This is a genomic window from Streptomyces sp. 1-11, assembly GCF_007176755.1.
Taxonomy (GTDB): Bacteria; Actinomycetota; Actinomycetes; order Streptomycetales; family Streptomycetaceae; genus Streptomyces.
The window spans coordinates 1-55988 of record NZ_BJTV01000003.1; the positions used below are offsets into that span (position 1 = coordinate 1).

Sequence of the window (55988 nt, forward strand, 5' to 3'; positions counted from 1 at the left end):
CCCACGTGTTACTCACCCGTTCGCCACTAATCCCCACCGAAGTGGTTCATCGTTCGACTTGCATGTGTTAAGCACGCCGCCAGCGTTCGTCCTGAGCCAGGATCAAACTCTCCGTGAATGTTTACTCGGCCAGAAAATTAATTCAGCCGGTTGAACACCACGAGAGCGGTGCGAGAGGAGGAATAGTCCCCTCGCACACAGCGTCCTCGCTGTGTTTTTCAAAGGAACCTCGTCCCGATCGTGATGACCGGAGACGGGGTATCAACATATCTGGCGTTGATTTTTGGCACGCTGTTGAGTTCTCAAGGAACGGTCGCTTCCTTTGTACTCACCCTCTCGGGCTTTCCTCCGGGCGCTTCCCTTCGTTCTTGCGTTTCCGACTCTATCAGATCTTTTCTCGACCCGATTTCCTCGGTGCTTTCCAGGTTCCCGCTTCCGCGTTTCCCTTTCCGGCGGTTCCGACTCTATCAGATCCTTTCGGCGTCCGATTCCCGGTCGGCGGGTTTGTCTTCGCGGCTGTTGGGCCGTTCCGACGAGTGGGACTTTAGCGGATTCCCGGCTCCCGAGCTAATCGGGGGCTGCGTCCTTTCGGACGCGGATTCCTCATTTCGCGAATACACACGCCAAAGCAGTCGACGCGGAACGTCGATGAAGTGGGTGGTACTGCGGAATGGCTGTCCGGGGACCGACCGGAGTCGGCGCTCACGTCGGACAACTCGGAGAACACTACGCACCGGGTCCGGGCGTGTCAACCCGCTCCCGGGGCGTACTCTGACGGCATGACCTCGCGTACGTGTACCCAGTTCTGGTGGGCCGCCTGACGGCGGCCGACCCACGTATGCACTCAACGGCCGCCGCTTCGGCGGCCGTTCTCGTATCTCCTCCAGGACTCCGGGGGCCGGCCGACCGGGACGGCGGTCTCGATCAGGAGATGGAGCGGAGATGACACGGGTCTTCAGCGGCATCAAGCCGACCGGACATCTGACCCTGGGGAACTACCTGGGAGCCATGCGGCGCTGGGCCGAGGTGGACCAGCACCGGTCGGACGCGCTGTTCTGCGTCGTCGACCTGCACGCGCTCACGGTGGACCACGACCCGGCGCGGGTGCTCAGACTGAGTCGGCAGGCGGCGACGCTGCTGCTCGCCTCGGGGCTCGACCCCGAGCTGTGCACCGTGTTCCTGCAGAGCCACGTGGACGAGCACACGCGTCTGTCGTACCTGCTGGAGTGCGTGGCCACGGACGGCGAGATGCGCCGCATGATCCAGTACAAGGAGAAGGCGCCGCGGGAGCGGGAGCGCGGCGGGAGCGTGCGGCTGTCGCTGCTGACGTATCCGGCGCTGATGGCCGCGGACATCCTGGCCTACGGGGCCGACGAAGTGCCGGTCGGCGAGGACCAGACGCAGCACGTCGAGCTGACGCGTGACCTGGCGGTGCGGTTCAACCAGCGGTACGGGCACACCTTCGTGGTACCGAAGGCCACTCCTCCGGAGGTGGCCGCACGGGTGATGAACCTGCAGGACCCGACGTCGAAGATGGGGAAGTCCGACGACTCGGGGCCGGGGATCGTCTATCTGCTCGACGAGCCCGACGTGGTGCGCAGGAAGGTCATGCGGGCGGTGACGGACAGCGGCAGGGACGTGGAGTACGACCGGGAGGGACGGCCGGGGGTGGCGAACCTGCTGGAGATCCTCGGCGCCTGCACCGGCGGGGACCCGGAGGCGCTGGCCGCCGGGTACGACTCGTACGGCGCCTTGAAGAAGGACACAGCGGAGGCCGTGGTGGAGGTGCTGCGCCCGGTGCGGGCCAGGCACCAGGAGCTGTGCGCGGACCCCGCCTACGTGGAGGCGGTGCTGCGCCGGGGCGCGGAGAAGGCGCGGGCGATGGCCCGGCCGACCGTCGACGCCGCCTACCGGGCGATCGGGCTGATGCCTGCCGTGTCCTAGCCCGTTGCGGGCACGGGCTGCCGGGCGAGGACGGGCTCCGGGGTGTCGGGTCGAGTCGGTGACCCGCCGCCCCGGGGCTCGCGCCCGGTTCAGTCCTTCTTGCCGGTGGCCAGCTCGCGACTCCGGTCGCGGGCCGCCTCCAGGGCGGCGATGAGGGCGGCGCGCACGCCGTGGTTCTCCAGCTCGCGGATGGCGTTGATCGTCGTACCGGCCGGGGAGGTCACGTTCTCGCGCAGCTTGACCGGGTGTTCGCCGCTGTCGCGGAGCATCACCGCGGCGCCTATGGCGGACTGGACGATCAGTTCGTGGGCCTTGTCGCGGGGCAGGCCGAGCAGGATGCCGGCGTCGGTCATGGCCTCGACCAGGTAGAAGAAGTACGCGGGGCCGGAGCCGGACAGCGCGGTGCAGGCGTCCTGCTGGCTCTCGGGGACGCGCAGGGTCTTGCCGACGCCGCCGAAGATCTCCTCGGCGTGCGCGAGGTGGGCCTCCCCGGCGTGGCTGCCGGCGGAGATGACGGACATGGCCTCGTCGACGAGGGCGGGGGTGTTCGTCATGACGCGGACGACCGGCGTGCCGGCGGCGAGGCGCTCCTCGAAGAACGAGGTGGGGATGCCGGCGGCGCCGCTGATGACCAGGCGGTCGGCGGAGAGGTGCGGGGCGAGTTCGTCCAGGAGGGCGCCCATGTCCTGCGGCTTGACCGTGAGGATCAGCGTGTCGGCGGTCTTGGCGGCCTCGGTGTTGGTGACCGGGGTGACTCCGTGCCGGGCGCGGAGTTCTTCGGCGCGTTCGGGGCGGCGGGCGGTGACCAGGAGGTCGGCGGGGGACCAGCCGGCCCGGATCATTCCGCTGAGCAGGGCTTCGCCGATCTTGCCGGTGCCGAGGACTGCGACTTTCTGGCTCATGCGGCTCAGTTTGGCACCGGCGCGGTGGGAAGCGGGCCGCTGTCCGGCAGGCGGGACGTGCCGGCGCGCCTCCCGCCGGCCGGGCCGGGGCCTGTCGGACGGGACCTAGGCGGTGCGCCGGCGCAGGGTCGCCGCGCCGAGGCACAGGACCAGGACGGCGCAGCCCGCCACGATCAGTGCGTCGCGTGCGAAGGCGGCGGTCATGTCGGTGTGGTGGAGGACCTCGTTCATGCCGTCGACGGCGTACGACATGGGCAGGACGTCGGAGACGGCCTCGAGCACGGGGTGCATGTCGGAGCGAGGGGTGAAGAGTCCGCAGAGCAGGAGCTGGGGGAAGATCACCGCGGGCATGAACTGGACCGCCTGGAACTCGGAGGCCGCGAAGGCCGAGACGAAGAGGCCGAGGGCGGTGCCGAGGAGGGCGTCGAGCAGTGCGACCAGCAGGAGCAGCCAGGCCGAGCCGGTGACGTCGAGGCCGAGGAGCCAGACGGAGAGTCCGGTGGCGAGGGCGGACTGGACGACGGCGACGGCGCCGAAGGCGAGGCCGTAGCCGGTGATGAGGTCGGCCTTGCCGAGGGGCAGGGCGAGGAGGCGTTCGAGGGTGCCCGAGGTGCGTTCGCGCAGGGTGGCGATCGAGGTCACCAGGAACATCGTGATCAGCGGGAAGATGCCGAGCAGCGAGGCGCCGATGCCGTCGAAGGTGCGGGGGCTGGCGTCGAAGACGTAGCGCAGCAGGACCAGCATCAGGCAGGGGACGAGGAGCATCAGCGCGATGGTCCGCGGGTCGTGGCGGAGCTGGCGCAGGACGCGAGCCGCGGTGGCGGTGGTGCGGGCGGCGCTGAACGCGCCGGTCGGGGCGGTGGCGGCCTGGGGTGTCGGGGTCATCGGGTCGGCTCCTCGGTGCGGTCCGCGGTGGCCGCCCGGTCCACCAGGCGGAGGAAGGCGGCCTCGACGGTGTCGGTGCCGGTACGGGTGCGCAGGTCGTCCGGGGTGCCCTCGGCGAGGATCCGGCCCTCGCGCATCAGGAGCAGCCGGTGGCAGCGCTCGGCCTCGTCCATGACGTGGGAGGAGACGAGGAGGGTGACGCCCCGGTCGGCGGCGAGGCCGTGGAAGAGGTGCCACAGGTCGCGGCGCAGGACGGGGTCGAGGCCGACCGTCGGTTCGTCCAGGACGAGGAGTTCGGGGGTGCCGAGGAGGGCGACGGCGAGGGAGACGCGGCTGCGCTGGCCGCCGGAGAGGTTGCCGGCGAGGGCGTCGGCGTGGCTGGTGAGGTCGACGTCGGCGAGGACGCGGGTGACGTCGTCGCGGCGGTCGGACCTGGTGCGGCCGGGGTCGAGGATCGCGGCGAAGTAGTCGAGGTTCTGGCGGACGGTCAGGTCGTCGTAGACGGAGGGGGCCTGGGTGACGTAGCCGATGCGGCTGCGCAGGGTGGCGTGTCCGGCGGGCAGGCCGAGGACGCTGAGGGTGCCGGAGACCTTGGCCTGGGTGCCGACGATGGAGCGGATGAGGGTGGACTTGCCGCATCCGGAGGGACCGAGCAGGCCGGTGACCTGGCCGCGCGCGACGGTGAAGCCGAGGTGGTGCAGGACGGTGCGGGGGCCGCGGACGACGGTGAGGTCGTCGGCGTGGACGGCGTCCGGCGCCGTGGGGCCGGGCGGGCCGGGCTCGTAATTCATCATGTGATGAATAATTGTCCCGCCGGTCCGGCGCCGTCAAGGGGCCTGCTCCCGTGCGCCGGAGACGCGAGCGGCGGCCCGGTAGGACCGGGCCGCCGCTGCACTGGGTCGGGCGAGGGGGTCAGGGTCTGGTCGCGACGAGCAGGAGCACGTCGTACGTCTCCTCGACGACACCGTCCGGGAAGACCTTCAGCAGATGGCCGCGCTCCTCCTCGAGGAAGGCGTCCCTGCGCTCCGCCGGGGCGACCAGGAACGCCGAGTGGCTGCCGATGTTGGCGAGGTGGGTGTCCAGCGGGACGCGCCGGCTCCAGCGGACGTCGCGACGGGTGAAGTCGAGGCGCCCGGTGGGGTCGGCCTGCGCGCGGTCGCCGGCCCCGCGCTTCTCGGCGGGGACGTCGACGCCGAGGAAGCGGCCGGTCCGCTCCGCCGACTCGGCGATCCACTCGACGTCCACCGCGTCGGTGTTCCACCACAGCGCCAGCGCCCCGCCCGGCCGCAGCACCCGCAGCGCCTCCGGAACCGACCGGGCGGGGTCGGTCCAGTGCCAGGCCTGGGCGTAGGTGACGAGGTCGGCGCGGGCGTCGGCGACGGGGAGGGCGTTGCCGTCGCCCCGTACGAGCGGGACGTCCGGCAGGGCGCGGCGGAACTCGGCGGCCATGCCCTCCCCCGGCTCGACCGCGAGGACCTCGGCCCCGCGGTCCCGCAGCAGTGCGGAGGCGATGCCGGTACCGGCGCCGACGTCCACCACCCGGGCGCCGGACAGGGGCCGGCCGGCCAGTTCCTCCACGGCGTCGAGGAGGGCGGGCGGGTAGGAGGGCCGGTTGGCGGCGTACTGGGCGGCGGCCGCGTTGAAGGAGTGGGCGCGCAGGCCGTGCGGCGGCTCGGCGGCGGCTCGGGACGTGGTCATGGAGCCATGCTGTCCACGCGGGCGGGCGGGGACACCGGCGGGTTCGTCCGCGTGGCCCGCCGGGAGCGGGTCACGGCGACGGTCACTCGCCGGCCGGCGACCGTCCCCGGATCACGCAGCGCCGCAGCGGACGGCTCCGTCCTACGGGCGGCGCTTGCGCTTCGACGGGTTGCCGGTGCGCCGGGAGGACCGGCGCTCGTACTCCTCGCGGGCCTTCTCGTACTCCTCGCGGTGCAGCTTCTCGCCCGGGGCCTCGGTGAGGGCGCGGAAGAAGTGGGCCAGCAGGGAGCCGACGAAGCCGATGGCGAGCAGGCCGCGCAGCGAGGCCTGCCGCTGGGGGTCGTGGCGCCTGCCGAAGCCCTCCCAGGTGTTGCGGAAGGCCAGCGCGCTGCAGACCGCGAACATGACGATGATCAGCACGGTCACGAAGGACTCGGTGCCGGCGATCCGCAGGCCGTCGTAGGCGAAGCGCAGCACCAGGCAGGAGACGACGGCCGCGGCGAGGGAGCCGGCCGCCACGCCGGCCCGGCGGGCCGCGTACCCCTGGTCGTGGTGCACCCAGGAGGTGCCGAAGAAGCGGAGGGGCTCGGGACGGGGGCCGCCGGGCGCGGCCTCGCCGCGCGCGGAGCCCGCCTGGTCCTCCGGGGTGCCGGTTTCGTCGCTCACGGGACGATTATGGCTCCGGGCGGCGGCGGGCTCCGGGCCGGGTCAGGAGCAGCGGGAGGCGACGTAGCCGTCGCTGCCGGTGTGCACGTAGGCGTCCGAGACGAACTCGCCGTTGTTGATGTTGTCCCAGATCTTCGAGGTGCCGTACGGGCCGGTCACGGTCGTGCCGGGCGTCTGGCAGAAGATCGGGACGCTGGCGCCCTCGGACAGGACCCGGACGATGCCGTAGCCGGTGCCGGGGCCGCTGCGGACGTTCAGCCGGACGCCCGGGGCGACCGGGTACGTGCGTACGGTCGCCTCCGCCGTCAGTGACGCGTCCTCGCCGTCGCCGGTGGCCGTGACCGTGTGGTCGGCAGACATGACAGACCTCCCCCGTCGAGCCCCATGACCGCGATGGGGCCTCCCCTTGATTGCCGCGTGCGCCGCGGCCCGGGATCCGGGTGCGCGACTCGCCCCCGGAGGCTAGCAAGCCGCCTCTGTCCCGTACGAGTCATCGACTAGGCTCCGTGCGTCGCGCGCACGGACGAACAGCACGGGGGTGGTCCATGGCGCCGCAGCGCAGCACCGGAGCCGGTACGGAAGCGGAACTTCCCGAGTACGCCGGTCGGTATCGCCTGGAGTCGTGTCTGGGCTCCGGTGGCATGGGCGTGGTCCATCTGGCCCGCAGTGACTCCGGACTGAAGCTCGCGGTGAAGGTCGTGCACGCCGAGTTCGCCAGGGACCGCGAGTTCCGGGGGCGTTTCCGGCAGGAGGTGGCGGCGGCCCGCAGGGTGAGCGGGGCCTTCACCGCTCCGGTGGTGGACGCCGACCCGAACGCCGAACGGCCTTGGATGGCGACGCTGTTCATCCCCGGCCCGACCCTTTCGGAGCACGTGAAGCGGAGCGGTCCCATGCCGCCCGCCCAGGTGCGCCGTCTGATGGCCGGGCTGGCGGAGGCCCTGCGGGACATCCACCGGGTGGGCGTCGTGCACCGGGACCTCAAGCCGAGCAACGTCCTGCTCGCCGAGGACGGCCCGAAGGTCATCGACTTCGGCATCTCCCGGCCGAAGGACAGTGAACTGCGCACCGAGACGGGCAAGTTGATCGGGACGCCGCCGTTCATGGCGCCCGAGCAGTTCCGCCGGCCGCGGGAGGTCGGGCCGGCGGCGGACATCTTCGCCCTCGGCTCGGTGCTGGTGCACGCGGCCACCGGGCGGGGGCCGTTCGACTCCGACAGCCCCTATGTCGTCGCGTACCAGGTGGTGCACGACGAGCCGGATCTGACCGGGGTGCCGGAGAGTCTGGCTCCGCTGCTGCTGCGGTGTCTGGCGAAGGAGCCGGAGGACCGGCCCACCCCGGACGAGCTGATGCGCGAACTGCGCTCGATGGCCGCCTCCTACGACACCCAGGCGTTCATACCCGCGCAGCGGACCGGCGACGGTCCCCCGCCGCCCCGGCCGGCCGCGGCGGAGCCGGCGCCGGAGTCCGAGTCGGCGCCCGAGTCGGAGTCCGGGCCAAAGTCCGAGTCCGAGTCCGAGTCCGAGTCCGGGCCCGAGTCCGGGCCCGGGTCGGAGTCCGCGTCCCGTCCCCGGCCCTGAAGCCGCCGGTCCGGGAGCCGGTCCGGGAGGCGGGTGGCCCTGGCCGCCGGGGTGCTCGCCGTCGTGCTGGGCGGTGCGCTCACGGGGCTGCTGTGGCCCGGCGGCGGCCCGGCGGACCGGGCGGCGGACGCGCCGGCCGCTGCCGCCGCCGTCACCTCCTGGCGGGCGAAGCCCGTCGGCCAGGGTTCCGGGATGCCGCAATGCCTGTACGGGGACGGGAAGTTGCTGTGCGTCCGGTCCGGCGTGGCGTTCGCGCTCGACCCCGCGGACGGTGCGCTGCTGTGGCGGCGCCCGGTCACCGGGGAGCGCGCGGCCGGGGCGCCGGTCCTCGTGGACGGCCTGCTCCTGGTACCGGTGGACGGCGGCCGCCGGGTGGCGGCGCTCGACCCGGCCTCCGGTGAGCGGCGGTGGCTGCGGGACCTGCCCCCGCACGGGGCGGCTCGGTTCGCCGGCGGCACGCTCCTGGTCACCGGCGCCGACGGGACGGTCACGGGATCGTCCGCGGTCTCCGGGGCCCGGAAGTGGCAGCGCCGGGTCGCCGGGCGGGACACCCCCTCGCTGACGCTCCCCGGCGGCGATCCGCTGGTCTACGCGGCCGGCTCCTCGGCGGACGGCGCGTACACGCTGGTCACCGCCCTCGACCCGGGCTCCGGCGCCGTCCGGTGGGACGCCCGCCTCGAGGGCCGGCTGCAGGTCGTCGGCAGCGAGGACGGTGCGCTGTTCCTGCTGGCCGTCGATCCGGCCACGGGGGACGCGACCGCGGTCGTGCGCTACTCACCCGCCTCGCGTTCGGTGCGCCGGGTCGCGCTGCCCGTCCGGCGGGTGGCGGCCCAGGCGGACGTGCGCGACGGGGTGGTCCACGTGCTGGCGGCCGGTGGCTCGCTGGACGCCGTCGACGTGCGCACGGGCCGCCGGCTGTGGCACCTGGAGACGTCCGTGAGCCGTGGTTCGGCGCCGGTCTCCTCGGCCGGCCGGGTCTTCTTCACCGCGCCCGACGGACGGCTCATCGCCGTGGACGCGCGCGACGGGAGCCTGCTGGGGCAGACGCCGCCCCGGCTCGGCCGGAACGCGGGCACGGTCACGGCCGTGCTGCCGGCCCCCCTCCTCGCCGGCCCCCGCGTGTACGCCGCCGCTCCGGACGGCACCGTGTTCGCCGTGCCCGCGAAGGACCCTTCGGCCTGGTGAGACGGCGCGCGGGGCCGCCCCCGGTGGAGGGCGGCCCCGCGCGGTGCTCCGGCTCAGCCGAGCTTGCTGACGTCGCGCACCGCGCCCTTGTCGGCGCTGGTCGCCATGGCGGCGTAGGCGCGCAGGGCGGCGGAGACCTTGCGGTCCCGGTTGCCCGGGGCGTAGTTCCCGCCCAGTTCCTCGTCGCGCCGGGCCAGCTCCGCCTCGTCGACCAGCAGCTCGATGGTGCGGTTCGGGATGTCGATGCGGATGCGGTCGCCGTCCCGGACCAGGGCGATGGTGCCGCCGGAGGCCGCCTCGGGGGAGGCGTGGCCGATGGAGAGGCCGGAGGTGCCGCCGGAGAAGCGGCCGTCGGTGATCAGGGCGCAGGTCTTGCCCAGGCCGCGGCCCTTCAGGTACGAGGTCGGGTAGAGCATCTCCTGCATGCCGGGGCCGCCCTTGGGGCCCTCGTAGCGGATGACGACGACGTCGCCGTCCTTGACCTCCTGGGTGAGGATGCGCTGGACGGCCTCCTCCTGCGACTCGCAGACCACCGCCGGGCCCTCGAAGGTCCAGATCGACTCGTCGACGCCCGCGGTCTTCACCACGCAGCCGTCGACCGCCAGGTTGCCCCTGAGGACCGCGAGGCCGCCGTCCTTGGAGTAGGCGTGCTCGGCGGAGCGGATGCAGCCGTTCTCGGCGTCGTCGTCCAGCGCCTCCCAGCGCTCGGACTGGGAGAAGGCCTCGGCGGAGCGGACGCAGCCGGGGGCCGCGTGCCACAGCTCGACGGCCTCGGGCGACGGGGAGCCGCCGCGGACGTCCCAGGTCTTCAGCCAGTCGGACAGGGAGGGGCTGTGGACGGCGTGGACGTCCTCGTTGAGCAGGCCGGCGCGGTGCAGTTCGCCGAGCAGGGCGGGGATGCCGCCGGCGCGGTGCACGTCCTCCATGTAGTACGTGCGGTTCTTCGCGACGTTGGGCGCGACCTTGGCGAGGCAGGGGACGCGGCGGGAGACGGCGTCGATCTGCTCCAGGCCGAACGGGACGCCCGCCTCCTGGGCGGCGGCCAGCAGGTGCAGGATCGTGTTGGTGGAGCCGCCCATCGCGATGTCCAGGGCCATGGCGTTCTCGAAGGCCTGGAAGGTGGCGACGTTCAGCGGCAGGACCGAGTCGTCGTCCTGCTCGTAGTAGCGGCGGGTGAGGTCCATGACCGTGCGGGCCGCGTTCTCGTACAGGGCGCGGCGGGCGGTGTGGGTGGCGAGGACCGAGCCGTTGCCGGGCAGGGAGAGGCCGATCGCCTCGGTCAGGCAGTTCATCGAGTTGGCGGTGAACATGCCCGAACAGCTTCCGCAGGTCGGGCAGGCGTTCTCCTCGATGCGGAGGATGTCCTCGTCGGAGATCTTGTCGTTGACGGCGTCGGAGATCGCGTCGACGAGGTCCAGGGTGCGCACCGTGCCGTCGACCAGCGTGGCGCGGCCGGACTCCATGGGGCCGCCGGAGACGAAGACCGTCGGGATGTTCAGGCGCAGGGCCGCCATCAGCATGCCCGGGGTGATCTTGTCGCAGTTGGAGATGCAGACGAGGGCGTCGGCGCAGTGGGCCTCGACCATGTACTCCACCGAGTCCGCGATCAGGTCGCGGGAGGGCAGGGAGTAGAGCATGCCGCCGTGGCCCATGGCGATGCCGTCGTCCACCGCGATGGTGTTGAACTCGCGCGGGATGCCGCCCGCCTCCTTGATCGCCTCGCTGACGATCCGGCCGACCGGCTGCAGGTGGGTGTGGCCCGGCACGAACTCGGTGAAGGAGTTGGCGACGGCGATGACCGGCTTCCGGCCGATGTCCGCACCGGGTACACCGGAGGCGCGCATAAGGGCGCGGGCGCCCGCCATGTTGCGGCCGTGGGTGACTGTGCGGGACCTCAGCTCGGGCATCTTCGCTCGCTCCTTCGAAGACCTTCTGCCAGTGAGTACTGACTCCTCCGAGCGTACGCCGCCGCTCCAAGGGATGGACAAGCCTGTCCGGATTCCGGGACGCGTGTTTCACGGGGCCGTGGCCGGGACGGGCCGGCGCGGCTGTCAGGGCTCGGTCAGATGGCGCTGCACCACGGGGGCGACCCGCGCGACGATCTGTTCCAGGTCCGCCGAGGCCAGCGGCTCCAGCTTGATCACATACCGCATCATCGCCGCGCCGACGAGCTGCGCGGCGGCCAGTTCGGCGCGCAGTTCCGCGTCCGGCAGGTCCACCTGGGCGGCCACGCGGCGCAGCAGCTGGGAGGCGACCAGACGGCGGAAGACGGCCGCCGCGGTCTCGTTGTTCACGGCGGACCGGAGGATCGCGAGCAGGGGCGTCCGGGTCGTGGGGTTCTCCCAGACGCCGAGGAGGAAGCGGGTCAGCCGTTCGCCGACCTCGGCCGGCGGGACGTCGGCGATCGCGTCGGGCACCTCGAGCGCGGGCGCGAAGGCGACCGCGACGGACGCCTCGAAGATCTGTTCCTTGGTGCCGAAGTAGTGGTGGACGAGCGCCGAGTCGACCCCGGCGGCCTTGGCGATGCCGCGTACGGACGTCTTCTCGTAGCCGCGCTCGGAGAACTCCTCGCGGGCGGCGGCCAGGATGCGGTCGCGGGTGCCGGCGGACTCGGTGCGCGGGGGCCGGCCCCTGCGGCGCGAGGTGGCGCCGGTCATCGCCGGGGCACCCGCACGGCGGCGGCGAGGTGCTGCCGGGTGAAGGCCAGGGCCTCGGCGAGGTCGGCCTCACGCTCGGCGCCGGACATCGCGCGCCGGGTGTTGACCTCGATCACCACGTGGCCGTCGAAGCCGGTGTGCGTGAGCCGCTCCAGCAGTTCGGCGCAGGGCTGGTTGCCGCGGCCGGGCACCAGGTGCTCGTCCTTGGCGGAGCCGCGGCCGTCGGCGAGGTGGACGTGGCCGAGCCGGTCGCCCATGCGGTCGATCATGGCGAGCGCGTCGGTGCGGGCCGTCGAGGTGTGGCTGAGGTCGATCGTGAAGTGCCGGTAGTCGTCCTTGGTGACGTCCCAGTCGGGGGCGTAGGCCAGCATCTCGCGGTCGCGGTAGCGCCACGGGTACATGTTCTCCACGGCGAACCGCACGTCCGTCTCGTTCGCCATCCGCCACACGCCGGTGACGAAGTCGCGGGCGTACTGCCGCTGCCAGCGGAACGGCGGGTGGACGACGACCGTGTCGGCGCCCAGCTTCTCGGCGGCCGCGCGGGCCCGCTGGAGCTTGACCCACGGGTCGGTGGACCAGACGCGCTGGGTGATCAGCAGGCAGGGGGCGTGCACGGCGAGGATCGGGATGCCGTGGTAGTCGGACAGCCGGCGCAGGGCCTGGATGTCCTGGCTCACCGGGTCGGTCCACACCATGACCTCGACGCCGTCGTAGCCCACGCGCGCGGCGATCTCGAAGGCGGTCGCCGTCGACTCCGGGTACACCGAGGCCGTCGACAGGGCGACCTTTACGTCCCTTGGTTCAGCCACGTCCGTCACCTTACGGGGTCGGGCGACCCGGGTGCGGGGTGCCGGTTCGCCATTGTGAGCTTTGCCATCCGCGTGGTCGCGCGGCATGCCGGGCCGCTCGCGCGCGCGGCGGCGGCATGTGCGGATACGGTTCCGCACCCCCGGGCACTCAGTCGGAGCCCATGTGGTCGAGGCGGCGGAGGATGACGCCCTCACGCAGCGCCCAGGGACAGATCTCCAGGCTCTCCACGCGGAACAGGTCCATCGCGCCCTCGGCCACCAGGGCGCCGGCGAGGAGCTGGCCGGCCCTGCCCTCCGAGACGCCGGGGAGTTCCGCGCACTGCTCGGCGGTCATCCCGGCCAGCCGCGGCACCCAGGCCTCCAGGGACTCGCGCTTGAGCTCGCGCTGGACGTAGAGGCCCTCCGCGCTGCGGGCGGCACCGGCGATGCGGGCCAGCTGCTTGAAGGTCTTGGAGGTGGCGACCACGTGGTCGGGGGCGCCGAAGCGGCTGAACTCGCCGACGGTGCGGGCGATCTCCGTGCGGACGTGGCGGCGCAGGGCGCGCACGTCGTCGGGTGCCGGCGGGTCGCCGGGCAGCCAGCCCGCGGTGAGGCGGCCGGCGCCGAGCGGCAGGGAGACGGCGGCGTACGGCTCCTCGTCCATGCCGTAGGCGATCTCCAGGGAGCCGCCGCCGATGTCCAGGACCAGCAGCTTGCCGGCGGACCAGCCGAACCAGCGGCGGACGGCGAGGAAGGTGAGCCGGGCCTCCTCCGGGCCGGTGAGCACCTGGAGCCGCACGCCGGTCTCGTTCTCCACGCGCGCGAGGACGTCGTCGGCGTTGGTGGCCTCCCGGACGGCGGAGGTGGCGAACGGCAGCAGGTCCTCGACGCCCTTGTCCTCGGCGGCCTGGAGCGCGTCCCGGACCACGTCGACCAGCCGGTGGATGCCGTCGTCGCCGATGGCGCCGCTGCCGTCGAGCAGTTGGGCGAGCCGCAGGTCGGCCTTGTGGGAGTGCGCGGGCAGCGGCCGTGCGCCGGGGTGGGCGTCCACCACCAGCAGATGCACCGTGTTGGAACCCACGTCCAGGACACCGAGTCTCATGTACGGAACGCTACTGCCAGAACCTGCGTCCTCGGTCCCCGTTGCGGGCCCGGGCCACTTACCCTGGACGCGTGCCAAAGACGAAAAAGGCGAAGGACGACAAGTCGTCCAAGTCCGGCAAGACGCCCAGAAAAGCCCCGAAGGTGAGTGACGAGAAGGGGCTCGACTTCGCGCGCGCGTGGGTGGAGTTCCCTGATCCGGCGGACGACGAGCAGGTGTTCCGCTGCGATCTGACATGGCTGACCTCTCGCTGGAACTGCATCTTCGGCAGCGGCTGCCAGGGCATCCAGGCGGGCCGCGCCGACGACGGGTGCTGCTCGCTGGGCGCGCACTTTTCCGACGAGGACGACGAGAAGCGCGTCGCCGAGCACGTGGCGCGGCTCACGCCCGAGATCTGGCAGCACCACGACGAGGGCACCCGCAACGGCTGGATCTCCGAGGACGAGGAGGGGTCCCGGCAGACCCGGCCCTTCCAGGGATCCTGCGTCTTCCAGAACCGTCCGGGCTTCGCGGGCGGCGCGGGCTGCTCGCTGCACATCCTCGCCCTGAAGGAGGGCCGGGAGCCGCTGGAGACCAAGCCGGACGTCTGCTGGCAGCTCCCCATCCGGCGCACGTACGACTGGATCGACCGGCCGGACGACACCCGCGTACTGCAGGTGTCGATCGGCGAGTACGACCGCCGGGGCTGGGGCCCGGGCGGCCATGACCTGCACTGGTGGTGCACCTCGGCCACCTCGGCGCACGGCGCGGGCGAGCCGGTGTACGTCTCCTACCGGGCGGAGCTGACCGAGCTGATGGGCAAGGCCGGCTACGACCGCCTGGCCGAGCTGTGCGAGCAGCGCCTGGCCTCGCAGCTCCCGCTGGTCGCGCCGCACCCCGCGGACCCGGAGATTCCTCAGGCACTGCCGGACGGCCCTTAGGGCCTGTCTGACGGGCTCGGGCCGCCGTCGTCGTCGGTGGGCGGCAGGGACGAGCTCGGCGGGTCGGACGGTGCCGGATCGGACGGGGTGGCCGGCGGGTCCGAGGGCGAGGGGGGCGGACTGGACGGCGGGTCGGTGTGGGCCGGGGGCGTGGGGCTCGGGTCGGGGGCGTGCGTCGAGGGCGGGGCCGGGGGGCCGCCGGGGGCGGTGCCGTAGCCGTCGATCGTGACCGCGGCGCCGGCCGGTGAGACCGCCACCCGCGCGTGCCAGTGGCCGGACGGCTCGCGCAGCCGGTCGACGTGCACCTTGATCGTGAACGTCTCGCCGGGCCGCAGCGTTCCGGACGACCGGCTGAAGTAGAGCCAGGACGCCGAGGTCGACGCGGACCAGTGGACCGGTTCCGAGCCGGACACGGTGAGTGTGATCAGCGTGGTCTCGCCGTCGGTGCGCGCGCCGACCGCGAGCTGCCCGGCGCCCTTCCTGCCGCTCCCGCCGACGCTGACGACCTCCACGGAGACGTCCGTCGTGCCCTTCCCGCGCGGGGCGCCGGACGGCTTCACCCGGGCGTTGCCCGCGTTCTCGTAGCCGCCGCCGGTGTCGCCGCCGAACGCGTCGGGGCCCTGCGCCTCACGCGCGGGGCCCGGACGGCCGTCCTCGCCGCCCACCGGCGCGCCCCGGTACGCGGCCCACAGCGCTAGCACGGGGGCGGCGACCACGGTGGCCACGACGGTCGTGGTGACGGCACGCGCGCGGAGCCGGTCGCGACGGGCTGCGCGGTCCTTGGGGTCCATCGGGAAGCCGCGCCGGTCGAAGCGTGGCGCGGCCGCGCCACGCGCGCGCGGGTGGTGCGCGAGGGCGACGTGCAGGGCCGCGCGGGGCGCCTGCAGGACCGGCAGCTCGGCGGGGGTGACCGTGGCGCCGGGCCAGCGGCCGGGGACGGCCCGCTCGGCGGTGCGGCGGCAGCGCGGGCAGTCGTCGACGTGCCGGACCAGCTCTCGGCGCAGGGTGGCGCTGAGGACCAGCCGGCTGTCTCCGGTGAGGTGGGCCACGCTCGGGCAGCCGCCGGTCTCCACCACCGCGAGCGCCGCCCGGGTCCGCTCGACCTCGCAGGCCGCGGAGGCCAGCAGCTCGCGCGCGGCGGCGGGCGTCATGCCGAGGACGGCGGCGACCTCGGGCGCGGCGAGGTGGTGGCGGACGGCGAGCTCCAGCGCCTCGCGCTGCTCCGGGGAGGTGCCGGCCGCCTCCGGCCAGGCGAGCAGGGCGAGTTCACCGCGCCGTTGCTCCACGACCTCCGGGGCCGCGGGCGGATCGGCCGGCCGTTTCGCGGCGGCCGGCCGGCCCGACGCGTGGCCGGCCTGGCGTTTCCGCCGGGCCTCGGCGAGCCCGCGCAGACACGCCCAGCGGGCCAGGGCGTACAGCCAGGCCCGCTGGTCGGCGGCGTCCGGGACCCGCTGGCCGCGCCGCTCGGCGACCGCGAGGACGTCCCCGAGGGCCGCGGTGGCCGCGTCGTGGTCGCACAGCACCGACAGGCAGTAGGTGAACAGACCGTCCAGGTACGGCTCGTAGCGCGCCGGCGGTCGCTGCGCGAGGGTGCGCGCGGCGGCTCGGTCGCGCGCCTCCCGGTGTGTCCGATGTGCGCCGGTGGTGCGGGTCGTCGTCTCCGGACTGCTGCTCATCACCCGTGCGACCGTAGGCGGCGGCGCAGTGCTCCTTCCGGCACCTTGAGCTCTTTTAATTCGTACGGGTGAAACGATCCCTCATAAGGGGACAGGAACCTTTCGTTCCGCGGCCTCCGCCCGATGGGCCGTGACCGGTGCCGGGCGGCCCTCGGGGGCGTTGTCAGTGGGGCGGGCTACGGTTTCCGCATGGCTGCCCGTACCAAGTCCACCAAGGACCGCCCGTCCTACCGCTGCACCGAGTGCGGCTGGCAGACCGCCAAATGGCTCGGCCGCTGCCCGGAGTGCCAGGCCTGGGGCACGGTCGAGGAGTACGGCGCGCCCGCGGTCCGCACGACGGCGCCGGGCCGCGTCACCAGCTCGGCGGTGCCCATCGGCCAGGTCGACGGCCGTCAGGCCACCGCCCGCACCACCGGTGTGCCGGAGCTGGACCGGGTGCTCGGCGGCGGCCTGGTGCCCGGCGCGGTCGTCCTGCTCGCGGGCGAGCCCGGCGTCGGCAAGTCCACGCTGCTGCTGGACGTCGCGGCCAAGTCGGCCAGTGACGAACACCGCACCCTCTATGTGACGGGCGAGGAGTCGGCGAGCCAGGTGCGGCTGCGCGCCGACCGCATCGGCGCCCTCGACGACCACCTGTATCTGGCCGCCGAGACCGATCTGGCGGCCGTCCTCGGCCACTTGGACGCGGTGAAGCCGTCCCTGCTGATCCTGGACTCGGTGCAGACGGTCGCCTCGCCGGAGATCGACGGCGCGCCCGGCGGCATGGCCCAGGTGCGGGAGGTGGCCGGCGCGCTGATCCGCGCCTCCAAGGAGCGCGGCATGTCCACGCTGCTGGTGGGCCACGTCACCAAGGACGGCGCGATCGCGGGCCCCCGGCTGCTGGAGCACCTGGTGGACGTCGTCCTGCACTTCGAGGGCGACCGGCACGCCCGTCTGCGCCTGGTGCGGGGCGTGAAGAACCGCTACGGCGCCACCGACGAGGTCGGCTGCTTCGAACTGCACGACGAGGGCATCACCGGCCTCGCCGACCCGAGCGGGCTCTTCCTGACCCGCCGGGCCGAACCGGTCCCGGGCACCTGCCTGACGGTCACCCTGGAGGGCCGGCGCCCGCTGGTGGCGGAGGTGCAGGCGCTGACCGTGGACTCCCAGATCCCCTCCCCGCGCCGGACCACGTCGGGCCTGGAGACCTCCCGGGTGTCGATGATGCTGGCGGTGCTGGAGCAGCGCGGGCGGATCAGCGCGCTCGGCAAGCGGGACATCTACTCCGCGACGGTGGGCGGGGTGAAGCTGTCCGAGCCCGCCGCCGACCTGGCGATCGCCCTCGCCCTCGCCTCGGCCGCCAGCGACACCCCCCTGCCGAAGAACCTCGTCGCCATCGGCGAGGTCGGGCTCGCGGGCGAGGTGAGACGGGTCACCGGCGTGCAGCGCAGGCTCGCCGAGGCGCACCGGCTGGGCTTCACGCACGCCCTCGTACCGGGCGATCCGGGCAAGGTCCCGGCCGGGATGAAGGTCCTGGAGGTGGCCGACATGGGGGACGCGCTGCGGGTGCTGCCGCGCTCCCGTCGCCGAGAGGCCCCACGGGAGGCGGAGGACCGCCGGTAGACTTTGCCCAGGTCTCGCCCGTCCGTACGAACCGAGTGCGCACGACGGCGGCGCCAAAGAACCTGCGACCGGAGGAGTGCAGTGGCAGCCAACGACCGGGCAGCAGCTCCCGGAAAGTCCGGTGGGAGTGCCGGTTCCGATCGCCTGATGCGCGCCTCGCTGAGCGCCGTGGCTCCCGGCACGCCCCTGCGCGACGGCCTGGAGCGGGTCCTGCGCGGCAACACCGGCGGGCTGATCGTCCTCGGCTCCGACAAGACCGTCGAGGCGATGTGCACCGGCGGTTTCGTCCTGGACGTGGAGTTCGCCGCGACGCGGCTGCGGGAGCTCTGCAAGCTGGACGGCGGCATCGTGCTCTCCTCCGACCTGTCCAAGATCCTGCGGGCCGGCGTGCAGCTCGTGCCGGACCCGACCATCCCGACGGAGGAGACGGGCACCCGGCACCGCACGGCGGACCGGGTCTCCAAGCAGGTCGGCTTCCCGGTGGTCTCCGTCTCCCAGTCCATGCGGCTGATCGCGCTCTACGTGGACGGCCAGCGCCGCGTTCTGGAGGACTCCGCGGCGATCCTCTCCCGCGCCAACCAGGCCCTGGCCACCCTGGAGCGGTACAAGCTCCGCCTGGACGAGGTCGCGGGCACGCTTTCGGCGCTGGAGATCGAGGACCTGGTGACGGTCCGGGACGTCTCGGCGGTCGCCCAGCGCCTGGAGATGGTCCGGCGCATCGCCACCGAGATCGCCGAGTACGTGGTCGAACTGGGCACCGACGGGCGTCTTCTCGCGCTGCAGCTCGAAGAGTTGATCGCCGGCGTGGAGCCCGACCGCGAACTGGTCGTCCGGGACTACGTCCCCGAGCCCACCGCGAAGCGGTCCCGCACGGTGGACGAGGCGCTCGCCGAGCTGAACGCCCTGACCCACGCCGAGCTCCTCGAAATGGGCACGGTGGCGCGGGCGCTGGGCTACACGGGCTCTCCCGAGACCCTCGACTCCGCGGTGTCCCCGCGCGGCTTCCGGCTGCTGGCCAAGGTGCCGAGGCTGCCGGGCGCGATCATCGACCGCCTGGTGGAGCACTTCGGCGGACTGCAGAAGCTGCTCGCGGCGAGCGTGGACGACCTGCAGACGGTGGACGGCGTCGGTGAGGCCCGGGCCCGGAGCGTGCGCGAAGGCCTGTCCCGCCTGGCCGAGTCGTCGATCCTCGAGCGCTACGTCTGACCGGACCGGCCGTCGTCGCCGCAGCCGTCGCGGGCATGCGTCCCCGCGTGATCGCGGACGGCATGCGCGCCTCCCCAGGGCCTTGAGTGGCCTTGGGGTTTCCCGCACCCCGGGCCGGCCACGCCGCAGGGCGCCTCACCAGCGGCAGCGCCCCGCGCTAGTCGGCCGACAGCACGAACGAGGCCCGCGCCTTCGCGAATCCCGGCGCCTTCGCCTCCAGCAGGTACGTCCCCGTCTTGGCCGACCCCGCCGGCGGTGTGGCGCACTCCGGCGCGCTCGGCTTGCGGTCCCACTTCACCGTGTACGTGATGGTCTGGCCCGCGTCCACCCGGAAGAGCAGGCTCGCCGCGTCCTTCGGGCAGTCGGCCGACGACCAGTACGCGTCGTCGCCCTCCGCCGGCGTGATGGTCAGCACCGCCTTCTTCGGCCCGAGATCGACCTTGCAGTCACCGGACGAGGAGTTCTTCACCACGAGTTCGAACTCCGGTGTCTCGTCGGGCGAGTAGGAGTTGTGCACGCTGCGCAGGGTCAGCGTGACCGCGCCGGCCGTGCAGTCGGGCAGTGTGGTGGACGCGGGCAGCGCGTCGCCCGCGACGACCCCGCCGCCTCCGGCCGCCGACCCGCCGCCCGGGCCGCCCCCGGAACCCCCGTCGGACCCGCCCGCACCGGAGCCGCCCTTGCCGTCCGAGCCGGAGTCGGAACCGGAGCCGGAACCCGAGTCACTCCCGCCGGTGTCCCCGCCGCCGCCCGACTCGTCGCGCCCGCCCGGGTGTTCGCTGTAGGCCGGTCCCGACGAGGACGGGCCCGGCGCGATGGTGGACGCGGGATTCTTGCCGTTCGGCCCGTCGGCGCCGTTCCTGCCGCCCCCGCCGCCCCACGTCACCATCCAGGCGATCAGCAGCGCCAACAGGGCGAGAACGGACAGCAGTAGGACCCTCCGTCGCCAGTAGATGGAGGAGGGAAGCGGCCCGACCGGATTGCGCAGAGATCCCACGGCGCAAACTGTACGAGAGATCGCCGCTCGCGCTCGCTTCACCCGCCGCCCGGTCGGCAACTTTTCCGGATCATCATCCCGGTAACTGCCGCGGCGGAAAGGCTTCTTCACGCACCGCTACGCGACGCGACGCTCCGCTACCGCGCCGTGGTCGGCCACACCCCCGCCGAGCCGTGGCAGGATCGGAAGGCCATGACTGAGAAGCTGCACGCCCCCGTGATCGCCTGGTTCGACTCCCACGCCCGCGACCTCCCCTGGCGCCGCCCGGATGCGGGCCCCTGGGGCGTGATGGTCAGCGAGTTCATGCTGCAGCAGACTCCGGTGAGCCGGGTGCTCCCGGTGTACGAGCAGTGGCTCGAACGCTGGCCGCGCCCCGCCGACCTCGCCAAGGAGGCTCCCGGCGAGGCGGTGCGCGCCTGGGGCCGGCTTGGCTACCCGCGCCGCGCCCTGCGTCTGCACGGAGCGGCCGCGGCCATAACGGAACGGCACGGCGGCGACGTACCGACGGACCACGCGCAGTTGCTGGCACTCCCCGGGATCGGCGAGTACACGGCCGCCGCGGTGGCCTCCTTCGCGTACGGGCAGCGCCATCCGGTGCTGGACACGAACGTGCGCCGGGTCTTCGCGCGGGCGGTGACGGGCGTGCAGTACCCGCCGAACGCCACCACGGCCGCCGAGCGGCGGCTGGCCCGGGAGCTGCTGCCGGAGGACGAGGGGACGGCCGCGCGCTGGGCCGCCGCCTCCATGGAGCTGGGCGCGCTGGTGTGCACCGCGAAGAACGAGGGGTGCGCGCGCTGCCCGATCGCCGCGCAGTGCGCGTGGCGGCTCGCGGGCAAGCCGGAGCACGAGGGTCCGCCGCGCCGGGGCCAGACGTACGCGGGCACGGACCGCCAGGTGCGCGGCAAGCTGCTCGCGGTGCTGAGGGAGGCGCACGCGCCGGTGCCGCAGGCGGCGCTGGACCGGGTCTGGCACGAGCCGGTGCAGCGCGCCCGCGCGCTCGACGGACTGGTGACGGACGGCCTGGTGGAGCCGCTGCCGGGCGGCCTGTACCGGCTGCCGCTGACCTGACGCACGGCCAAGTCACGTCCGGCCGGGATCCGTTACGACTCCGACAACCCGACAAACAGCCGGATAATCGGACATAAGCGCCGCACTCCTTACCCCGTACCTACTTCCGTTACACAACCGACGGACAGCCGATTGCCGGCCGCAGGCTGCTGCGCACAGCCTCGTGACAACCGCTCCGTAGCTTTCTTCTCATGCCCGACGGACCAACGGGCGAGCAGGACGGCGGGACTTCAGGCACGGGCCTGAGTACACGGGGAACGGAGGCGGTCGATCATGGCGCAGGGTGAGGTGCTCGGGTTCGAGGAGTACGTCCGCACCCGGCAGGAGGCGCTGCTGCGCAGCGCCCGCCGGCTGGTCCCGGACCCGGTCGACGCCCAGGACCTGCTGCAGACCGCCCTGGTGCGGACGTACGGCCGCTGGGACGGGATCGCCGACAAGCGGCTCGCGGACGCCTATCTGCGCCGGGTGATGATCAACACCCGTACCGAGTGGTGGCGGGCGCGCAAGCTGGAGGAGGTCCCCACCGAGCAGCTCCCGGAGTCCGCGGTGGAGGACGCCACCGAGCAGCACGCCGACCGGGCCCTGCTGATGGACGTCATGAAGGTGCTCGCACCGAAGCAGCGCAGTGTCGTGGTGCTGCGACACTGGGAGCAGATGTCCACCGAGGAGACGGCCGCCGCACTCGGCATGTCGGCCGGAACGGTCAAGAGCACGCTGCACCGGGCGCTCGCCCGGCTCCGTGAGGAGCTGGAGGCGCGCGATCTGGACGCACGCGCGCTGGAGCGTGAGGAGCGGGAGCGTTGCGCGGCCTGATGGGGGCCGGGCCCGAGCGGGCCCGAGGCAGTTCATTGGCGGTGATCGCGGCAGCGGCCTCGGTCACCGCCCTCGCCCTTTTCGCCGCCGCCTGCGGTACCGGGGGGACGGGCGCGCGGGACGAGGGCCCGGCGCACGCCTCCGCGGTGGCGGGCGCCGTCGCCTCGCCGCCGCCCAGCCCGTCCGGCTCCTACCGGCAGGTGGACGCGGTGGCGCTGCTGCGGCACGACCCCGAGGTGTCGGCCTCGGTCAAGCGCGACCTCAAGCCGTGCAACGGCGACGACTACCCGGTCGACGTGTCCTACGGAGACCTGACCGGCGGCGCCGCGAGCGACGTCGTGGTCAACGTGCTGACCTGTGCGGACGCGGTGGGCGTCGGCTCGTACGTCTACCGGGACGAGAACGGCGCGTACAAGAATGTGTTCAGGTCCGAGGAGTCCCCGGTCTACGCGGAGATCGTGCAGGGCGTCCTGACCGTGACCAAGCAGGTGTACCGCAGGGGCGACCCGATCTCGCGCCCGTCCGGCGAGGACGTCATCCCCTACGAGTGGCGGGCGGGGCGCTTCGCCCAGGGCAAGCCCGTCCACAACGACTACAGCAAATCCGTCGGCGGGGGTGCCACACCCCAGCCGGACAACTGACCGGCCCGAGCACCACCGGCCACGAGCACCCGAGGACTGAGAGCACCCGGATGGCAGACCAGACCCACGTCCTGTTCGTCGAGGACGACGACGTCATCCGTGAGGCCACCCAGCTCGCCCTGGAGCGGGACGGCTTCGCGGTCACCGCCATGCCCGACGGGCTGTCCGGGCTGGAGTCGTTCCGGGCGAACCGGCCCGACATCGCGCTGCTCGACGTCATGGTCCCGGGCCTGGACGGCGTCAGCCTGTGCCGCCGCATCCGGGACGAGTCGACGGTGCCGGTGATCATGCTGTCGGCGCGCGCCGACTCCATTGACGTGGTCCTCGGTCTAGAGGCGGGCGCCGACGACTACGTGACCAAGCCGTTCGACGGCGCCGTGCTGGTCGCCCGGATCCGCGCGGTGCTGCGCCGCTTCGGGCACGCGGGCGGCTCAGCGGCCGGCTCCGGCTCCGCGGCGGACCCGAACGGCGGGACGCTGACCTTCGGCGAGCTGGAGATCGACACCGAGGGCATGGAGGTGCGCCGGGCCGGGCGGCCGGTGGCGCTCACCCCGACCGAGATGCGGCTGCTGCTGGAGTTCTCCGCCGCGCCCGGCACCGTGCTCTCCCGCGACAAGCTGCTGGAGCGGGTCTGGGACTACGGCTGGGGCGGGGACACCCGCGTCGTCGACGTCCATGTGCAGCGGCTGCGCCAGAAGATCGGCCAGGACCGGATCGAGACGGTCCGTGGGTTCGGCTACAAGTTGAGGGCCTGAGCGGAGCGCGACATGCGGGGGATCATTCGGCGCCCGATGCGGCGCGTGGAACGGGCGGGACTGCGGACCGGGCTGAGATGGAAGCTGAGCGCGGCGATCGCGCTGGTCGCCGGCCTGGTGGCGATCGCGCTGAGCCTGGTCGTGCACAACGCCGCCCGGGTCTCCATGCTGGACAACGCCCGTGACCTGGCCAACGCGCGGGTGCAGATCGCGCAGCGCAACTACGAGCTGGGCGGCCGGCCGAACTTCCCGAGCATCAAGATCGACGACCCGGGCCTGCCGGCCCCGCTGCGCGAGAAGGTGATGGAGGGCCGCCGGGCCAGCTACGTGGGCGACCACGGCGGCGGGCCGGACATCTGGGCGGCCGTGCCGGTCAAGGACGGCCACGTGCTGTCCCTGCACAGCAACTTCCCCGACCGCTCCACGGACGTGATGAAGGACCTCGACCAGGCGCTGGTCATCGGCTCCATCGCGGTCGTGCTCGGCGGCAGCGCGCTCGGCGTGCTGATCGGCGGGCAGCTCTCGCGGCGGCTGCGCAAGGCGGCGGCCGCGGCGGGCCAGGTCGCCAAGGGGGAGACGGACGTACGGGTGCGGGAGGCCATCGGCGGGGTCGTGCGGGACGAGACGGACGATCTCGCGCGCGCGGTGGACGCCATGGCGGACGCGCTGCGGCAGCGGCTGGAGGCCGAGCGGCGGGTGACCGCCGACATCGCGCACGAGCTGCGCACCCCGGTGACGGGCCTGCTGACGGCCGCCGAGCTGCTGCCGCCGGGGCGCCCCACGGAGCTGGTCCTGGACCGGGCGAAGGCGATGCGCACCCTGGTCGAGGACGTGCTGGAGGTGGCCCGGCTGGACAGCGCTTCCGAGCGGGCCGAGCTGCAGGACATCATGCTGGGCGAGTTCGTCTCCCGGCGGGTCGCGGCCAAGGACCCGGACATCACCGTGCGGGTGGTGCACGAGTCGGAGGTCACGACCGACCCGCGCCGACTGGAGCGGGTGCTGTTCAACCTGCTGGCCAACGCCGCGCGGCACGGCAGACCGCCGGTGGAGGTGACCGTGGAGGGCCGGGTCATCCGGGTCCGCGACCACGGCCCCGGCTTCCCCGAGGCCCTGGTCGCCGAGGGGCCGAGCCGCTTCCGCACCGGCAGCGCGGACCGTGCGGGCCAGGGGCACGGCCTGGGCCTGACCATCGCGGCCGGCCAGGCCCGGGTGCTGGGCGCCCGGCTGACCTTCCGCAACGTGCGCCCGGCCGGCGCCCCCGAGCACATCCCCGCGGAGGGCGCGGTCGCCGTCCTCTGGCTCCCGGAGCACGCCCCCACCAACACCGGCAGCCACCCCATGCTGCCGGCGTCCGGCGGCCGCTAGGTCCGCCGACACGGGCGGTCGGACTCTGGGCGGCGTGGACCCGCGTGCGGCACCGTGCGGGCTCGTGGGCAGGACTCAGGGGCCCGCTGCCCGACCGCCGCCCTGCACCCCGGACCCGTTGCCGGTGCCCGCCGCCCGGCACGGCGAAGGCCCCCGGGGCGGACACCCGCCGGGGGCCTTCGGACCGGAAGTGGCTCAGAGAGCCTCGGTCACCTCGGGCTTCTGGGGGCCGCCCTTGAGCGGCACCTCCTTCACGAACAGCGCCGCGATCAGCACGAGGACCGCGATCACCGCGCCGAGCAGGAACGCCGAGTGCGTACCGGCGGACACCGCGTGCTGGTACGCCTCCCGCGCCTGCACCGGCAGCTTCGCCAGGCTCGCCGCGTCGAGCTGCGCCGACCTCTCGGTCACCTTGGAGCCCAGCGCGCCGGCCTTCTCCGCCATGACGTCCTGGACCTTGTGGTTGAACAGCGCGCCCATGACGGCCACACCGAAGGAGGAGCCGAGGGTGCGGAACAGCGTGGTGGAGGAGGACGCCACGCCCATGTCCTTCATCTCCACGCTGTTCTGCGCCACCAGCATGGTGATCTGCATCAGGCAGCCCATGCCCGCGCCCAGCACGGCCATGTAGATGCCGGAGGTGAGCCGCGTGGTGCCGGTGTCCATCAGCGACAGCAGGTACAGCCCGACGACCATCAGCACGCCGCCGACGATCGGGAACACCTTGTAGCGGCCGCTGTTGGTGGTGATCCGGCCGGCCACCATCGAGGTCACCAGCATCGCGCCGAGCATCGGCAGGAGCAGCAGACCGGAGTTGGTGGCGGAGGCGCCCTGGACCGCCTGCTGGTACAGCGGCAGGAAGAGGGTGGCGCCGAACATCACGAAGCCGGTGACGAAGCCGATGACCGACATCAGGGTGAAGTTGCCGCTGCGGAAGATGTGCAGCGGCAGGACCGGCTCGGCGGCCCTGGTCTGCCAGAACACGAACCCGACCAGCGCGGCGACGCCGATGCCGATCAGCTCCATGATCCGCGCGGAGGTCCAGGCGTACTCGGTGCCGCCCCAGGTGGTGACGAGCACGATGGCGGTGATGCCGACGGTCAGCAGCACGACGCCGAGGTAGTCGATGCCCGCCTTGGACCGCTTCTTCGGCAGGTGCAGCACGGCGCTGACCAGCGCGAGCGCGACGGCGCCGAGCGGCAGGTTGATGTAGAAGGACCAGCGCCAGCCCCAGTTGTCGGTGATGGTGCCGCCGACCAGCGGGCCGCCGATCATCGCCAGCGCCATGACGCCGGCCATCATGCCCTGGTACTTGCCGCGCTCCCGCGGCGGGATCAGGTCGCCGATGATCGCCATGACGCCGACCATCAGACCGCCGGCGCCGAGGCCCTGCACGGCCCGGAACCCGATGAGCTGACCCATGTCCTGGGCCATGCCGCTCAGCGCGGAGCCGATCAGGAAGATCACGATCGAGCTGAGGAAGGTGGCCTTGCGGCCGAACATGTCGCCGAGCTTGCCCCAGACAGGGGTCGCCGCCGCGGTCGCCAGGGTGTAGCCGGTCACCACCCAGGACAGGTGCTCCAGGCCGCCGAGCTCACCGACGATCGTCGGCATCGCGGTGCCCACGATCATGTTGTCGAGCATCGCGAGCATCATCGCGATCATGAGCGCGAGCAGGACCACCCGCACGCTCTTCGGCTGCTTCTCCTGCGATGTGTCCGGCTGTCCGGGGGTTCCCCGGTCCGTCGCGGCCGCTTGTGTGTCCGCCATCTCTCCCACTCCCCCTGACGGCCCCTTACTTGCCGCCCGGCTAGTTCACTACAGTGGGGGAAGGTAGACCCGCCACTAGCCGGTCGTCAAGTAAGTTTTGCGGGAGCGCGAGGAGTACGAGGATGGGCGTCACCATGGACGGCACCAAGCAGCAGCGGCGCGGCAACACCCGCCAGCGCATCCAGGACGTGGCGCTCGAACTCTTCGCCGAGCAGGGCTACGAGAAGACCTCCCTGCGCGAGATCGCCGAGCGTCTCGACGTCACGAAGGCGGCCCTGTACTACCACTTCAAGACGAAGGAAGAGATCATCGTCAGCCTCTTCGAGGATCTGACGCAGCCGATCGAGGACCTGATCGAGTGGGGCCGCAGTCAGCCGCACACGCTGGAGACCAAGCAGGAGATCGTACGGCGCTACAGCCAGGCGCTGGCCGCCGCGGAACCCCTGTTCCGGTTCATGCAGGAGAACCAGGCGACGGTGCGCGAGCTGCGCATCGGTGAGTCCTTCAAGGACCGGATGCGCGGCCTCAGGGACATCATCATCGACCCCGAGGCCCAACTCGTCGACCAGGTCCGCTGCGTGAGCGCGCTGTTCACGCTGCACGCGGGGATGTTCGTGATGCAGGACCTGGAAGGCGACTTCGAGAAGAAGCGCGCGGCCGTCCTCGAAGTCGCCGTGGATCTCGTCACGCAGGCGCATCAAGGCGCCCACGGGGAACGGTAGATCAGACCTTCACGCCGTGGGACTTGAGGAAGACCACCGGGTTGACGGCGGAACCGTAGTTCGGCGTGGTCCGGATCTCGAAGTGCAGGTGCGGGCCGGTGGAGTTGCCGGTGCTGCCCGAGAGGGCTATGTGCTGGCCGGTCTTGACGGCCTGGCCGACCTTGACGTCGATCCGGGACAGGTGCGCGTACTGCGAGTACGTGCCGTTGTCGTGCTTGATGACGATGGCGTTGCCGTAGGCGGGGCCGTCACCGGCGCCGTTGGGGCCGGCCTTGACGACGGTGCCGTCGTGCGCGGCCAGGACCTCGGTACCGGTCGGGACCGCGAAGTCCTGACCGCTGTGCTTGTGCGCCCAGTGGCTGCCGTCCTGCATGAAGCTGGCGGACAGCGTGTACTGCTTCACCGGGTCGATCCAGGAAGCGGCCGACGGGGTGGCCGCGCTCGCGACCCCGGTCCCCACCACGGCCGTGGCGCCGAGTCCGGCAGCCAGCACGGCCACGCGGGTGCGGAGCGAGGACGTACGCGAAGAACGGGACGTGAAGCGCTGGAACATCGAAACCTCGTGGGCTAGGAGACGGATGAGCCGTGCGACGTACAGGCGTTCGCCGCGTCGGCCATTCATTGGTAACCCACCACCTCATCCACCCACAAAGCCCTCCTTGTACGGCGTCATGTAGTAGACAGGCGTAAAAGCACCCACTTCTTGACAGACACCGACTCTTCGGACACCACCGCCCCTGACCTGCACTTTCCTCGTCACTCTCTGGACGAAATGCCCCACTTTGCCCCTATACGGAACAGCACTAACCCGCCTAGTACCGGGTGTTTCCCCTGTGCCGCTTGTCACCGCCGGGGCGGCCTCCAGAGCGCCGGAATGTGACGTGGGCTACTCGCTTAAGGGGTGCGGCAGTTGACGCCGAGGGGTGCTCTCCGGTCCCTGACGCCCCGTCATCCCGTTCTACCGGGCCCGGGAAATGTGACGCAGACCCCTGTACGACTACCGTTCAGTAACCCTACGGTTCCTCTCGCGCCACCCTCAGCACTGATCATGCCCCTGACAGTCACCGTTCTGCCGTGCAGCACGGACGTGAGAGGACCCCCACCGATGACCAGACGCCCCTGGGCGCGCCGCGTATCCGCCACCGCCGTCTCCGCGGCCGCGCTCGCCGCCCTGGCCGCCCCCGCCGAGGCCGCCGGTACGGCAGCGAGCACGGGCTCCACCGCCACCGCCACCGCCACCGCCACCGCCACCGCCGCCAAGGTCGACCACGCCACCTGGCAGAAGGACTGCCAGGCGGTCATGGACCAGGCCCTGCCCTACCTGGAGGGCCGCATAGCCGCGGCCGGGCCCGGCGAGAAGCAGGCGATCGTCTTCGACGTCGACAACACGACTCTGGAGACCGACTTCGGCTTCAGCTTCCCGCAGCCCGCCAACAAGCCGGTGCTGGACGTCGCCCGGTACGCCCAGGAGCACGGCGTCTCGCTCTTCTTCGTCACCGCCCGCCCGGGCATCATCGAGGCGCCCACCGAGTGGAACCTCGAGCACGACGGCTACGAGGTCTCCGGCCTGCGGGTCCGCGGCTTCCTCGACCTCTTCAAGGACGTCGCCGCCTACAAGACCGCCCAGCGCGCCGACATCGAGAAGCGCGGCTACACGATCATCGCCAACATCGGCAACAGCGCCACCGACCTGTCGGGCGGCCACGCCGAGAGGACGTACAAGCTGCCGGACTACGACGGCCAGCTGTCCTGACGCACGGCGAAAGGGGCTGCCCCGGGACCGAAGTCCCGGGGCAGCCCCTTTGGCGTTCGCGGCCCCGGAGGGTTACGCGTCCTTGCTCAGGTTCGGACCGGCACCGCCGGCCGCCTGCTCGATCGGCGGGACGTCGGGCAGCGCCGACTTCTCCTCACCGCGGAAGGTGAAGGTCTGGGAGTCGCCCTCGCCCTCGGTGTCCACGACCACGATGTGACCGGGGCGCAGCTCGCCGAAGAGGATCTTCTCGGAGAGCGTGTCCTCGATCTCGCGCTGGATCGTGCGGCGCAGCGGCCGGGCGCCCAGCACCGGGTCGTAACCCTTCTTGGACAGCAGCTCCTTGGCGGTCTGGGACAGCTCGATGCCCATGTCCCGGTCCTTCAGGCGCTCGTCCACCTTGCTGATCATCAGGTCGACGATCCGCAGGATGTCGTCCTGCGTGAGCTGCGGGAAGACGACCACGTCGTCGACACGGTTGAGGAACTCGGGGCGGAAGTGCTGCTTGAGCTCGTCCGAGACCTTGTTCTTCATGCGCTCGTAGTTGGACTTCGTGTCGCCCTGGGCCGCGAAGCCCAGGTTGAAGCCCTTGGAGATGTCCCGGGTGCCGAGGTTGGTCGTCATGATGATGACCGTGTTCTTGAAGTCCACGACCCGGCCCTGGGAGTCGGTCAGGCGACCGTCCTCCAGGATCTGCAGCAGCGAGTTGAAGATGTCCGGGTGGGCCTTCTCGACCTCGTCGAAGAGGACGACGGAGAACGGCTTGCGGCGGACCTTCTCGGTGAGCTGGCCGCCCTCCTCGTAGCCCACGTAGCCGGGGGGCGAGCCGAAGAGCCGCGAGACCGTGTGCTTCTCGCTGAACTCCGACATGTCGAGGGAGATCAGCGCGTCCTCGTCGCCGAAGAGGAACTCGGCGAGCGCCTTGGACAGTTCGGTCTTACCGACGCCGGACGGGCCGGCGAAGATGAACGAACCACCCGGACGCTTCGGGTCCTTCAGACCGGCACGCGTACGGCGGATCGCCTTCGACAGCGCCTTGACGGCGTCGACCTGCCCGATGACCCGCTTGTGGAGCTCGTCCTCCATGCGCAGCAGACGCGAGGACTCCTCCTCGGTCAGCTTGAAGACCGGGATGCCGGTGGCGGTCGCGAGGACCTCGGCGATCAGCTCGCCGTCGACCTCGGCGACGACGTCCATGTCGCCGGCCTTCCACTCCTTCTCCCGCTTGGCCTTGGCGGCCAGGAGCTGCTTCTCCTTGTCGCGCAGGGAGGCGGCCTTCTCGAAGTCCTGCGAGTCGATCGCGGACTCCTTGTCCCGGCGGACGCCGGCGATCTTCTCGTCGAACTCGCGCAGGTCCGGCGGAGCGGTCATCCGGCGGATGCGCATCCGGGAACCGGCCTCGTCGATCAGGTCGATCGCCTTGTCGGGCAGGAAGCGGTCCGAGATGTAGCGGTCGGCCAGGGTGGCGGCCTGCACCAGCGCCTCGTCCGTGATGGAGACCCGGTGGTGGGCCTCGTACCGGTCACGCAGACCCTTGAGGATCTCGATCGTGTGCGGCAGGGACGGCTCGGCGACCTGGATGGGCTGGAAGCGGCGCTCGAGGGCCGCGTCCTTCTCCAGGTGCTTGCGGTACTCGTCCAGGGTGGTGGCGCCGATGGTCTGCAGCTCACCGCGGGCCAGCATCGGCTTCAGGATGGAGGCCGCGTCGATGGCGCCCTCGGCGGCACCCGCACCGACCAGCGTGTGCAGCTCGTCGATGAACAGGATGATGTCGCCGCGGGTACGGATCTCCTTGAGCACCTTCTTCAGGCGCTCCTCGAAGTCACCGCGGTAGCGGGAGCCGGCGACCAGCGCGCCGAGGTCCAGGGTGTAGAGGTGCTTGTCCTTGAGGGTCTCGGGCACCTCGCCCTTGACGATGGCCTGGGCGAGGCCCTCGACGACGGCGGTCTTGCCGACGCCGGGCTCACCGATCAGCACCGGGTTGTTCTTGGTACGGCGGGACAGCACCTGCATGACCCGCTCGATCTCCTTCTCGCGCCCGATGACCGGGTCGAGCTTGGACTCACGAGCGGCCTGGGTGAGGTTCCGGCCGAACTGGTCGAGGACCAGGGACGTCGAGGGGGTGCCCTCGGCAGGGCCGCCGGCGGTGGCGGTCTCCTTGCCCTGGTAGCCGGAGAGCAGCTGGATCACCTGCTGCCGCACCCGGTTGAGGTCTGCGCCCAGCTTGACCAGGACCTGGGCGGCGACGCCCTCGCCCTCACGGATCAGGCCGAGCAGGATGTGCTCCGTGCCGATGTAGTTGTGGCCCAGCTGAAGGGCCTCGCGGAGCGACAGCTCCAGGACCTTCTTGGCACGGGGAGTGAAGGGGATGTGACCGGACGGGGCCTGCTGGCCCTGGCCGATGATCTCCTCCACCTGCTGGCGGACCGCCTCAAGCGAAATGCCGAGGCTCTCCAGGGCCTTAGCGGCGACACCTTCGCCCTCGTGGATGAGACCCAGGAGGATGTGCTCGGTGCCGATGTAGTTGTGGTTGAGCATCCGGGCTTCTTCCTGAGCCAGGACGACAACCCGCCGCGCGCGGTCGGTGAACCTCTCGAACATCGTTAATCGCTCCTCAGAGCGGTCAGGCAGTGGGGGGAACTTCCCCTCCCTGTCCTACCGCAGCTTAGTCCCGCAAGCGGGGACCGCTCATTCCAACTGCCGACACCGTCGATGGCCTCCTGACCCCGAACGCCGACATCTGTCCCAACCCGATGGTGCGAGACGATGTTCCCGCAGGCCAGGCAGTTACCCCAGTCGCCAGTACGCCGATGGCGAACGTGAGGCCGTCCGTCCTGCGTGTCGCCCCCTCCCACTAGGCATGTCTTACCCGCTGGGACTGACACTCCATGCCGCACCCCCGGGTTCCCTCCGCTATGGGCGAACAACCTTGTGGCTGCCCGGACCCCCGCACGCCCCCCTGTCCCGCGCAGTGCGCGACGATCGAGGTGCCCAGCGTAACCACGGGCCGGATGCGACGGTTGCACCTGGCATGGCTGGCTCGGTCCCCGCGACCTCATCGGTCCCCCTCCCCTGTCGTCCGTCCGATCCGGCACCGCCCGGCTTACGGGCGTACGGCCTGGACCCGGAGACCGGGGACCGGCACTGGTACGAGAACGAACTCGGCTGGCCGACCGTGCCCGGACGGCCGCCGATGCTGGTCACGGGGGTCCACTACGACGTCCTGGACGTGCCGGCCGGGGCGGGCGCCCCGGCGCTGCGGCACCTCGGCCCGGGTTCCCCGGTGGCCCTGTGGGGCGGGCGGATGCGGCTGCTGGTGGCCGCGGGCAGCGCGGAGGAGCTGCCGGGGGTGCTGGAGTGGCTGGAGTGGCGCGGGCTGGTGCCCGAGCTGCGGGCGCTGGGCGAAGGCTGCCTGATGGAGGCGCCCGCTCCGCCCGGGGCGGCGCACTCCGCCGCGCTGCCACCGGCGCGGGGTTCCGGCGCCGGGCGCGGATCGGATTCCGTGCAGGGGGCCGCCGTGTGGCTGCGGCCCCCCGGGCCGGGGGGTGAGGCCGAGGCCTCGCTGCCGGCGTTGCCGGCCGTGGGGGGCCCGACAGGCGCCCCGGATCTCGTACGACTGGTGGACACGCTGGCGACGCACTGCCATCGCGCCCGGCTGCGGCCCGCGAACGCCCGGCCGCCCGCCTGCGGGGGAAATCAGCCGTTGGCCTTCTCGTAGGCCTCGCGAATGGACGCGGGAACACGGCCGCGGTCGTTGACCTCGTAACCGTTCTCCTTGGCCCACGCGCGGATCGCCGCCGTGTCCTGGTTGCCACCGGAAGCGGGACGCGTCTTTCCGCGTCCGCCGGCGGCACGGCCCCCAGTACGACGACCGCCCTTCACATAGGGCTCGAGAAGGCCACGCAGCTTGTCCGCATTGGTCGTCGTGAGATCGATCTCGTAGGTCTTGCCGTCCAGCGCGAACGTCACCGTCTCGTCCGCCTCGCCGCCGTCGAGGTCGTCGACAAGAAGGACCTGAACCTTCTGTGCCACCGTATTTCCTTTCATCGATAACGTGCGGGCCAGGGCTGTGTGCGGCGTCCGCCGTTTCGCCGCCCCTGTTATATGCAGTACTGCAGTACGTCGGAAAGCAAACCGCTTTTGCCGGAAAAACACAAACCCCTGGGAGAGACCCGGGGGCCCGCAGCGCTCCGGAAACATGCGCGTTTCGGACATAGGGCACCGCGGGCATTGACGATCACAGATGCAGAAGCATCCGGCTGTTGCCCAAGGTGTTCGGTTTCACTCGTTCGAGACCGAGGAACTCCGCGACGCCCTCGTCATAGGAACGGAGCAGCTCCGCGTACACATCGGTGTCGACGGGGGTCTCACCGATCTCCACGAAGCCGTGCTTCTGGAAGAAGTCCACTTCGAAGGTCAGACAGAAAACGCGGCGAACGCCGAGCCAGCGCGCGGTCTGCAGCAACTTCTCCAGCAAGTGGTGCCCGACCCCGGCGCCCTTGAGACCCGGCTTCACCGCGAGAGTGCGGACTTCGGCCAGGTCCTCCCACATGACGTGCAGCGCACCGCAGCCGACCACCTCTGCGTTGTCGTCCCGTTCCGCGACCCAGAACTCCTGGATGTCCTCGTAAAGGGTGACCATGGCTTTGTCGAGCAGGATGCGGTCTCGGACGTAGGCGTCGAGGAGGTGGCGCACGGCCGGCACATCGCTGGTCCGGGCCCGCCGGACGGTGATGGCTTTCGCGGGGACTTCGGGACGTTCTGCTGACATGTGCGGACGCTATCGCCCGGAGGTGTCCCCCGCCGCGCCGGGGTTCTGCTCTTCGGGGGCTTCGCGGGGTTCCGCGGCTTCCCGCGCTTGTGCCGCTTCCCGCGCTTGCGCGGTTTCCGGTCCCTGCACGATGCGTACGGCGTCGCTGAGTGCCTGGCGCTGTTCCTCGCTCATCATCCCGAAGAACGCGACGAGAGCGGCGGCCGCGTTGTCGCTCTGCGACCAGGCGTCGTTCATCAGCGCGGCGGCGTAGGCGGCTCGGGTGGAGACGGCCTCATATCGATAGGCGCGCCCTTCCGCCTCGCGGCGCACCCAGCCCTTCTGGTGGAGATTGTCCAAAACGGTCATCACGGTGGTGTACGCGATGGACCGTTCCCGCTGGAGGTCTTCCAGGACTTCCCGAACGGTCACCGGGCGGTTCCACTTCCACACCCGCGTCATGACCGCGTCTTCGAGTTCTCCCAATGGGCGAGGCACAGCTCAGAACAATAGTGGGAGATTCCACCGAAGGCCTGCCGGACGTGCGCCAAGGCCGCCGAAGCGAACAAAAAGGGCGTACGGCCCGGCGGCACCGGGTGGGGTGCGCGGAGCCGTACGCCCGGAGGGGCGGGTGGGCCGGGAGGTCCGGGAGGGCTCAGGCTTCCGCGGCGGGGGCCTCGCGTCCGCCCTCCACGCGCGCGAGGGCGGCGTCGACGGCCGCGTCCTCCTTGGCCTTGGCGGCCCCGCCCTGGGTCTTCACGATCACCCTGACCACACCGATGAAGAACACGGCCATGACGACCGGGGGCACGAGCGCGGCGACGTAGTCCATGACACCAGAGTAGCCACGCGGGCCGGGACGAATGGGGCGGGGTGGGCGCCGTCGCTCAGCCGGCGGCCAGTTCCCGCGAGCGTGCCCGGCCGGCGGGCGGCGCGGGCGGCTTGCGGCGCGGGAAGACCTCGCCCGGCGTGGGGACGGGGCGTTTCGGGGCCGGGTCCGCCGCGGGGCGCTCGGCGGGCCGCCCGGGAGGGGTCTGCCCGGGCTTCGGGGCGGGCTTGCGGGCGGGCTCCTCCCGCTCCTCGGCCTCCCGGGCCACCTCGTCCCCCGCGCCGCCCCTGAGGGCCAGCAGGCGCGTCCTGGAGGGCGGTACGGCGGGAGCGGGAACCTTGCGCGCGCCCTGCGCGAAGCGGGCCCGCACGTCCTGCTCGGCGAGCGCACGGCAACGCTCCAGCAGGACGGCGCCCTTCGGGTTCCCGCGCAGCGCCCGCAGGGCGGCCAGGTCGTCCGGCGTCGGCCGGTGCCCGGTGGCCAGCACCTCCTCCAGCAGGGTGAGGTAGCCGGCCGCCGTGCCCGGCAGGGCGGCGCGGTACCGGGCGAGGTCGGCCACCAGGAAGGCGCGCAGCCGGGCCGCCTCGCACACCGCCTCGTCCAGGGACGCGGCGAGACGGAAGCAGTCCTTGACGTCCTCGGCGGACGCTCGGCCTGGGTGGAGGGCGAGGGCGAGGGCGCGGCGGAGCACTCGCAGCTCCTCCGCTCCGAACGCCATGCCGCCGCGGGATCCGTAGGGCGTGGGCATGCGGAGACGCTACCGCTAATCGGACAAAAGTGACGGATCGGGGCGTTGTGTTCGCGCGTGTCGCCGCCCGGTTTCCCCCGTCTGGTGTCACCCGCGCGTGTGAACGGCGAGAACCGGCGCCCCACCGGGCGCCGGTCCCTTCACTGCCTCGACACGTTCCGCTCGTAGACCATGCGCAGTCCGATCAGGGTCAGCCAGGGCTGGTGCTCGTCGATCACCGAGGACTCCCCCAGCACCACCGGCGCGAGGCCACCGGTGGCGATCACCGTGACGTCGTCGGGGTCGTCGGCCAGCTCCCTGGCCATCCGGTTCACCACGCCGTCGACCTGCCCGGCGAAGCCGTACACGACGCCCGACTGCATGGCCTCGACGGTGGACTTGCCGATCACGTTGCGCGGCCGGGCCACCTCGATCTTCCGCAGCTGGGCGGCCCTGATCCCGAGGGCCTCCACCGAGATCTCGATGCCGGGCGCGATGACCCCGCCGAGGTACTCCCCGCGCGCGGAGACCGCGTCGAAGGTGGTCGCCGTGCCGAAGTCGACGACGATCGCCGGGCCGCCGTACAGCTCGTTCGCCGCGACCGCGTTGATGATCCGGTCGGCGCCGACCTCCTTGGGGTTGTCGAACTGGATCGGCACCCCGGTCTTGACGCCCGGTTCGACCAGCACCGCGGGCACGTCGCCGTAGTAGCGGCGGGTGACCTCGCGCAGTTCGTGCAGCACGGACGGAACGGTCGCGCAGATGGCGATGCCGTCGATGCCGTCGCCCAGGCCGTCGCCGAGCAGCGGGTGCATGCCCATCAGGCCGTGCAGCAGGACCGCGAGCTCGTCCGCGGTGCGGCGCGCGTCCGTGGAGATGCGCCAGTGCTCGACGATGTCCTCGCCGTCGAACAGGCCGAGCACGGTGTGCGTGTTTCCGACGTCGATCGTGAGCAGCATGGGTGTTACTCCGCCTCGCGCAGGTCCAGGCCGACGTCCAGGATCGGCGAGGAGTGGGTGAGGGCGCCGACGGCCAGGAAGTCCACGCCGGTGTCGGCGTACGCGCGCGCGGTGTCGAGCGTGAGCCGGCCGGACGCCTCCAGCAGCGCCCGCCCGGCGACGATGCCGACGGCCTCCGCGCACTCGCCGGGCGTGAAGTTGTCCAGCAGGACCAGGTCGGCGCCCGCCTCGACGACCTCGCGCAGCTGGTGCAGGGTGTCGACCTCGACCTCGATCGGCACGTCCGGGAAGGCCTCCCGCACGGCCTTGAAGGCCGGTGCGACGCCGCCGGCGGCGACCACGTGGTTGTCCTTCACCAGGGCCGCGTCCGAGAGCGACATGCGGTGGTTGACGCCGCCGCCGCAGCGCACGGCGAACTTCTCCAGGGAGCGCAGTCCGGGCGTGGTCTTGCGGGTGTCGCGCACCCGGGCCTTGGTGCCCTCCAGGACGTCCGCCCACGCGCGCGTGGCGGTCGCGATGCCGGACAGGCGGCACAGCAGGTTCAGGGCGCTGCGCTCGGCGGTGAGCAGGTCCCGGGTGCGCGTGGTGACCGACAGCAGCTTCTGCCCGGCCTCGACCCGGTCGCCGTCCTCGACGTGCCGCTCGACCTCGAACTCGTCGGTGCAGACCACCGAGAGCACGGCCTCGGCGACCCGCAGGCCCGCCACCACGCCGGCCTCGCGCGCGGTGAAGTCGCCGGTGGCGACGGCGTCCTCGGGGATGGTCGAGACGGTCGTCACGTCCACCCCGCCGTCCAGGTCCTCCTGGATGGCGACGTTGGCGATGTCCTCCACCTCGACGGGGTCGAGGCCGGCGGCGGCCAGCAGTTCGGCGAGCGCGGGGTCGAGCCCGCACTCCAGGTACTCCTCGTCGCCCTCGGCGCCGCAGGCGCAGCCGTCGCCGCAGCCGCCGGTCGGGGCGAGGGGAAGGTCGTCGGTGCTCACTTCTGTCACTGCTCCTGGGAAGGCTGGTGGGGCCGGGTAGGGGGGAAGTCTGCGGTGTCGGTGGTGCCGACGGCCAGCGACCGGTCCGGGCCGAGCCGTACGACGATGTGGCGCCGCCAGTGTGCGTCGTCGCGCTCGGCGCGGTCCTCGCGCCAGTGGCAGCCGCGGGTCTCCTCGCGCCGCAGGGCGGCGGCGACCAGGACCCGGGCCACGCACAGGAGGTTGGTGGCCTCCCAGGTGTCGACGCCGGGCTCGGCGGTCTTGCCGTTGTCCCGCAGGGCGTCGCGGGCCTCGGCGTGCAGCCGCTGGAGCTGGTCGGCGGCCCGCTGGAGTGAGTCAGCCGAGCGCAGCACGCCCGCGCCCCGGGTCATGATCCGCTGGATGGCGAACCGGGACTCGGGGGCCAGCAGCGGCTGCTCGGGCGTCTCGGGGTGTGCGAGCGGCTCGGGCACGCGCGCGCGGAGGCCGCCCGCCTCCCGCGCGCCGGCGATGTCGGCGGCGATGCGCTCGGCGTACACGAGGCCTTCGAGCAGGGAGTTGGAGGCGAGCCGGTTGGCGCCGTGCACACCGGTGCAGGCGACCTCGCCGCACGCGTACAGGCCGGGCACGGTCGTGCGCCCGCGCTCGTCGGTGCGCACGCCGCCGGAGGCGTAGTGGGCGGCCGGGGCGACCGGGACGGGCTCCGTCACCGGGTCGATGCCGTGGGCGCGGCAGGCGGCCAGGATGGTCGGGAAGCGGTGCTCCCACATCTCGGCGCCGAAATGCCGGGCGTCGAGGTACATGTGCTCGGCGTCCTGCTCCTGCATCCGCCGTGTGATGCCCTTGGCGACGATGTCCCGGGGCGCCAACTCGGCCAGCTCGTGCTGCCCCACCATGAAGCGCACGCCGTCCGCGTCGACCAGGTGGGCGCCCTCGCCGCGCACCGCCTCGGACACCAGCGGCTGCTGCCCCTCGGCGTCCGCGCCGAGGAACAGCACGGTCGGGTGGAACTGCACGAACTCCAGGTCGCTGACCTCGGCGCCCGCGCGCAGCGCCAGGGCCACGCCGTCGCCGGTCGACACCGAGGGGTTGGTGGTCGCGGAGAACACCTGGCCCATGCCGCCGGTCGCCAGGACCACCGCGGGGGCGTGCACGGCGCCCACGCCGTCGTGCTGGCCCTCGCCCATCACGTGCAGGGTGACGCCGGCCGTGCGGCCCCCGTCGTCGGTCAGCAGGTCGAGCACGAGCGCGTTCTCGACGGTGCGCAGCCCACGCGCGCGCACCGCCTCCACCAGGGCGCGGGAGATCTCCGCGCCGGTGGCGTCGCCGCCCGCGTGCGCGATGCGGCGCCGGTGGTGGCCGCCCTCGCGGGTGAGCTCGATGCCGCCCTCGTCGTCGGTGTCGAAGTGGGCGCCGGTGGAGATCAGCCGCCGTACGGCGTCGGGGCCCTCGGTGACGAGGATGCGCACCGCCTGCTCGTCGCAGAGGCCGGCGCCCGCCACCAGGGTGTCGTCCAGGTGCTGTTCGGGGGTGTCGCCCTCGCCGAGGGCGGCCGCGATGCCGCCCTGCGCCCAGCGCGTGGAGCCGTCGTCGAGGCGGGCCTTGGTGACGACGACCGTGGTCAGGCCCGCGGCCTCGCAGCGCAGCGCGGCGGTCAGGCCCGCCACCCCGGAGCCGACGACGACCACGTCCGCGGAGATGCTCCACCCGGGCGCGGGCGCGTGCAGGCGGGGGCGAGCGCTGGGCGCTCCCGCCGGCGCGTGGTGGTGGGCGACGGACGGGCGTATGCCTGTGCTGGTCACGAGGCGGCTCCGAGGGATCCGAAGGTCAGGGGGAGGTTGTCGATCAACCGGGTGGCGCCGACGCGGGCGGCTACGGCGAGGACGGCCTCACCGGTGAAGCCGTCGCCGATCTCGGTGAAGTCGGCAGGGTCGACCAGGGCGAGGTAGTCCAGCTTCAGCGGCGGGTCGAACCGGGCGGCCTCGTCCAGGACCTGGTGGACGGCGGCGCGGACGGCCGCCGGGCCGCCGGGCGCGGCGGTGGCGACGGCGTGCGCGTCGGCCGCGGCGCGGGACTCGCCTATGGCGCTCAGCGCCTCCGCGCGGGCGTGCGTGGAGGGCACTTCAAGCGCCCGCGCGCGCAGCGCCTCCTGGGCGGCGTGCCGGTCCCGGCCGGCGAACAGGGCACGGGACAGCGCGAGGGCGGTGCGGCGCTCGCCGGGCGAGAGGTAGCGGTTGCGGCTGGACAGGGCGAGCCCGTCCTCCTCGCGCACGGTCGGCACGCCGACGATCTCCACGCCGAAGTTCAGGTCGCGCACCATGCGCCGGATCAGGGCGAGCTGCTGGGCGTCCTTCTGGCCGTACAGGGCGACGTCGGGGCGGGTGAGGTGCAGCAGCTTGGCGACGACGGTGAGCATCCCGTCGAAGTGGCCGGGCCGCGAGGCCCCCTCCAGGCGCTCGCCCATGGGGCCGGCGGTGACGCGCACCTGCGGCTCGCCGCCCGGGTAGACCTCCTCGACGCTGGGCGCGAAGACGGCGTCGGCGCCCGCCTGTGCGGCGACCTTCAGGTCGGCGTCCAGGGTGCGCGGGTAGCGGTCGAGGTCCTCGCCGGCGCCGAACTGCAGCGGATTGACGAAGACGGTGACGACGACCTCGCCGTCCGGTCCGGCGATCCGGCGCGCGGTGCGGATCAGCGTGGCGTGACCCTCGTGCAGCGCGCCCATGGTCATCACGACGGCACGGCGGCCGCGGCGCACGCGCGCGTGCAGCTCTTCGGCGGTGCTCAGCAGGGCGGTGGTCATCAGGCGTTCCCCTCGGTGCCGTTGGTGCCGTTCATGCCGTCGGGGCCGTCGGGGCCGTCGGCCAGCACGCCCAGGAGGTCCTCGGCGAGCTCCGGCTTCAGCAGCCCGTGGGCGAGGGCCCGGTCGGCGGTGGCGCGGGCCATCGCCAGGTAGCCGGCGACGGTCTGCGGGGAGTGCTCGCGCAGTTCGGCGACGTGCGCGGCGACCGTTCCGGCGTCCCCGCGCGCGACGGGTCCGGTGAGCGCGGCGTCGCCGGAGCGCAGCGCGTTGTCCAGGGCGGCGCCGAGCAGCGGGCCGAGCATCCGGTCGGGGGCGCCGACGCCGGCCGTGCGCAGCAGCTCCATGGACTGCGCCACCAGGGTCACCAGGTGGTTGGCGCCCAGGGCGAGGGCCGCGTGGTACAGGGGGCGGTTCTCCTCGCTGATCCACTCGGGCTCGCCGCCCATCTCGATGACCAGCGCCTCGGCGGCCAGGCGCAGCTCCCCGGGCGCGGTGACCCCGAAGGAGCAGCCCGCGAGGCGCTGGACGTCGACCTGGGTGCCGGTGAACGTCATCGCCGGGTGCAGCGCCAGCGGCAGCGCGCCCGCGCGCAGGGCGGGGTCGAGGACCTTCGCGCCGTACCGGCCGGAGGTGTGCACGAGCAGTTGCCCGGGCCGTACGGCGCCGGTGCCGGCGAGGCCGTCGACCAGGCCGGGCAGCGCGTCGTCGGGGACGGTGAGCAGCACCAGGTCGGCGCGCTGGAGGACCTCGGCGGGCGGCACCAGCGGCACGTCCGGGAGCATGGCCGCGGCGCGTCTGCGGGAGGCGTCGGAGACTCCGGACACGGCCACCGGGCGGTGCCCGGCGAGCTGCAGGGACGCGGCCAGGGCGGGGCCCACGCGTCCGGCGCCGACGACGCCTACGGTGAGCCGCGCGGGGCGGTCCTTGAGGTCTGGCTGGTGGACTGTACTCACGCGACGGAGGCCTTCCCGTTCCAGTCCGCTCTGGGTACCGGACGATTTCTCGTCATGTTAACGCTATCCGGTGCTGCGGCGGCCGGCCGTCCACAGGCTGTGGGTTTCCCCACGGGCCCGGCGCGGGGAAACCCGGCTGCCGCGCCGGGGCCGCGCAGGGCATGATCCCCCGCATGAGCGATACGGCTGAGCAGGACGAGGAACGGTCGGCGGCACAGCGGCTGCGCGAGCGGCGCCGGAGCGCCGTGCGGCAGGCGCGGCGGGTGCTGTCACGCGCGGGCATGCGGGGCACGGTCCGCGAGCAGCTGGCGCTGCTGCAGGAGGCCGCCCCGCATGTGTACGACCTGGACGAGCCGGCGGACATCTACGGCGACGGGGTCGTGGCCGCCCTCGAGGAACGGGTCGCCGCGCTGCTCGGCACGGAGGCCGCCGCGTTCTTCCCGACCGGCACGATGGCTCAGCAGGTCGCCCTTCGCTGCTGGGCGGCGCGCACCGGCGACACCACCGTGGCGCTGCACGGCCTGGCCCATCCCGAGGTGCACGAACGGCACGCGCTCAGCCAGGTCGCCGGTCTGCGCCCGGTCCGCGTGACCAGCGAGCCCCGGCTGCCCACGGCCGAGGAGATACGCGACTTCCCCGAGCCCTTCGGGGCGCTGATGCTGGAGCTGCCCCTCAGGGACGCCGGTTTCCTGCTGCCCTCCTGGGAGGAGCTGACCGAGGTCGTGGCGGCCGCCCGGGAGCGCGACGCGGTGGTGCACTTCGACGGCGCGCGCCTGTGGGAGTCGACCGTCCACCTCGGCCGCTCCCTGGACGAGATCGCCGGTCTGGCGGACAGCGTCTACGTGTCGTTCTACAAGTCCCTCAACGGCTTCGGCGGTGCGGCGCTGGCCGGTCCGGCGGCCCTGGTGGAGGACGCGCGGACCTGGCGCCACCGCTACGGCGGCACGATCTTCCAGCAGTTCCCGACCGCGCTCTCGGCGCTCGTCGGACTGGACCGGGAGCTGCCCCGGCTGCCTGAGTACGTGCGCCACGCGCGCGTGGTCGCGCAGGGGCTGCGCGAGGGGTTCGCCGAGGCGGGCCTGCCGTGGGCGCGGGTCAACCCCGAGGTGCCGCACACCCATGAGTTCCAGGTCTGGCTGCCGTACCGGCCCGAGGTGGTGGCCGAGGCGGCGGTGCGGCAGGGCGAGGAGACCTCGGTGCTGCTCTTCGCGAACGCCTGGCAGGAGGCCGGGCCCGGCATCGCCTGCACCGAGGTCACCGTCGGCTCGGCGGGCCTGGAGTGGACGGCGGACGACGTGCGGGCGGCGGTCGCGGACTTCGCGACCCGGCTTCCGGCGGCGCCGTAGTCGGGGGGCGCCCCAGCCGGGAGGTGTGGCGCGCGGCTCAGTCGAACCGGATGTGGCGCAGGCCCACCCGCGCCTGCCGCAGCCGGGTGCGTACCGGCCCGCCCTGGTGGGGGCGGAGCGTGAGGCCGGCCAGGACGGCGATGCGGTCCGCCGTCCTCGGCACGGTGGCGTGGTCCGTCCACAGGTGTTCGGCGAACTCCGGCTCGCGCAGCCGCCGCAGGCAGTGGTCGAGCCGGCTCACCGCCCAGGTCTCCCGGCCCGGCCCGGCCCCCTTCCGGCCGGGAAGCCGCAGCAGGTGCCCGAGACCGCGCTCGCGCAGCCTCCTGAGCACCGTCTCGCGTTCGGCGAGCAGCGTGAAGTGCCGCACGTCGTGGCCGAGTTCGCGCAGGCGGCCGACCGTCTCGGCGAAGTGGCCGGGGTCGGTCACCGTCATCGGGGCGATGACCACGCCCTCGTGCCCGGTGAGGGCCAGGTCGAGGACCTCGACGACGCCCTGCCGCCAGGACGCAAGGTCCTGGAAGTCGCCGCGCAGTCCGGGCGGAAGCATGCGGTGAAGGCCGAAGCCGACGTGCTCGGGGTCGCAGACGACGCTGCCGGGCAGGCGGCGCTGGATCTCGTACGCGGTCTGCGTCTTGCCGCCCCCGAAGGGGCCGTTGATCCACAGAAGCATGGCGGTGACCCTACCGACGCGGGCCGCCCGCCGGGCCCGGTCAGCCGTGGCCGGTCAGCCGTGGCCGCCGGCCCGCACCAGCCCGGTCTCGTACGCCAGCACCACCACCTGCACCCGGTCGCGCAGGCCGAGCTTGGTCAGGATGCGGCCCACATGGGTCTTCACGGTCGCCTCGGACAGCACCAGCCGGGCCGCGATCTCCCCGTTGGACAGGCCCTGGGCGACCAGCACCATGACCTCGCGCTCGCGTTCCGTGAGCCGCTGCAGCTCCTTGTGCCGGGGCTCCTTGGCGCCGGACGGCAGCATCGGCGCGAACCGGTCCAGCAGGCGCCGGGTGGTGGAGGGCGCCACCACCGCGTCGCCGCTGTGCACGGCGCGGATCGCCGTCAGCAGCTCGCCGGGCGGCACGTCCTTGAGCATGAAACCGGAGGCGCCCGCCTTCAGCCCGGAGAAGGCGTACTCGTCCAGGTCGAACGTGGTCAGGATGAGCACCTTCGGCGCGTCGGGCTCGGCGCAGATCCGCCGGGTGGCCTCCACGCCGTCCAGCTTCGGCATGCGGACGTCCATCAGGACGACGTCGACGCCGGTGGAGCGGACCGTCTGGATGGCCTCGACGCCGTCGCCCGCCTCGGCGACGACCTCCATGTCCGGCTGGGCGGCGAGCACCATCCGGAACCCGGTGCGCAGCAGCACCTGGTCGTCGACGAGCATCACGCGGATCGTCATCGGGGTCCTCTTCCGTTTTCCGTTCGCATCAGGGTGGGGGGTCGTGCGGGTCGTCCGGGGGTCGCGCCGAGGGGCGTGACAGGTGTCAACAGGGGGCGTGCGGCAGCGTCAGTGCGCTGGTTTGAGCGGCAGCAGCACGCTGATGCGGAAGCCTCCCCCAGGGCGCGGGCCGGCGTCCAGGGTGCCGCCGACCATGCCGACCCGCTCCCGCATGCCGATCAGGCCGTGCCCCTGCCCGTCGGCGCCGCCCTCCTCGTACAGCTCGTGCGGGGCGCCCTTGCCGTCGTCCTCCACCAGCAGCCCGAGCCCGTCGTCGAAGTAGACCAGGCGCACGCTCGCGCCCGCGTTGGGCCCGCCGTGCTTGCGGGTGTTGGTGAGCGCCTCCTGCACGATCCGGTACGCGGTCAGCTCCACCCCGCTGGGCAGCGGGCGCGGGGTGCCCTCGACCTTGAAGTCGACGGGCAGGCCCGAGGTACGGCACTGCTCGACGAGGTCGTCGATCTGGTCGACGTCCGGCTGCGGGACGTACTCCCCCGTCTCCTGGTGCTCGCCGGTGCGCAGCACGCCCAGCAGGCGGCGCATCTCGGCGAGGGCCTGACGGCCGGTGGAGGAGATGGTCTCCAGGGCCTTCTTCGCCTGGTCGGGAGCGGCGTCGAGGACGTAGGCGGCGCCGTCGGCCTGCACGACCATCACCGAGACGTTGTGCGCGACGACGTCGTGCAGCTCGCGCGCGATCCGGGCGCGCTCGGCGGCGACCGCCACCTTGGACTGCGCCTCGCGCTCCCGCTCCAGCCGGGCGGCGCGCTCCTCCAGCTGGGCGAAGTAGGCCCGGCGGGTGCGCATGGAGTCGCCGAGCACCCAGGCCAGGGCGAACGGCACGGTCTGGAACACGGCTATCGCGAGCTGGCCCAGCACACCGGTGTGCGCCGCCGGCCAGCGGATCTGGGCCAGGGCGGCCGCGAACAGGCTGACGGTGAGCGCCAGCCGGGAGGCCCAGCGCGCCCCCATCGTCGCGACCGTGTAGGTGATCACCAGCATGGCGAAGTCGGCGACGGTCGACTCGATGTCCAGGACGAGCTGGGCCAGCCCGGTCGTGAGGGCCAGCAGCAGCATCGGCTCGGGGAAACGTCGGCGCAGCGCCACGACGACGCACAGCACGGCGGACACCGCCAGCCCGCCGACGAGCGGCATGTGGTGTCCGGGCACCTTGCTGAGACTCACCACGCTCACGCCGGAGAGCCCGAACAGGACGACGGCCCAGAAGCCGTCGACCCATGTCGGGTGCCTGCGGAGAAAGTCGTAAAGGCGCTGCACGTAACCCAGAGTAGGGAAATGAAGGGAGTGCGGGGGTCAACCGGAGGGCCGATCCCCACGGGGCGGGCGTACTCCGCAAGGTGGAGGAAGTGATCACCTGTGCGCCTAGTCTGTTCCGGTGACGGACGAGGCGACCGCCCGGAGCGGGCACGAGGGACGCGGGTGGCGGCAGGCGGCCCGGGAGGCGCTGTACGGGCCGGGTGGCTTCTACCGGCGGCCCGAGGGCCCGGCCGGACACTTCCGCACGTCGGTCCACGCCTCCCCGCTGTTCGCGCACGCCGTGGCCCGGCTGCTGTGCCGGGTCGACGAGGCGCTCGGCCGGCCGGCCGCCCTGGACTTCGTCGACATGGGGGCCGGGCGGGGCGAGCTGGCCGGCGCGGTGCTCGCGGCCCTGCCGGCCGGCGTGGCCGCCCGCGCGCGCGGGTACGCCGTCGAGCTCGCCGCGCGTCCGGCGGCGCTGGACGAGCGGATCACCTGGCTGAGCGAGCCGCCGGACACGGTCACCGGGCTGCTGTTCGCCAACGAGTGGCTGGACAACGTACCCGTGGACGTCGCCGAGGTGGACGCGGCCGGGGTGCCCCGGCTGGTGCGCGTCGCGGCGGACGGCGCCGAGCGGCTCGGGGAGCCGGTGTCGGGGCCGGACGCGGACTGGCTGGCCCGGTGGTGGCCGCTGCCCGCCGAGTCCGGGCTGCGCGCGGAGCTCGGACGGCCCCGTGACCTGGCCTGGGCGGCGGCGGTCCGGCGGGTGCGGCGGGGGCTCGCGGTCGCCGTGGACTACGCGCACACCGCCGGCGCGCGGCCGCCGTTCGGCACGCTCACCGGGTTCCGGGAGGGGCGCGAGACGGCGCCCGTGCCGGACGGCTCCTGCGACATCACGGCGCATGTCGCGCTCGACGCGTGCGCGGCGGCCTCCCCGCCCGCGCGTCTGCTCACGCAGCGCGACGCCCTGTACGCCCTCGGCGTCACCGGCGCACGCCCCCCGCTCGCACTCGCCTCCACCGACCCGGCGGCCTACGTGCGCGCCCTCGCGAGCGCCGGGGAGGCCGCGGAACTCACCGCCCCGGACGGACTCGGCGGGTTCGGCTGGCTGCTCCGGCCGGTCGGCGTCCCCGACCCGCTCGCCTGAACCCGGCGGCCCGCCGGGCCCCGCCTGCCCCCGCTTGCCCGACTCGTGCCTGATCAGCACCGTCTGGCCCTGCTCGGCGCTCTTGGCCCTGCTTGGCACTGCTCGGCCCTACTTGTCGATGTCTCCCACCACGAAGAACATCGACCCCAGGATCGCCACCATGTCGGCCACCAGCGTCCCCGGCAGCAGTTCGGTCAGCGCCTGGATGTTGTTGAACGACGCCGAGCGCAGCTTCAGCCGGTACGGGGTCTTCTCGCCCTTGCTGACCAGGTAGTAGCCGTTGATCCCGAGCGGGTTCTCGGTCCACGCGTACGTGTGCCCCTCGGGCGCCTTCAGCACCTTCGGCAACCGCTGGTTGACCGGCCCCGGCGGCAGCTCGGCCAGCCGGTCCAGGCAGGCGTCGGCGAGGTCCAGCGCGTTGTGGGTCTGCTCCAGCAGGCACTCGAAGCGGGCCAGGCAGTCGCCCTCGTCCCGGGTGACGACCTTCAGGACGTCCTGGAGCTCGCCGTACGCCAGGTAGGGCTCGTCGCGGCGCAGGTCGAAGTCGACGCCCGAGCCGCGCGCGATGGGCCCGCTCACGCCGTAGGCGTGCACGGCCTCCGGCGCGAGCGCCCCCACGCCACGGGTGCGCCCGCGGAAGATCTCGTTGCCGAGCACCAGGTCGTCGAAGACGTCCATGCGCGAGCGGACGGCGGCGACGGCGGCACGCGCGCGTGCCGCCCAACCGGCCGGCAGGTCCTCCTTGAGGCCGCCGACGCGGTTGAACATGTAGTGCATGCGACCGCCGGAGACCTCCTCCATCACGTTCTGGAGCACCTCGCGCTCCCGGAACGCGTAGAACACCGGTGTGATCCCGCCCAGCTCCAGCGGGTACGACCCGAGGAACATCAGGTGGTTCAGCACCCGGTTCAGCTCGGCGAGCAGCGTGCGCGTCCACACCGCGCGCTCGGGGACCTCCATGCCGAGCATCCGCTCCACCGCGAGGACCACGCCCAGCTCGTTGGAGAACGCCGACAGCCAGTCGTGGCGGTTGGCGAGCATGATGATCTGCCGGTAGTCGCGCGCCTCGAACAGCTTCTCCGCGCCCCGGTGCATGTAGCCGATCACCGGCTCCGCGTGCTGGATGCGCTCGCCGTCCAGCACCAGCTTGAGCCGCAGCACGCCGTGCGTGGACGGATGCTGGGGGCCGATGTTGAGCACCATGTCGGTGCTCTCGGCGGCGCCGCCGACGCCGACCGTGGTCTCCGTCGCAGTCATGGACCCAGTCTCCCCTACGTACGCTGGCCCCATGGAGACGGGGAGCCCGGCGGGGACCGGGGTGGCGGGGGACGAACCGGTGTGGCGTGGCCTGCCGCCCGGGCTGCTGCGCATGCGCCGGCTGCTGCTGGTGGTGTGGACGGGCGTGCTCGTCCTGGCGGCGGGGCTGCTGCCCGGCCTGCTCGCGGGGCCCGCCTGGGCCGCCTTCGCGCTGCTGCCCCTGGCCCCGGCCGCGTGGGCCTGGCTGCTGCTGGGGCGCAACTGGCACTCCTGGCGGTACGCCGAGCGCGCCGACGACCTGCTGATCCGCCACGGGGTCCTGTGGCGCGAGGAGACCGTGGTGCCGTACGGGCGGATGCAGCTCGTGGAGGTCACCTCCGGCCCCCTGGAGCGCCGCTTCGGGCTGGCCGGCGTCCAGCTCCACACCGCGGCAGCGGCGACCGACGCCGTCATCCCGGGCCTCGACCCGGCCGAGGCGGAACGGTTGCGCGACCGGCTCACCGAGCTGGGCGAGGCCCGGTCGGCGGGCCTGTGACGGCCCCGGTCCCCGGCGGCGGGCCGGACGCCCCGCCGGTCGCCGAGCGGCGGCTGCACCCCGTCACACCGTTCCGGCGGGCCTGGGCGCCGGTCGCCGTGCTCGCCGGCTGGGCCGTGCACGACCCGAACGCGGCGCAGGAGCAGCTGGCGAGGCTGACCGGCACCATGCTGCTCATCGGGCTCAGCGTGCTGGTCCCGGCGGCCGGTCTGTACGGCTTCCTGTCCTGGTGGTTCACGCACTTCGCGGTCACCGGCGGCGAACTGCGCATCCGCACCGGCCTGTTGTTCCGGCGCACCGCGCACATCCGGCTGGAGCGCATCCAGGCGGTCGACGTCACCCGCCCGCTCCTCGCGCGCGTGGCGGGGGTGGCCAAGCTCCGCATCGACGTGGTCGGCGCCGCCAAGAAGGACGAACTCGCCTTCCTGGGCGAGCGGGAGGCGCGCGCCCTGCGCGCGGAACTGCTCGCGCGCGCGGCGGGCTTCGCCCCCGGGACGGCGCGGGAGGTCGGCGAGGCGCCGGCGCGGGAACTGCTGCACGTGCCCCCGCGCGCGCTCGCGCTCTCCCTGCTGCTGACGGGCGCCACCTGGGGCTCGCTGGCCGCCGCCCTGGTCGTACCGCCCCTGCTGTGGCTCGCCACGCACAGCGTGTGGACGGTCCTCGCCACCGCCCTGCCGCTGCTGGGCGCCGCGGGGGCCAGCAGCACGGGCCGGTTCGTCGCCGAGTACGACTGGTCGGTGAGCGAGTCGCCGGACGGGCTGCGCATCGACCGCGGGCTGCTCGACCGCGCGCACGAGACGGTCCCGCCAGGCCGGGTCCAGACGGTGCGGGTCGTGGAACCGCTGCTGTGGCGGCGGCCGGGCTGGGTGCGGGTCGAGCTGGACGTGGCCGGATCCGACAACTCGGTGCTCGTGCCGGTCGCCCCGCGCGCGGCCGCCGAGTCGGTCATAGCGCGCGTGCTGCCCGGTGCGGCCGTACCGGCGTCCCCGGTCCGGCCGCCGCGCCGGGCCCGCTGGTGCGTGCCGGTGTGGTGGCGCGGGCACGGTCTCGCGGTCACGGACACGGTGTTCGCCGCCCGGCACGGCCTGCTGCGCCGCCGCCTGTCCCTGGTCCCGCACGCCAAGGTGCAGAGCGTACGGCTCACCCAGGGGCCCTGGGGACGGCTGTGGCGCCTCGCCGACGTGCACGTGGACACCGGGGCGGGCCGGACCGTCACGGCCCGGCTGCGCGACGCGGACGAGGCCGCCCGGCTGCTGGCCGCGCAGGCCGAGCGCTCGCGCACCGGCCGCCGGGACGCCCGCCCGGACCGCTGGATGGCCTGAGCCGGGCGGCCGCCGCGCACGACGGAGCCCGGCGCCCCCCGCGGGGTGCCGGGCTCCGTTCCGTGGGCCGCCGCGGCGGCTCAGGAGGCCGCGCTGCGCAGCCCCTGGATGTCGATCTGTTCCGTCTCGTCGTGCGCGGTCAGGTCGATGACCTGGCCGACGCCGCGCGCCCCCTCGTCGGCGGGCTTGAACTCGGCCTCGGCCTCGGCCTTGTGCAGCGCGAGGGCCTCCTGCCCGACGACGTCCGCCAGGTCCTCGTTCTGCACCGAGTCCAGCGCACCGGACGGGGTGTCCTTGTGGGTGCCGAAGAAGTCGAACCCGCCCTCGACCGCGGGACGCCGGGCGGGCGCGGCCGGTACGACGGCCACCGCGGTCGGCACCGTGAAGTGCCCCGCGGGCTGCTGCCCGGCGGACCTGGCGGGCTCGGCCGGCGCCGGCGGGGCGGCGGCCGGGCGCGCGTGCTCGCCGGCCGCCGAGGACTTCCCCTGTCCCTCGTCCTCCTGGACGGCGCCTTCGCCGCGGGGAGCGCCGGCCGCTTCGGTCAGGCCGTCCCGGGCGCCCTCTCCTTTGGCGGCCGCGCCGGGCGGCACGGGCCCGGCGGACCGGGGCCCGGCCGACGGCTCGACCGACGGCTCGGCGGGCGACCCGGCGACGGTCCCGGCGCCGGCGGCAGGCCTGCCGGGGGCCGCGGCCGCGGGCTTCGCGGGGGCCCCGGTGTCCGCTTCCGCGGGAGCGCCGGCCCCGGGCTTCGCCGGGGCTTCGGTCCCGGCCTCCGGCCGGGCAGGGGCGCCGGCCTCGAACCGGGCCAGTGCCGTCGCGGCCCGCAGGTAGAGCCGGGAGCCCTCGGGCGAGAAGACGGCGCGGGGCTCCGGCTTCTCTACCTCGGCCGGGTCCGCCGTCGCCGCCGTCCCGGAAGCCTGGGGAGTCTCGGGCGGCTCGGGCTCCGCGCTGCGCGCGGGCGGCAGCGCGAGCGCGCCGGACGGCTCGGCCGCCTCGATCTCCAGCAGCCGGCGCCCCTCCAGGGCGCTCGCCCGCTCGGTCTCGGCGGTCGCGTAACGGCGCAGCAGGGCCGCGTGCTCGTTGCGCAGCCCGGCCAGCTCGGCGCGCTTGGCGCGCAGCCGCCGCTCGAGCTTGGTGCGCAGCTCCCGCGACTCCTCCAGGTCGGTCTCCAGTTCGGCGACCCGCTCCTCGAAGCGCCACTCGTCGCCGGCACGCGCGCGTGTGAGGTCGGCGACCTGCTTGCCCGCCTGGGTGTCCCAGCGGCGCATCACGAAGGCGCCGGCGAGGGCGGTCGCCGCGGCGGCCGCGGCCAGCACCCGCAACACGGTGGCCTCGGAGAACACCCAAGGACCCAGCGCGCAGACGACGGAGACGCCGGCGATGGCCGACGGCGGCAACAGCCGGTGCAGAGGCGGTGAATGGCGGTGGCGTCCACGTGGCATGGCCAGAAACTTACCGCGCGTAGGCGAATCATGGGTCCCCGCCCCGTAAAAACACAGCCACACCGAAAGCTTCGGTGGTCCCGTGGGCACCGGGCTCAGCGGTCGCTCAGCCGTCCGCTGAGCCACTGCAGCGCCGCCGGGATCTCACGGCGCCAGGTGTTGAAGTTGTGGCCCCCGCTGTCCAGGATGATCGACGAGACCCGGGTCCGGTTCGTGGCCTTCACGCGCGCGATGAACCTCAGCGTGTCCCGGTAGTCGTGCTCGCCGACCCGGCTGCTGGTGACGAGCAGTGAGGTGTCGGGCGCCGGGGCGTGCTTGAGGAGCCACCACAGGTCGGAGCGGTTGCGCAGGTTCCGGTCGCCGTGGAAGAGGTCTCCGGTCGTGGGGTCGATCGGCGCCCTGTAGTACGGCGACAGACCCACGCCGGCCGCGTACACGTCCGGGTGGTGCATGGCCAGCTTCAGCGCGCAGTAGCCGCCGGTGGAGTCGCCGATGACGCCCCAGCTGCCGGGCCGTCTGCCCACCCGGTAGTGGGCGAGCACGGCCTCGGGGAGGTCCTTGGCGAAGAACGTCTCCGTCTGCGGACCGCCCGGCACGTCCACGCACTCGGTGTCGCGCGGCGGCGCCACGGTCGGCCGCAGCATCACCAGGATCATCGGCTGCCCCCGCCCGTCCTTGGCCAGCTCCTGCGCCGTGCGCGGGTAGTTCAGCTTGTCGACCAGCGCCTGCGCCGTACCGGGGTAGCCGGTCAGCACGACCGCCGCCGGGAACGTACGCGTGCGGTAGCGCGGCTGGAAGTACTCGGGGGGCAGGTACACGTACGCCGGTGAGGCGATGCGGGATGCGCGGCCCACGATGTCGACCCGCTGTATCCGCCCGGCCGCCCCGGGAGCGGAGGCCCCCGTCACGCCCGGCACCGGGGAGGTGGAGAGCACCTGCAGCGGCCCGCCGGAGCCGCCGCCCGAGGTGTGGTCGACGACGACCCCCTGCTCGGTCTGCCGGCCGAACAGGTCCGCCCAGTCCGCGTAGAAGCCGAAGACCTGGTTGGCGCCGATCCCCAGGGAGGCGAGGAGGGCGAGCTGGGTGGCCAGCAGCAGACCGACGCGTCCGCTGACGGACCGCCAGCTCCGTCTGGCCAGCCGGGGCCACAGCCACACCGTGGCGACGAACAGCGCCACGGCGAGCATGACCGCCAGCGCCAGCACCTTGTTGCTCGTGAGACCCATGGGCTGTTACCGCGCTTTCCGCCCGCGCGCGCCCGCAACGTTTCGTCGCGAGGGCTTGCCCGGGGCTTTCCTTGGCCTTTGACCCGGCTTTTCCGAGGGGAGTGAACCTCTCCTCCCGAGACACCGTCCTAGAGGGCGCAATGTCGCCGGATGCCCCGATCGGCACCGGGTTCAAGGTCTCTCGCAGAACTACGGGATGCGATGTCTGTCAGGATAGATGGGGAATTGTCGGGCGGGGTTCCGGGCCGATCGAGCCGGGCGCGGCGCATCCTGCGCGGCCCGCGCCCCGAGGCCGTCCCCACCCTGGTCGCCAGGGCGTGCGCCGTCGTGGGCGTCCTGGACATCGCCGCGGGCGTCTTCCCGCGCTTCCGCCACAGCCGCATGCACGCCCTGGCCGAAGTACTGCCCGGCTCCTTCGGACCCTTCGCCGCGGCCCTGTCGCTGAGCGCCGGCGTGCTGTTGCTGCTGCTCGCGCACGGGCTCAGGCGGCGCAAGCGCCGGGCGTGGCGGGCCGCGGTCGCGCTCCTCCCGGCAGGCGCGGTGGCCCAGTTCGTCTACCGGCACTCCCTCCTCGGCGTGCTCATAGCGGTGGCGCTGCTGGTGCCGCTGCTGCGCCACCGCGACGAGTTCGCCGCCCTGCCCGACCCCCGCAGCCGCTGGCGCGCACTGGCCAACTTCGTCCTGATGAGCGCCGGTTCACTCGCCCTCGGCCTGGTCATCGTCAGCGTCCACCCGAACCGCACGATCGGCGACCCGAGCCTCGCCGACCGGCTGACCCACGTCCTGTACGGACTGTTCGGCTTCGAGGGCCCGGTGGACTACGCCGGCAACACCTCGTGGACCGTCGCCTTCTCCCTGGGCGCGCTCGGCTGGCTCACCACGGCCACCACCGTCTACCTGGCCTTCCGCCCCGAACACCCGGCCGCCCGCCTCACCGAGGAGGACGAGGCCAGGCTGCGCGCGCTGCTGCACCGGCACGGCCGCCGCGACTCCCTCGGCCACTTCGCGCTGCGCCGCGACAAGGCCGTCGTCTTCTCGCCCAGCGGCAAGGCGGCCGTCACCTACCGCGTCGTCTCCGGCGTGATGCTCGCCAGCGGCGACCCGATCGGCGACGTCGAGGCCTGGCCCGGGGCCATCGAGCGCTTCATGGACGAGGCCAGGGCGCACTCCTGGACCCCGGCCGTCATGGGCTGCTCCGAGACCGGCGGCGAGGTGTGGACCCGGGAGACCGGCCTCGACGCCCTGGAACTGGGCGACGAGGCGGTGGTCGACGTGGCGGATTTCTCGCTGGCCGGACGCGCGATGCGCAACGTGCGCCAGATGGTCAAGCGCATCGAGCGGGCCGGCTACGAGACCCGGGTACGGCGCATCCGTGACCTCGGCGACGCCGAACTGGAACGCATCCGCCGGGCCGCGGAGGACTGGCGCGGCACCGACACCGAACGCGGCTTCTCCATGGCCCTCGGCCGCATCGGCGACCCCGCCGACGGCGACTGCCTGATCGCCACCGCCCACAAGGCCGAGGAGCAGCCCGGCGAGTACGGCGACCTCAAGGCGATCCTGCACTTCGTCCCCTGGGGCGAGGACGGCGTCTCGCTGGACCTCATGCGGCGCGACCGCGCCGCCGACCCCGGCATGAACGAACTGCTGATCGTCGCCGCCCTGCAGGCCGCCCCGAGGTTCGGCGTCACCCGGGTCTCGCTGAACTTCGCGATGTTCCGCTCCGCCCTCGCGCGCGGGGAGAAGATCGGCGCGGGTCCGGTGCTGCGCGCCTGGCGCGGGCTGCTGGTCTTCCTCTCCCGCTGGTTCCAGATCGAGTCGCTGTACAAGTTCAACGCCAAGTTCCAGCCCCGCTGGGAACCCCGCTTCGTCGTCTACCGCGCCTCGGCCGACCTGCCCCGCATCGGCTTCGCCGCCATGCAGGCCGAGGGGTTCGTCGACCTCGCGCTGCCGCTGCCGCGCTTCCTGCGCCGGCGCGGGGCCGCCGTCCGGCGCCCCTGCGCGCACACGGTCACGGAGCACGACATGCGGGCGGCGTGAGCTCCGCGCCCCGCGGCCCGGGCTTGCGGGCCGCCCCGTCCGGCACCGGCGCCACCGCGCGTTCCGGGCCCCTCCCTGGGCCTACGCTGAAGGTATGAACAACCTCAGCGGGCGCGGCCGAGTGGCAGGCCTTCCGGCATGGGACCGGTGCGCGGTCATGGGAGTCGTGAACGTGACCCCCGATTCCTTCTCCGACGGCGGCCGCTGGTTCGACACGGGCGCCGCCGTCAAGCACGGACTGGAACTGGTCGCCCAGGGCGCGGACCTGGTCGACGTCGGCGGCGAGTCCACCCGCCCGGGCGCCACCCGCGTCGACGAGGACGAGGAACTCAGGCGCGTCATCCCCGTCGTCCGCGGTCTCGCCTCCGAGGGCGTCGTCGTCTCCGTCGACACCATGCGCGCGCGTGTCGCCGAACAGTCCCTCACGGCCGGCGCCGCCCTGGTCAACGACGTCAGCGGCGGCCTGGCCGACCCCGCGATGATCCCCGTGGTCGCCGCCGCGGGGGCTCCCTTCGTCGTCATGCACTGGCGCGGCTTCCTGGAGGGCGGCAACGTCCGGGGCGCCTACCAGGACGTCGTGGCCGAGGTCGTCGACGAACTGCGCACGCGCGTGGAGGCCGTGCTGGCGGGCGGCATCGCCCCCGACCGCGTCGTCGTCGACCCCGGACTCGGCTTCTCCAAGGAGGCCGGGCACGACCTCACCCTCCTCGCCCACCTCGACCGGCTGCGCGCCCTCGGCCACCCGCTGCTCGTCGCCGCCTCCCGCAAGCGGTTCCTCGGCCGCGTCCTCGCGGGCCCGGAGGGCGCGCCGCCGCCGGCCCGCGAACGCGACGCCGCCACCGCCGCCGTCTCCGCGCTCGCCGCACAGGCCGGCGCCTGGGCGGTGCGCGTGCACGAGGTGCGCGCCACCGCCGACGCGGTACGGGTCGCACGCGCCGTGGAGGAGGCTCGCACGGAACGGTCCGCGCCGGGCGCGGGCGGCGAGCGCGGGGCGGAAGGAACCCGGTGAGCGCCCCCCACACCGACGTCGAACAGGTGGAGGCCGCCAACACCGCCTTCTACGAGGCGATGGAACGCGGGGACTTCGAGGAGCTGTCCTCCCTCTGGCTCGTCCCCGCCGACCTCGGCGTCGACGAGGAGTACCACGACCCGGCCGACTCCGGCGTGGTCTCCTGCGTCCACCCCGGCTGGCCCGTGCTCACCGGCCGCGCCGAGGTCCTCAGGTCGTACGCGCTGATCATGGCGAACACCGACTACATCCAGTTCTTCCTCACCGACGTGCACGTCTCGGTCACCGGTGACACCGCCCTGGTGACCTGCACCGAGAACATCCTCAGCGGCGGCCCGGCCCCCGAGGACGGCGCCGAGCTCGGCCCGCTGCTCGGCCAGCTCGTCGTCGCCACGAACGTCTTCCGCCGCACCCCCACCGGCTGGAAGCTCTGGTCCCACCACGCCTCGCCGGTGCTCACCGAGACCGACGAGGAGGACGAGAACGGCGAGGAAGGTGTCAATGGGGTGAATCCGGACGACGACCCCCTGATCTGAACGGCCGCGCGCGGCACGGCGGCCCAGAAGTGGTTGGAATCACGAAACGGGGGGTAGGTGCGGCTACCAGCCCCTGACGCGGCCGGGTTCCCCAGGGAGAACACGCGGTGAAACCTCCGGGTCCCGGCCCGGCCCGCGCCCCGGTGCCCCGGGTGTGTCGGCGCCCGCAGGTAGATTCGTCCATGGCCGGTGTGCCGTCCGCATGTGGCACCGTCCGGCCGTTCCCGACGATTGCAGGAGTGATTCGCGTGGATCGTGTCGCGCTGCGCGGCCTGAAGGCCCGCGGGTACCACGGCGTGTTCCCCAAGGAACGCGAGGAGGGCCAGACCTTCCTCGTCGACCTCGTCCTCGGCCTGGACACCCGGCCGGCCGCCGCCGACGACGACCTCACCAGGACGGTGCACTACGGCATCGTCGCGGAGGAGGTCGTGGCCGTCGTGGAGGGCGAGCCGGTGAACCTCATCGAGACCCTCGCGGAGCGGATCGCCCAGACCTGCCTGAAGCACGAAGGGGTCCTGGAGGTCGAGGTCTGCGTCCACAAGCCGGACGCTCCGATCACCGTCCCCTTCGACGACGTGACCGTCACCATCACCCGGAGCCGAGTATGACCCGACCTTTCACCCAGGGTCACAGCGACCCGACCGTCCAGCCGGTGCCCGCCGCGGTCGTCGAGCAGGTCGACGCCGCCGACACCACGCTGAGCAACCCCAAACGGGCCGTGATCTCCATCGGCTCCAACCTCGGCAACCGCCTGGAGACCCTCCAGGGAGCCGTCG

At 73.0% G+C, this 55988-nt stretch carries 52 protein-coding genes, 1 rRNA gene and 1 pseudogene (1 of these 54 running past the window's edge); 22 read left to right on the top strand and 32 right to left on the bottom strand.

Annotated elements, in window-relative coordinates; translation table 11 throughout:
- Positions 1 to 118 (bottom strand): 16S ribosomal RNA (locus TNCT1_RS06960); the annotation flags it as partial.
- A gap of 824 nt (positions 119 to 942) precedes the next feature.
- On the opposite strand from TNCT1_RS06960, the gene trpS reads away from it, so the two are divergent.
- Positions 943 to 1944, top strand: a complete 1002-nt coding sequence (gene trpS, locus TNCT1_RS06970; protein ID WP_143629479.1) for a tryptophan--tRNA ligase — start codon at positions 943 to 945, stop codon at positions 1942 to 1944.
- Between the two features lie 89 nt (positions 1945 to 2033).
- Here the strand turns inward: trpS and proC are convergent, their stop codons facing one another.
- The 6 genes from proC to TNCT1_RS07000 all read right to left on the bottom strand — a co-directional run bounded on the left by proC (position 2034) and on the right by TNCT1_RS07000 (position 6455).
- The gene (gene proC, locus TNCT1_RS06975) at positions 2034 to 2846 is read right to left on the bottom strand and encodes a pyrroline-5-carboxylate reductase (RefSeq protein WP_143629481.1); all 813 of its coding nucleotides are present in this window, start codon (positions 2844 to 2846) and stop codon (positions 2034 to 2036) included.
- Positions 2847 to 2951: 105 nt separating this feature from the next.
- Positions 2952 to 3731 carry an ABC transporter permease gene (locus TNCT1_RS06980; RefSeq protein WP_143629483.1) on the bottom strand — a complete coding sequence of 260 codons (780 nt, stop codon included), beginning with the start codon at positions 3729 to 3731 and terminating at the stop codon, positions 2952 to 2954.
- The gene (locus tag TNCT1_RS06985; RefSeq protein ID WP_143629486.1) at positions 3728 to 4525 is read right to left on the bottom strand and encodes an ABC transporter ATP-binding protein; all 798 of its coding nucleotides are present in this window, start codon (positions 4523 to 4525) and stop codon (positions 3728 to 3730) included. Before TNCT1_RS06985 ends, TNCT1_RS06980 begins: the two co-directional genes overlap by 4 nt.
- Positions 4526 to 4643: 118 nt before the next feature.
- A complete protein-coding gene (locus tag TNCT1_RS06990; protein WP_143629488.1) occupies positions 4644 to 5429 on the bottom strand; it encodes a class I SAM-dependent methyltransferase in 786 nt (261 codons plus the stop codon).
- A gap of 141 nt (positions 5430 to 5570) precedes the next feature.
- Complete coding sequence (locus TNCT1_RS06995; RefSeq protein WP_143629490.1) at positions 5571 to 6095, bottom strand: EamA/RhaT family transporter; 525 nt, start codon at positions 6093 to 6095, stop codon at positions 5571 to 5573.
- 42 nt (positions 6096 to 6137) lie between these two features.
- Positions 6138 to 6455 carry an SH3 domain-containing protein gene (locus TNCT1_RS07000; RefSeq protein ID WP_143629493.1) on the bottom strand — a complete coding sequence of 106 codons (318 nt, stop codon included), beginning with the start codon at positions 6453 to 6455 and terminating at the stop codon, positions 6138 to 6140.
- Positions 6456 to 6640: 185 nt separating this feature from the next.
- Between TNCT1_RS07000 and TNCT1_RS07005 the strand changes: the two are divergent.
- Positions 6641 to 8857, top strand: a pseudogene (locus TNCT1_RS07005) (PQQ-binding-like beta-propeller repeat protein).
- A gap of 53 nt (positions 8858 to 8910) precedes the next feature.
- On the opposite strand, the gene ilvD reads toward TNCT1_RS07005, so the two are convergent.
- The 4 genes from ilvD to TNCT1_RS07025 all read right to left on the bottom strand — a co-directional run bounded on the left by ilvD (position 8911) and on the right by TNCT1_RS07025 (position 13404).
- A complete protein-coding gene (gene ilvD / locus TNCT1_RS07010; protein ID WP_143629496.1) occupies positions 8911 to 10764 on the bottom strand; it encodes a dihydroxy-acid dehydratase in 1854 nt (617 codons plus the stop codon).
- Positions 10765 to 10908: 144 nt separating this feature from the next.
- Positions 10909 to 11514, bottom strand: coding sequence for a TetR family transcriptional regulator (locus tag TNCT1_RS07015; RefSeq protein ID WP_143629499.1), 606 nt, complete (start codon positions 11512 to 11514; stop codon positions 10909 to 10911).
- Complete coding sequence (locus tag TNCT1_RS07020) at positions 11511 to 12323, bottom strand: sugar phosphate isomerase/epimerase (RefSeq protein ID WP_143629501.1); 813 nt, start codon at positions 12321 to 12323, stop codon at positions 11511 to 11513. The genes TNCT1_RS07015 and TNCT1_RS07020 overlap by 4 nt, the downstream gene beginning before the upstream one ends.
- 148 nt (positions 12324 to 12471) lie before the next feature.
- Positions 12472 to 13404 carry a Ppx/GppA phosphatase family protein gene (locus TNCT1_RS07025; protein WP_143629503.1) on the bottom strand — a complete coding sequence of 311 codons (933 nt, stop codon included), beginning with the start codon at positions 13402 to 13404 and terminating at the stop codon, positions 12472 to 12474.
- 71 nt (positions 13405 to 13475) lie between these two features.
- Here TNCT1_RS07025 and TNCT1_RS07030 point away from each other — a divergent pair, with 71 nt between their 5' ends.
- Positions 13476 to 14324, top strand: a complete 849-nt coding sequence (locus TNCT1_RS07030; protein WP_143629506.1) for a hypothetical protein — start codon at positions 13476 to 13478, stop codon at positions 14322 to 14324.
- Here TNCT1_RS07030 and TNCT1_RS07035 read toward each other — a convergent pair.
- Positions 14321 to 16003, bottom strand: coding sequence for a sigma-70 family RNA polymerase sigma factor (locus tag TNCT1_RS07035; protein WP_143629508.1), 1683 nt, complete (start codon positions 16001 to 16003; stop codon positions 14321 to 14323). The two genes, TNCT1_RS07030 and TNCT1_RS07035, sit on opposite strands and share 4 nt — an antisense overlap.
- 186 nt (positions 16004 to 16189) lie before the next feature.
- Between TNCT1_RS07035 and radA the strand changes: the two genes are divergently transcribed.
- Both radA and disA read left to right on the top strand, forming a co-directional pair.
- Entirely contained in the window at positions 16190 to 17599 is a 1410-nt protein-coding gene (gene radA / locus TNCT1_RS07040; protein ID WP_143629511.1) for a DNA repair protein RadA, read from the top strand.
- Between the two features lie 81 nt (positions 17600 to 17680).
- Complete coding sequence (gene disA / locus TNCT1_RS07045; RefSeq protein ID WP_143629513.1) at positions 17681 to 18805, top strand: DNA integrity scanning diadenylate cyclase DisA; 1125 nt, start codon at positions 17681 to 17683, stop codon at positions 18803 to 18805.
- A gap of 157 nt (positions 18806 to 18962) precedes the next feature.
- On the opposite strand, the gene TNCT1_RS07050 is transcribed toward disA, so the two are convergent.
- A complete protein-coding gene (locus TNCT1_RS07050) occupies positions 18963 to 19799 on the bottom strand; it encodes a hypothetical protein (protein WP_174266185.1) in 837 nt (278 codons plus the stop codon).
- Positions 19800 to 19991: 192 nt separating this feature from the next.
- Between TNCT1_RS07050 and TNCT1_RS07055 the strand changes: the two genes are divergently transcribed.
- The 5 genes from TNCT1_RS07055 (at position 19992) to cseC (ending at position 24441) form a co-directional block, all read left to right on the top strand.
- Positions 19992 to 20867 (top strand): A/G-specific adenine glycosylase, encoded by an 876-nt coding sequence (locus tag TNCT1_RS07055; protein WP_143629516.1) that lies wholly within the window; start codon positions 19992 to 19994, stop codon positions 20865 to 20867.
- Positions 20868 to 21140: 273 nt separating this feature from the next.
- Positions 21141 to 21680, top strand: coding sequence for a SigE family RNA polymerase sigma factor (locus TNCT1_RS07060; protein WP_143629518.1), 540 nt, complete (start codon positions 21141 to 21143; stop codon positions 21678 to 21680).
- A 41-nt stretch (positions 21681 to 21721) separates the two neighbouring features.
- Entirely contained in the window at positions 21722 to 22321 is a 600-nt protein-coding gene (locus TNCT1_RS07065) for a hypothetical protein (RefSeq protein ID WP_143629520.1), read from the top strand.
- Between the two features lie 50 nt (positions 22322 to 22371).
- Entirely contained in the window at positions 22372 to 23076 is a 705-nt protein-coding gene (cseB, locus tag TNCT1_RS07070) for a two-component system response regulator CseB (protein WP_143629523.1), read from the top strand.
- Between the two features lie 12 nt (positions 23077 to 23088).
- Positions 23089 to 24441 carry a two-component system sensor histidine kinase CseC gene (gene cseC, locus TNCT1_RS07075; protein WP_143629525.1) on the top strand — a complete coding sequence of 451 codons (1353 nt, stop codon included), beginning with the start codon at positions 23089 to 23091 and terminating at the stop codon, positions 24439 to 24441.
- Between the two features lie 195 nt (positions 24442 to 24636).
- On the opposite strand, the gene TNCT1_RS07080 is transcribed toward cseC, so the two are convergent.
- Entirely contained in the window at positions 24637 to 26211 is a 1575-nt protein-coding gene (locus tag TNCT1_RS07080; RefSeq protein ID WP_268894158.1) for an MDR family MFS transporter, read from the bottom strand.
- 122 nt (positions 26212 to 26333) lie between these two features.
- On the opposite strand from TNCT1_RS07080, the gene TNCT1_RS07085 reads away from it, so the two are divergent.
- Positions 26334 to 26933, top strand: a complete 600-nt coding sequence (locus TNCT1_RS07085) for a TetR/AcrR family transcriptional regulator (RefSeq protein WP_143629527.1) — start codon at positions 26334 to 26336, stop codon at positions 26931 to 26933.
- A gap of 1 nt (position 26934) precedes the next feature.
- Here the strand turns inward: TNCT1_RS07085 and TNCT1_RS07090 are convergent, their stop codons facing one another.
- Positions 26935 to 27486, bottom strand: a complete 552-nt coding sequence (locus TNCT1_RS07090) for a M23 family metallopeptidase (protein WP_143630415.1) — start codon at positions 27484 to 27486, stop codon at positions 26935 to 26937.
- A gap of 552 nt (positions 27487 to 28038) precedes the next feature.
- Here TNCT1_RS07090 and TNCT1_RS07095 point away from each other — a divergent pair.
- Positions 28039 to 28686 carry an HAD family acid phosphatase gene (locus TNCT1_RS07095; protein WP_143629529.1) on the top strand — a complete coding sequence of 216 codons (648 nt, stop codon included), beginning with the start codon at positions 28039 to 28041 and terminating at the stop codon, positions 28684 to 28686.
- Positions 28687 to 28758: 72 nt separating this feature from the next.
- Here TNCT1_RS07095 and TNCT1_RS07100 read toward each other — a convergent pair whose 3' ends face one another.
- Positions 28759 to 31284, bottom strand: coding sequence for an ATP-dependent Clp protease ATP-binding subunit (locus TNCT1_RS07100; protein WP_143629531.1), 2526 nt, complete (start codon positions 31282 to 31284; stop codon positions 28759 to 28761).
- A 430-nt stretch (positions 31285 to 31714) separates the two neighbouring features.
- Here TNCT1_RS07100 and TNCT1_RS07110 point away from each other — a divergent pair, with 430 nt between their 5' ends.
- Entirely contained in the window at positions 31715 to 32401 is a 687-nt protein-coding gene (locus TNCT1_RS07110; protein ID WP_143629535.1) for an SCO3374 family protein, read from the top strand.
- On the opposite strand, the gene TNCT1_RS07115 is transcribed toward TNCT1_RS07110, so the two are convergent.
- From TNCT1_RS07115 to TNCT1_RS07155, 10 genes are all read right to left on the bottom strand, one after another.
- Positions 32380 to 32715, bottom strand: a complete 336-nt coding sequence (locus tag TNCT1_RS07115) for an Lsr2 family protein (RefSeq protein WP_143629537.1) — start codon at positions 32713 to 32715, stop codon at positions 32380 to 32382. The genes TNCT1_RS07110 and TNCT1_RS07115 overlap by 22 nt on opposite strands.
- A 205-nt stretch (positions 32716 to 32920) precedes the next feature.
- Complete coding sequence (locus tag TNCT1_RS07120) at positions 32921 to 33454, bottom strand: amino-acid N-acetyltransferase (RefSeq protein WP_143629539.1); 534 nt, start codon at positions 33452 to 33454, stop codon at positions 32921 to 32923.
- Positions 33455 to 33463: 9 nt separating this feature from the next.
- A complete protein-coding gene (locus TNCT1_RS07125) occupies positions 33464 to 33895 on the bottom strand; it encodes a BlaI/MecI/CopY family transcriptional regulator (protein ID WP_235902454.1) in 432 nt (143 codons plus the stop codon).
- A 193-nt stretch (positions 33896 to 34088) separates the two neighbouring features.
- The gene (locus tag TNCT1_RS35770) at positions 34089 to 34265 is read right to left on the bottom strand and encodes a hypothetical protein (RefSeq protein ID WP_174266186.1); all 177 of its coding nucleotides are present in this window, start codon (positions 34263 to 34265) and stop codon (positions 34089 to 34091) included.
- A gap of 55 nt (positions 34266 to 34320) precedes the next feature.
- Complete coding sequence (locus TNCT1_RS07130) at positions 34321 to 34980, bottom strand: hypothetical protein (RefSeq protein WP_143630416.1); 660 nt, start codon at positions 34978 to 34980, stop codon at positions 34321 to 34323.
- A 170-nt stretch (positions 34981 to 35150) separates the two neighbouring features.
- Entirely contained in the window at positions 35151 to 35948 is a 798-nt protein-coding gene (locus TNCT1_RS07135) for a type III pantothenate kinase (protein ID WP_143629543.1), read from the bottom strand.
- Positions 35949 to 35953: 5 nt separating this feature from the next.
- Positions 35954 to 36931 carry a carboxylating nicotinate-nucleotide diphosphorylase gene (gene nadC, locus TNCT1_RS07140; protein ID WP_143629545.1) on the bottom strand — a complete coding sequence of 326 codons (978 nt, stop codon included), beginning with the start codon at positions 36929 to 36931 and terminating at the stop codon, positions 35954 to 35956.
- 5 nt (positions 36932 to 36936) lie between these two features.
- Complete coding sequence (locus TNCT1_RS07145; RefSeq protein WP_143630417.1) at positions 36937 to 38697, bottom strand: L-aspartate oxidase; 1761 nt, start codon at positions 38695 to 38697, stop codon at positions 36937 to 36939.
- 11 nt (positions 38698 to 38708) lie between these two features.
- Positions 38709 to 39710 carry a pantoate--beta-alanine ligase gene (gene panC, locus TNCT1_RS07150; RefSeq protein ID WP_143629547.1) on the bottom strand — a complete coding sequence of 334 codons (1002 nt, stop codon included), beginning with the start codon at positions 39708 to 39710 and terminating at the stop codon, positions 38709 to 38711.
- Complete coding sequence (locus TNCT1_RS07155) at positions 39710 to 40663, bottom strand: Rossmann-like and DUF2520 domain-containing protein (protein ID WP_143629549.1); 954 nt, start codon at positions 40661 to 40663, stop codon at positions 39710 to 39712. Before TNCT1_RS07155 ends, panC begins: the two co-directional genes overlap by 1 nt.
- Before the next feature lie 173 nt (positions 40664 to 40836).
- Between TNCT1_RS07155 and TNCT1_RS07160 the strand changes: the two genes are divergently transcribed.
- Positions 40837 to 42009 (top strand): low specificity L-threonine aldolase, encoded by a 1173-nt coding sequence (locus TNCT1_RS07160; protein ID WP_143629551.1) that lies wholly within the window; start codon positions 40837 to 40839, stop codon positions 42007 to 42009.
- 37 nt (positions 42010 to 42046) lie between these two features.
- On the opposite strand, the gene TNCT1_RS07165 is transcribed toward TNCT1_RS07160, so the two are convergent.
- From TNCT1_RS07165 to TNCT1_RS07175, 3 genes are all read right to left on the bottom strand, one after another.
- Complete coding sequence (locus TNCT1_RS07165) at positions 42047 to 42679, bottom strand: AAA family ATPase (protein ID WP_143629553.1); 633 nt, start codon at positions 42677 to 42679, stop codon at positions 42047 to 42049.
- Positions 42680 to 42733: 54 nt separating this feature from the next.
- Positions 42734 to 43405, bottom strand: a complete 672-nt coding sequence (locus TNCT1_RS07170; protein WP_143629555.1) for a response regulator transcription factor — start codon at positions 43403 to 43405, stop codon at positions 42734 to 42736.
- 108 nt (positions 43406 to 43513) lie between these two features.
- Positions 43514 to 44719, bottom strand: coding sequence for a sensor histidine kinase (locus TNCT1_RS07175; protein ID WP_143629557.1), 1206 nt, complete (start codon positions 44717 to 44719; stop codon positions 43514 to 43516).
- 118 nt (positions 44720 to 44837) lie between these two features.
- Here TNCT1_RS07175 and TNCT1_RS07180 point away from each other — a divergent pair, with 118 nt between their 5' ends.
- Positions 44838 to 45845, top strand: a complete 1008-nt coding sequence (locus TNCT1_RS07180) for an SAM-dependent methyltransferase (protein ID WP_143629559.1) — start codon at positions 44838 to 44840, stop codon at positions 45843 to 45845.
- A gap of 108 nt (positions 45846 to 45953) precedes the next feature.
- Here TNCT1_RS07180 and TNCT1_RS07185 read toward each other — a convergent pair whose 3' ends face one another.
- On the bottom strand, positions 45954 to 47102 hold the full coding sequence (locus TNCT1_RS07185; RefSeq protein WP_143629561.1) for an NADH-quinone oxidoreductase subunit D: 1149 nt from the start codon (positions 47100 to 47102) through the stop codon (positions 45954 to 45956).
- A 31-nt stretch (positions 47103 to 47133) separates the two neighbouring features.
- On the opposite strand from TNCT1_RS07185, the gene TNCT1_RS07190 reads away from it, so the two are divergent.
- Complete coding sequence (locus TNCT1_RS07190) at positions 47134 to 47637, top strand: PH domain-containing protein (protein ID WP_143629563.1); 504 nt, start codon at positions 47134 to 47136, stop codon at positions 47635 to 47637.
- Positions 47634 to 48959, top strand: a complete 1326-nt coding sequence (locus tag TNCT1_RS07195) for a PH domain-containing protein (protein WP_143629565.1) — start codon at positions 47634 to 47636, stop codon at positions 48957 to 48959. Before TNCT1_RS07190 ends, TNCT1_RS07195 begins: the two co-directional genes overlap by 4 nt.
- Positions 48960 to 49039: 80 nt before the next feature.
- On the opposite strand, the gene TNCT1_RS07200 is transcribed toward TNCT1_RS07195, so the two are convergent.
- Together TNCT1_RS07200 and TNCT1_RS07205 are read right to left on the bottom strand one after the other, a co-directional pair.
- Positions 49040 to 50401 (bottom strand): hypothetical protein, encoded by a 1362-nt coding sequence (locus TNCT1_RS07200; RefSeq protein WP_143629567.1) that lies wholly within the window; start codon positions 50399 to 50401, stop codon positions 49040 to 49042.
- Positions 50402 to 50496: 95 nt separating this feature from the next.
- Positions 50497 to 51627 carry an esterase family protein gene (locus TNCT1_RS07205; RefSeq protein ID WP_143629569.1) on the bottom strand — a complete coding sequence of 377 codons (1131 nt, stop codon included), beginning with the start codon at positions 51625 to 51627 and terminating at the stop codon, positions 50497 to 50499.
- 225 nt (positions 51628 to 51852) lie between these two features.
- On the opposite strand from TNCT1_RS07205, the gene TNCT1_RS07210 reads away from it, so the two are divergent.
- From TNCT1_RS07210 to folK, 5 genes are all read left to right on the top strand, one after another.
- Entirely contained in the window at positions 51853 to 53667 is a 1815-nt protein-coding gene (locus TNCT1_RS07210) for a phosphatidylglycerol lysyltransferase domain-containing protein (protein ID WP_143629571.1), read from the top strand.
- Positions 53668 to 53761: 94 nt separating this feature from the next.
- Entirely contained in the window at positions 53762 to 54676 is a 915-nt protein-coding gene (gene folP, locus TNCT1_RS07215) for a dihydropteroate synthase (protein ID WP_143629573.1), read from the top strand.
- On the top strand, positions 54673 to 55212 hold the full coding sequence (locus TNCT1_RS07220) for a nuclear transport factor 2 family protein (protein ID WP_143629575.1): 540 nt from the start codon (positions 54673 to 54675) through the stop codon (positions 55210 to 55212). The genes folP and TNCT1_RS07220 overlap by 4 nt, the downstream gene beginning before the upstream one ends.
- Positions 55213 to 55460: 248 nt before the next feature.
- Positions 55461 to 55820, top strand: a complete 360-nt coding sequence (gene folB, locus TNCT1_RS07225) for a dihydroneopterin aldolase (protein ID WP_143629577.1) — start codon at positions 55461 to 55463, stop codon at positions 55818 to 55820.
- Positions 55817 to 55988, top strand: the beginning of a protein-coding gene (folK, locus tag TNCT1_RS07230) for a 2-amino-4-hydroxy-6-hydroxymethyldihydropteridine diphosphokinase (RefSeq protein ID WP_143629579.1). It continues 440 nt past the right edge of the window; only the first 172 of its 612 coding nucleotides appear in the window; it begins with the start codon at positions 55817 to 55819; its stop codon lies off the right edge, out of view. Before folB ends, folK begins: the two co-directional genes overlap by 4 nt.

Excerpts from the sequence above, each read along its gene's own strand:
- trpS (WP_143629479.1), top strand. The coding sequence starts at position 943 with ATGACACGGGTCTTCAGCGGCATCAAGCCGACCGGACATCTGACCCTG.
- proC (WP_143629481.1), bottom strand. The coding sequence starts at position 2,846 with ATGAGCCAGAAAGTCGCAGTCCTCGGCACCGGCAAGATCGGCGAAGCC.
- TNCT1_RS06980 (WP_143629483.1), bottom strand. The coding sequence starts at position 3,731 with ATGACCCCGACACCCCAGGCCGCCACCGCCCCGACCGGCGCGTTCAGC.
- TNCT1_RS06985 (WP_143629486.1), bottom strand. The coding sequence starts at position 4,525 with ATGATGAATTACGAGCCCGGCCCGCCCGGCCCCACGGCGCCGGACGCC.
- TNCT1_RS06990 (WP_143629488.1), bottom strand. The coding sequence starts at position 5,429 with ATGACCACGTCCCGAGCCGCCGCCGAGCCGCCGCACGGCCTGCGCGCC.
- TNCT1_RS07000 (WP_143629493.1), bottom strand. The coding sequence starts at position 6,455 with ATGTCTGCCGACCACACGGTCACGGCCACCGGCGACGGCGAGGACGCG.
- ilvD (WP_143629496.1), bottom strand. The coding sequence starts at position 10,764 with ATGCCCGAGCTGAGGTCCCGCACAGTCACCCACGGCCGCAACATGGCG.
- TNCT1_RS07015 (WP_143629499.1), bottom strand. The coding sequence starts at position 11,514 with ATGACCGGCGCCACCTCGCGCCGCAGGGGCCGGCCCCCGCGCACCGAG.
- TNCT1_RS07025 (WP_143629503.1), bottom strand. The coding sequence starts at position 13,404 with ATGAGACTCGGTGTCCTGGACGTGGGTTCCAACACGGTGCATCTGCTG.
- radA (WP_143629511.1), top strand. The coding sequence starts at position 16,190 with ATGGCTGCCCGTACCAAGTCCACCAAGGACCGCCCGTCCTACCGCTGC.
- TNCT1_RS07055 (WP_143629516.1), top strand. The coding sequence starts at position 19,992 with ATGACTGAGAAGCTGCACGCCCCCGTGATCGCCTGGTTCGACTCCCAC.
- TNCT1_RS07060 (WP_143629518.1), top strand. The coding sequence starts at position 21,141 with ATGGCGCAGGGTGAGGTGCTCGGGTTCGAGGAGTACGTCCGCACCCGG.
- cseB (WP_143629523.1), top strand. The coding sequence starts at position 22,372 with ATGGCAGACCAGACCCACGTCCTGTTCGTCGAGGACGACGACGTCATC.
- cseC (WP_143629525.1), top strand. The coding sequence starts at position 23,089 with ATGCGGGGGATCATTCGGCGCCCGATGCGGCGCGTGGAACGGGCGGGA.
- TNCT1_RS07080 (WP_268894158.1), bottom strand. The coding sequence starts at position 26,211 with ATGGCGGACACACAAGCGGCCGCGACGGACCGGGGAACCCCCGGACAG.
- TNCT1_RS07085 (WP_143629527.1), top strand. The coding sequence starts at position 26,334 with ATGGGCGTCACCATGGACGGCACCAAGCAGCAGCGGCGCGGCAACACC.
- TNCT1_RS07090 (WP_143630415.1), bottom strand. The coding sequence starts at position 27,486 with ATGTTCCAGCGCTTCACGTCCCGTTCTTCGCGTACGTCCTCGCTCCGC.
- TNCT1_RS07095 (WP_143629529.1), top strand. The coding sequence starts at position 28,039 with ATGACCAGACGCCCCTGGGCGCGCCGCGTATCCGCCACCGCCGTCTCC.
- TNCT1_RS07100 (WP_143629531.1), bottom strand. The coding sequence starts at position 31,284 with ATGTTCGAGAGGTTCACCGACCGCGCGCGGCGGGTTGTCGTCCTGGCT.
- TNCT1_RS07110 (WP_143629535.1), top strand. The coding sequence starts at position 31,715 with ATGGCTGGCTCGGTCCCCGCGACCTCATCGGTCCCCCTCCCCTGTCGT.
- TNCT1_RS07120 (WP_143629539.1), bottom strand. The coding sequence starts at position 33,454 with ATGTCAGCAGAACGTCCCGAAGTCCCCGCGAAAGCCATCACCGTCCGG.
- TNCT1_RS07125 (WP_235902454.1), bottom strand. The coding sequence starts at position 33,895 with ATGACGCGGGTGTGGAAGTGGAACCGCCCGGTGACCGTTCGGGAAGTC.
- TNCT1_RS35770 (WP_174266186.1), bottom strand. The coding sequence starts at position 34,265 with ATGGACTACGTCGCCGCGCTCGTGCCCCCGGTCGTCATGGCCGTGTTC.
- TNCT1_RS07130 (WP_143630416.1), bottom strand. The coding sequence starts at position 34,980 with ATGGCGTTCGGAGCGGAGGAGCTGCGAGTGCTCCGCCGCGCCCTCGCC.
- TNCT1_RS07135 (WP_143629543.1), bottom strand. The coding sequence starts at position 35,948 with ATGCTGCTCACGATCGACGTCGGAAACACGCACACCGTGCTCGGCCTG.
- panC (WP_143629547.1), bottom strand. The coding sequence starts at position 39,710 with ATGACCACCGCCCTGCTGAGCACCGCCGAAGAGCTGCACGCGCGCGTG.
- TNCT1_RS07160 (WP_143629551.1), top strand. The coding sequence starts at position 40,837 with ATGAGCGATACGGCTGAGCAGGACGAGGAACGGTCGGCGGCACAGCGG.
- TNCT1_RS07165 (WP_143629553.1), bottom strand. The coding sequence starts at position 42,679 with ATGCTTCTGTGGATCAACGGCCCCTTCGGGGGCGGCAAGACGCAGACC.
- TNCT1_RS07170 (WP_143629555.1), bottom strand. The coding sequence starts at position 43,405 with ATGACGATCCGCGTGATGCTCGTCGACGACCAGGTGCTGCTGCGCACC.
- TNCT1_RS07185 (WP_143629561.1), bottom strand. The coding sequence starts at position 47,102 with ATGACTGCGACGGAGACCACGGTCGGCGTCGGCGGCGCCGCCGAGAGC.
- TNCT1_RS07190 (WP_143629563.1), top strand. The coding sequence starts at position 47,134 with ATGGAGACGGGGAGCCCGGCGGGGACCGGGGTGGCGGGGGACGAACCG.
- TNCT1_RS07200 (WP_143629567.1), bottom strand. The coding sequence starts at position 50,401 with ATGCCACGTGGACGCCACCGCCATTCACCGCCTCTGCACCGGCTGTTG.
- TNCT1_RS07205 (WP_143629569.1), bottom strand. The coding sequence starts at position 51,627 with ATGGGTCTCACGAGCAACAAGGTGCTGGCGCTGGCGGTCATGCTCGCC.
- folP (WP_143629573.1), top strand. The coding sequence starts at position 53,762 with ATGAACAACCTCAGCGGGCGCGGCCGAGTGGCAGGCCTTCCGGCATGG.